Raw genomic sequence first — 53578 nt, 5'->3', positions numbered from 1 at the left:
GCGCCGCGAACACCGCGACCAGCTGGTAGGTGTTGCCCGGCTGCATCTCGTGGACCTCCTCGGCGAAGCCCGCGTAGCTGTCGCCGCCGAAGTTCAGCAGCGTGACGTAGCGGACCAGGTCGGAGTCGGGGTCGAGGAGTTGGAAGCCGCCCAGCGCGCCCTGGCTGAACTCGGTCGGTCCGCCCGGGGAGACGGCGTCCTCGCCGCCCATGTCGGGCAGCACCGGCTCGTCTCCGGTGTTGGTCAGCGACACGGTGCTGATCACGTAGGCTCCGTCGCGCCGCAGGGGGTGCACGTCCATCCGGACGTCGCCCTCGGTGACCGAGGCGACCACCTCGGCGGTGTCGTCCGAGACGAAGTCGGCGGGCGGGAAAACGTTGCGCTCGCTGGAGCCGAGCGCGTCCTCGTCGGCGCCGCCGCGGTTACCGGTGCCGCCGGAGCGGTCCACCCGGTAGGAGAACTCCACGCGCCGGTTGCGGGCACGCGCCTCCTCGTCGTCCGGGCCGCCCTCCTCGGCGACCGGCTCGGTGGCTCCGCGCCCCTCCACGACGAAGTCGTACCCCTCGCCCAGTTCCTCCGCGAGGATCCCCCGGACGGTCTCCGCACGCTCGACGGACAGCCGCTGGTTGTAGTCGTCGGTGCCGCGGCCGTCGGTGTGGCCGATGACGGTGATCCGGGGGTCGTCGGGGTCGATGTTGCGCTCCAGCGAGCGGGCGGCGCGCCGGACGACGTCCTCGGCCTCGGCGGTCAGTTCGGCCGAGTCGAAGTCGAACATGACGTCGGAGCGCAGCGCGACGGTCTCGGTGTCGCCGTCGCGGGTGGTGGAGGCGACGTCGGAGTCGACGAAGCTCTCCATCTCGCCGATCCGCTCCACGGCCTCGGCGTCGGGGCGGCGGTTCCCGAACTCGACGACGTCGCCGCGGTCCGGATCGAAGTCGGGGTCGGCGCCGTTGGGGTCCTCCGGGTCGGGCCGCTCCTCGTCGACGTCCACGACGGGGATCCCGGTCATGGCGCCGAGGCCGCTGCCGACGAAGGTGACGTGGGTGACGTCGTCGGGGAGGCGCGGGAAGTACCGGCGGTACCGGTTGGTGGCGTCGACCTCGACGGGGTAGTAGCCGTCGGGGTCGGGGCTGACGGAACCGTACACGTCGCCGTCCTCGTCCAGCAGCGTGCGGTAGGCCCTGCCGCTGACCGGGTCCACCAGGGTGTCCGGCATGGCGAGACTGCTGTTCAGGCCCCGGAAGTGGTCGACGTAGGTGCGCTCGGTGTACAGGACGGTGTACTCGTCGGTGCGCTCCAGGCCCGTGATGGAGAAGCGCAGCGTCGAGTCCTGCCCGGTGTCCTGGAAGATCTGGCCCTCCCGGGTGTAGGGGAAGTCGGCCTCGACCGGTTCGGGGGTGGGCTCGGGCGACTCCGGTTCCTGGCTCGGGCCGGTCGACGGTTCGGGCGGTTCCGTGCTGCCGCCGGCGGTGAGGTCGCTGAGGTCGGGGACGAAGCCGCAGCTGGACAGCGCCAGAGCGGCAGCCGCCACCGTCGCGGCCGCGCCCAGGGCCCGTCCCGTGTTTCCGCTCTGCCGTGTGTTCACGCGATTGACTCCTACAGTGTTTTCACTTGCCAACGACCGATACGACGCAAGCAACACTGTGTTGGTTCTCGGCGCGGATCCCCCTGTGGACGATCTCCTCCGCCCCCTCCCGCCCGCCTACCGTCGGTCACCACACCCCCACCGCGGAGGTGACCGTGCCGACCCGACTCGTCCGCCGCCCCGTGCGCGCAGCCGTGCTGTCCGTGCCCCGGCCCGATGACGCGGCCGGTGGACGGCGGTCGGGCGGATCCACACGCCCCGGTCACCGCGGCCGCACCGCCCGTCGTGGTGGTCGGGGCCCGTCACCACCTGGTGCGGCCGTGGGGCTGACCCCGCAGCAGAACGGAGCGCACACGCCATGTGTCGGTCAACGCCCGTCCGGGAATACCCCAATGGCGGGGTCCGTCCCTCTCCCCCTTGGGGGGCGGGCCCCGCGCCACCGTGCCCGGCGCCCCACCGATGGACACCGTCGCCGCGCGGGACCTCGGGGGCGACCGTATCCGCGTCAACCCGATCTCGGCCGGGCCGATCAGGTCCGGCGGGCGGCCCCATCCCCGGATGCGACGCGATCGCGGACGGACGGGAGAACTCGGCGCCGCTCGGCCGGGAGACCAAGGACCCCACCACGGTCGCCGGTCCCGCGCTGTTCCTCATGTCCCCGGCCGCACGGGCGACCACCGGAACGACCCCGCACGTGGACGGCGGCCACCACGTGTCGTGGGGGCTTCCGTCCGCGCATGACCCGCCACCGGTCCCGCCCGGGTCGTCGGGACCGGAGCAGCACGAAGCCTCCGGCGGACGTGTCAACCCGTCCACCGGAGGCTTCGTTCATGTGCGGGTCGGCACCGCGTCCGTCCCGGCCTTCCCACGCGGGGCCGCCGGGTGGAAGCCGACTACCCCCAGGCGAGGGCGGTCAGCTCGGGGTCCTCCAGAGCGGTGCCGATGTCCCGCAGCACCTTGGAGCCGAGTTCGCCGTCGACCATCCGGTGGTCGAAGGACAGCGACAGCGTCGTCACCTTCCGGACCGCCAGCTCACCCTCGTGCACCCACGGCATCTCCCGGATCTGCCCGAAGGCGAGGATCGCCGCCTCCCCCGGGTTGATGATCGGGGTGCCCGCGTCCACGCCGAACACGCCGACGTTGGTGATGGTGATCGTGCCCTGGGACATGTCCGCCGGGCTCGTCTTGCCCGCCCGCGCGGTGTCGGTCAGCTCCTTCAGGGCCGCGGCCAGCTCGGGGAGGGTCTTGGCCTCGGCGTCCTTGATGTTGGGCACCACCAGACCCCGGTCGGTGGCGGCCGCGATCCCCAGGTTCACGTAGTCCTTGACCACGATCTCCTGGTTCTCCTCGTCCCAGGACGCGTTGATCTCCGGGTTGCGCCGGATCGCCATGAGCAGCGCCTTGGCCACCAGCAGCAGCGGGGAGACCCGCACGTCGGCGAAGTCGGGCCGCTCGCGCAGCCGCGCGATCGCCTCCATCGTCCGTGTGACGTCCACCTGGAGGAACTCGGTGACGTGCGGCGCCGTGAAGGCGCTGCCGACCATCGCCGCCGCCGTGTGCTTGCGCACCCCCTTGATCGGGATCCGCCGTTCACGGGCGGCCCGGTCCGTCGTGGCGGCCGGGGCCTCGGCGGCCGGAGCGGCGGGGGCCTCGGCGGCCTCGGCCGCCGCGCGCACGTCATCTCGGGTCACGATCCCCCCGGGACCGGTCGGCTCCACCGACGCCAGGTCCACCCCCAGGTCACGGGCGAGCTTGCGCACCGGCGGCTTGGCCAGCGGACGCCCACCGGCCGGAGCCCCGGGCCTGGCGGGCGCCGGAGCGGGCGGCGCGGCCGGAGCCGCCGCGGCGGGCTTCGGCGCGGGCGGCGAGACCGGGGCCGACGGGGTCGGGCGGCGGCGGGCGCGGCGCTGGGTGGACCCCGCCTTCTCCCCGTAGCCGACCAGGGGCTTCTCCCGCTCCTCGGTCTCCTGCGCGGGCGCGGAGGCCGATTCCGCCTCCGGCGCCGCCGCACCGCCGCTGCCGTCGTCCACGGTGATGATCACCGTGCCGACGTCCACCGTCTGGCCCTCCTCGACCAGCAGCTCCCGCACGGTTCCCGCGAACGGGCTGGGCAGCTCGACCACGGCCTTGGCGGTCTCGATCTCGCAGATGTTCTGGTTGACGGTGATCTCGTCACCGGGCTTCACGTACCAGGTGAGCAGCTCGGCCTCCACGAGGCCCTCACCGACGTCGGGCAGCCTGAACTCCTGCACGCCGCCGACGGCGGGTGCGTTCCTCTGAATCCCCATGTCTCCTGTTCCCCGATACCTAGAACGCGAACGCCCGGTCCACACCGTCCAGAACCCGATCAAGGTCCGGAAGATAGTGCTCCTCCAGCCTGGACTGTGGGTAGGGGGTGTCGAAGGCGGCAACGCGGATCACCGGCGATTCCAGGTGGTAGAAGCACTCCTCGGTGACACGGGCGGCGATCTCCGCGCCGGGGCCGCCGCTCAGCGGCGCCTCGTGCGCCACGACCAGACGACCGGTGCGCTTCACCGAGTCCACGATGGTGGGGTAGTCCACGGGGGCCAGCGACCGCACGTCGACGACCTCGATGGAGTGGTCGGTGTCGGCCTCGGCGGCCTGGAGGGCGGTCTTGACCATCGGCCCGTAGGCCAGCAGGGTCGCGTCCGTGCCGGGCCGGGCGATCCGGGCGGCGCCCATCGGGGTCGCCTCGGCGATCGAGGCCGTGGTGTCCACCTCGGCCTTCTCGTAGTAGCGCCGTTTGGGCTCCAGGAAGATGACCGGGTCGTCGGACCGGATGGCCTGCTGGATCATCCAGTAGGCGTCCTCGGGGTTGGCGACCGTGACCACCCGCAGGCCCGCCGTGTGGGTGAAGTAGGCCTCGGGCGACTCGCTGTGGTGCTCCACCGCGCCGATGCCGCCGCCGTAGGGGATGCGCATCACGACGGGGACGCTGAGCTTGCCCGCCGAACGGCGGCGCATCTTGGCGAGCTGGGTGAAGGTCTGGTTGGCCGCCGGGAAGAAGAACCCGTCGAACTGGATCTCCACCACCGGACGGTAGCCGCGCAGGGCCATGCCGATGGCGGTGCCGACGATGCCGGATTCGGCGAGGGGGGTGTCGATCACCCGGTCGGCGCCGAAGTCCTTGTGCAGCCCGTCGGTGACCCGGAAGACACCGCCGAGCCGGCCGACGTCCTCGCCCATGACCAGGACCTTCGGGTCGTGCTCCATGGCCGCGCGCAGACCCGCGTTGATCGCCTTGCCGATCGTGAGGTTGGTTCCCATGGCCTAGCGGCCCCCTTCCACGCCGGCGTCCTCGAAGGACGCGAGGTACTCGGCGAACTCGGACCGCTGCTGGTCGATGTGGACGTTCGGTTCGGCGTAGACCTCGTGGAAGATGTCCAGCGGCTCGGGGTCGGGCAGCGCCCGGCACTCGGCGCGCACCCGCTCGCCGATGGCGTCGGCCTCGGCGTCGACCGAGGCGAAGAACTCCTCGTCGGCCAAGCCCTCGCGCTCCAGGTGACGGCGCAGGCGCAGGATCGGGTCCTTGGCCTTCCACTCCTCCAGCTCGGCCGTCGCACGGTACCGGGTGGGGTCGTCGTTGGTGGTGTGGGCGCCCATCCGGTAGGTGAACGCCTCAATGAGCGTGGGGCCGTTGCCCTCACGCGCGTTGGCCAGCGCGGCGCGGGTGACGGCGAGGCAGGCGAGCACGTCGTTGCCGTCCACCCGCACGCCCGGGAAACCGAACCCGGAGGCCCGCCGGTAGATCGGCACACGGGCCTGCCGCTCCAGCGGTTCGGAGATGGCCCACTGGTTGTTCTGGCAGAAGAAGACCACGGGGGCGTTGTTCACCGACGCGAAGTTGAACGCCTCGTTGGTGTCGCCCTGGCTGGTGGCGCCGTCGCCGAAGTAGGCGATGACCGCGGTGCCGTCCTCCCCGACGGCTCCGTCGCGCTGGACGCCCATGGCGTAGCCGGTGGCGTGCAGGGCCTGGCTTCCGATGACGATCGTGTACAGGTGGAAGCCGTGCTCGTGCGGGTCCCAGCCGCCGTTGGTGACGCCCCGGAACATGCCCAGCAGTTCCTTGGGCTCGATGCCGCGGCACCAGGCGACGCCGTGCTCGCGGTAGGAGGGGAAGGCCATGTCGCCGTCGCGCAGGGCCCGCCCGGACCCGATCTGCGCGGCTTCCTGGCCCAGCAGGGAGGCCCACAGGCCCAGCTCGCCCTGCCGTTGGAGGGAGACGGCCTCGCTGTCGACCCGGCGGACGAGCACCAGGTCCCGGTACAGGTCGCGAATCTCGTCGGCGCCGACGTCCAGGGGGTAGTCGGGGTGCGCGGTGAACTCCCCTTCGGGTGTCAGGAGCTGGACAAGCTCCGGTTCTGCGTGTGCGGTGGTGTCCGACACGTCGCTCCTCGGGTTCTCGGGGCCGAATTCGCGTGGGTGAACGCTGATCGGCCGATTCAAGGTCCGCTCACCCGGGGTGGTGGGCACAGCGGACAGCCCTCACCACATCGTGACAGAACTCACTACGTGGAGCGCAAGACCTCAGCGTCACCTTTTAACCTGCCCGCCCATCATCCCGGCCCTCCGCACACGCGCAACTACCAGGGCTTCCTATCAATTACAAGGACTTCCAACAACTTTGCGGACCCGGTTGGCAACGGAACGGAGAACGTCCGGGCGGCCTCGCGCGAGGCCGCCCGGACGTGACGTGGCAGAGCGTGGTGACTACGGAGAGGGACCGCTTCGGGTCATGGGGGGTGCGGCGGGGGCGGGGAGCCCGTGTGCGGACCCGCGGGGCGGAACGGCTCAGGCCGGGACGCGCATACCGCGCTCGCGGCCGTAGTCGGCGAGCATCTCGCGGAGCTGACGGCGGGCGCGGTGCAGACGGGACATGACCGTGCCGAGCGGCGTCCCCATGCGGGCGGCGACCTCCTTGTAGGCGTAGCCCTCGATGTCCACGAGGTAGATGACCTCCTGGAACTCCTCGGGCAGGCGGGCGAGCGCCAGCTTGATGTCGGAGTCGGGCAGGTGGTCGAGGACCTCGGTCTCGGCCGAACGCATGCCGGACGACGTGTGCGCCTCGGCGGCGGCGAGCTGCCAGTCCTTGATCTCGTCGGTGGTCTCCTGGCGCGGCTCGCGCTGCTTCTTGCGGTAGGAGTTGATGAACGTGTTGGTCAGGATCCGGTAGAGCCAGGCCCTCAGGTTGGTGCCTGCCCGGAACTGGTGGAAATTGGCGAAGGCCTTGGCGAATGTCTCCTGGACGAGGTCCTCCGCGTCCGCCGGGTTGCGGGTCATCCGCAGCGCCGTCGGGTAGAGCTGGTCGGCGAACGGTGTCACCGCGGTGGCGAAGTCCAGGGTCTGCTCTTCGGCGCGGGTCTCACCGGTCGTGGAGGTCTGGTCCGCTGCGATAGTCGTCAAGATTCCCCCTCAGGACGACCGGACGATCACTTCCACACTGGTAGACGCCACCACACGCTTCCAATGATGACATCAATCGTGGTGATACGAGTCACGAAGACGCCGAAACCGTCCCCAGTAAGGGTAAGCATGCGGTAAAGGACCGGCGTGGCGGCTGGCCAGGACCCGGCCGCGGGCCGGTGTGGCATACGCTGGCGTCGCCCCCTCCGAGCGGCTCGGAGAGGCGCCCGCCCGGCTCCGCGGCGGGCAAGTGCGGCACACCCACATTTCTTCTGGAGGACGCTGTGGCCCGCGTCGTTGTTGACGTCATGCTCAAGCCCGAGATTCTGGACCCCCAGGGCCAGGCCATCGCCGGGGCCTGCTCCCGGTTGGGCTTCGAGGGGGTCGAGCAGGTCCGACAGGGCAAGCGCTTCGAGGTCGAGGTGGACGGCGAGGTCGACGACGCCAAGCTCGCCGACGTCCGCCGCCTGGCCGAGACCCTGCTCGCCAACACCGTCATCGAGGACTTCGAGGTCCGCGTCGCCTGATCCCCGCACCGGGAACGGACACATCCGTGTCCGGAATTGGCCAGCCGTGTCCCGTATCGGGCGCGGCTGTTCGTTTTGCACCAACCGGGCTCGGGAAGGTTCCTTAACGCGCCGAACCGGTAACCGATCACGGAGCACGAGAGGTGTACGCATGGACGCCGTCTTCTCGATCTCGCTCCCCCGCCAGGCGTACACGGTCTCCGTCGTACGCGACGTCCTCGGCACCCTGCTACGGCGCGTCGGCCTGTGCCAGGACTGCGCCGACGACATCGTCCTCGCCGCCTCCGAGGCCTGCGCCAACGCGATCGAGCACGCCGGATCGGCCACCGACTACCGAGTCGAGGCCGACCTCGACTCCCGGCTGTGCGAGCTGAGGATCTCCCACAACGGGGAGGCCCCCGCCGGCACGGTCCTCCCCCGCAGGCTCTCCCAGGACCACGTGCCCCTGCCCCGGCTCAGCGCGGAATCGGGCAGGGGCATCTTCCTGATGCGCCGCCTCATGGACGAGGTCTCCTTCCGGGGCGCCCCCCGCACGACGGTCCTCCTCCGCAAGTACCTCTCCCCCTGCGACCACCGGGACGAGGAGTCCCGGGGAGCCCTCGCCGCCGCACACGACTACGCCGCTCTCTGAACTCCTCCGCGCGGGGTGTGGCGCACACCACCGCGACTGTCGGGTCGCACACCCCGACCGCGCTTCCGGCCACCCGCATTGGGAGAATCGCACAGGCCAGGAGCCCGGAAGCGGGGTGAGGGTCGTACCCGAGCACAGTCGACCGGGTACGCTGCGAGGTGCGGACCGGTCGTCCCGCGACGGCCCGGCGTCCGCGGACTCCTCGCCCAACCACCCGCCTCCCCGCACGCGCGGGAGCGGACACACAATGACCCGGAGTGTGCTCATGGCAGCCCGTGTGGGCGTCGTCACCTTCCCCGGCTCCCTCGACGACAAGGACGCCGCCCGCGCCGTCGCGCTGGCGGGTGCCGAGCCCGTCTCGCTCTGGCACGCCGACCCCGACCTCAAGGGCGTGGACGCGGTGGTCCTGCCCGGCGGTTTCTCCTACGGCGACTACCTGCGCTGCGGCGCCATCGCCCGGTTCGCGCCCCTGATGTCCGAACTCGTTCCGGCCGCCCGCTCGGGCGCGCTGCCGGTGCTCGGCATCTGCAACGGCTTCCAGATCCTGTGCGAGAGCCACCTGCTCCCCGGAGCGCTCACCCGCAACACCTCGCTCCGCTTCCTCAACCGCGACCAGGTACTGCGCGTGGAGTCCACCGCCACCGCCTGGACCGGCGACTACACCGACGGCCAGGAGATCCTCGTCGTCCTCAAGAGCGGCGAGGGCAGCTACGTCGCCGACGAGGAGACCCTGGACGAACTGGAGGCCACCGGCCGGGTCGTGGTCCGCTACGCCGACGGCAACCCCAACGGGTCGCGCCGCGGCATCGCCGGGATCACCAACGAGCACGGGAACGTCGTCGGTCTCATGCCGCACCCCGAGCACGCCGTCGAGGCCCTGACCGGGCCCTCCACCGACGGGCTCGGCTTCTTCACCTCGATCCTCAGCCACCTGGCGGCCGGAACCCCGGTGCACGCCTGACCCGACGGACCCGCACACGGACAGGGGGACGAACCTCGCGATGATGGCGCTGCTGCGCTCCCGCCGTTTCACGATCGCACTGGCCGTCGCGCTCGTCGTCGGCCTGGTCGTCTCCGGCGCGCTCGGTCTGTTCCACGCCCTGCGCGCCCCTGTGCCCACGGCGTCGCCCGAGCCGCCCGCCTCGGGGGCGGCCCAGGCGCCGGAGCGGCTGGAGGCGCCGGACGTCGACGTGCTGGGCGACCCCCCGGAGGGGCTGTCCTACGTCTCCGGTGACGAGGACGTGCAGTGCACGACCGCCGAGTGCGTGCGCCTGGTGCGGGTCGTCGCCGAGGAGGGCGCTCCGGCCGCCGACTCCGAGGAGGCGATCGAGTCGGTCTACCACCACCTCCTGGACGCCAACTGGGGGCAGCTGCTCCCGGAGGGCGCGGAGTCCCCGGACGACGTGCCCCTGGGCGAGACCATCCTCAGTGACGGGGACGTCCTGGTCGCCGACTCCTCCGACCACGACGCGGAGGAGGCCACCGCGCTCCTCATGCTCGGCAACGCCGTCCAACCCGCATCCTGAGTCCTGCCCTGACCACGACCTTCCGCGCCGGTCGGCGGACGCCGCGGCCCGGCTCACACCCGCACATCCCGAACGGAACCACGCATGTCTGAAGTACCTGGTCTCGACACCGTCGCCACGGCGCTCGACACCCCGGACACCCCCCAGCCCTACGCCGAGCTGGGCATGGCCAAGGACGAGTACGAGCGGGTCCGCGAGATCCTGGGCCGCCGCCCCACCTCCTCCGAGCTGGCGATCTACTCGGTCATGTGGAGCGAGCACTGCTCCTACAAGTCCTCCAAGGTGCACCTGCGCCAGTTCGGGGAGAAGGCCCCCGAGAGCGACGCCCTGCTGGTCGGCATGGGTGAGAACGCCGGTGTCGTGGACGTGGGCGACGGACGCGCCGTCACGTTCAAGATCGAGTCGCACAACCACCCCTCCTACGTGGAACCGCACCAGGGCGCGGCCACCGGGGTCGGCGGCATCGTCCGCGACATCCTCACGATGGGCGCCCGTCCGGTCGCCGTGATGGACGCGCTGCGCTTCGGTCCCGCCGACGCCGACGACACCAAGCGCGTGCTCCCCGGCGTGGTCTCGGGCATCTCCTTCTACGGCAACTGCCTGGGGCTGCCCAACATCGGCGGCGAGATCGGCTTCGGCGCGGGCTACCTCGCCAACCCGCTGGTCAACGCCCTGTGCGTCGGTGTGATGCGGCACGAGGACATCAAGCTCGCCCAGGCTCCCGGCCCGGGCAACAAGGTGGTCCTGTTCGGCTCCACCACCGGCCCGGACGGGATCGGCGGCGCCTCCGTCCTGGCCAGCGCCAGCTTCGACGACGAGTCGCACGCCAAGCGCCCCAGCGTGCAGGTCGGCGACCCGTTCATGGAGAAGCTGCTCATCGAGTGCAGCCTGGAGCTGTACGCCCGCGACCTGGTCGTGGGCATCCAGGACCTGGGCGCGGCGGGTGTGTCCTGCGCGACCACGGAGCTGGCCGCGGGCGGCACCGGCGGCATGAACATCCAGCTCGACCGCGTCCCGCTGCGCGACCCCCGGCTCACCCCCGAGGAGATCCTCATGAGTGAGTCGCAGGAGCGCATGATGGCGGTGGTCGAACCGGCCAAGATGGACGAGTTCCTCGCCATCTGCGCCAAGTGGCAGATCCTCGCCACGGAGATCGGCGAGGTCACCGAGGTCACCCCCGAGGAGGCCGAGCGCGGCGGCCGCCTGGTGATGACGTGGCACGGTCAGACCGTCGTGGACATGCCGCCGCGGACCGCCTCCGACGAGGGTCCGGTCTACCAGCGCCCCTACGCCCGTCCCGCCGAGCAGGACGCGCTCCAGGCCGACGACGCCGCCGCGCTGCCCCGCCCGGTCGACGACGCCGAGCTGCGCGACCAGCTGCTCCGCGTGCTGGGCGCTCCGGGGGTGGGCGACCCCACCTGGGTCACCCAGCAGTACGACAGCTACGTGCGCGGTGACACGGTCGTCTCGGCCCCGCACGACGCCGGGATGATCCGCGTGTCCGACGACTCGCACCGCGGCGTGGCCCTGTCCACCGACGGCAACGGCCGCTACACCCGCCTGGACCCCTACGCAGGCACCCAGGCGGCCTACGCCGAGGCCTTCCGCAACGTCGCCGCCACGGGCGCCCGCCCGCTGGCGGTCACCAACTGCCTCAACTTCGGCTCCCCGGAGGACCCCGGGGTCATGTGGCAGTTCGCCGAGGCCACGCGGGGCCTGGCGGACGCCTGCCAGCAGCTGGGCACCCCGGTGACCGGCGGCAACGTGAGCTTCTACAACCAGACCGGCGACGTGGCGATCAACCCCACGCCCGTGATCGGCGTACTCGGCGTGATCGACGACGTCCGCGACCGCCTGCGGTCGGCCTTCGACACCGACGGCGCCACGGTGTTCCTGCTGGGCGAGACCCGTGCGGAGTTCGGCGGTTCGGCCTGGGCCGACGTGGTCCACGGCCACCTGGGCGGGTTGCCGCCCCGGGTGGATCTGGCCGCCGAGGCCGCACTCGGCGAGGTGCTGGCCACCGCCGCCGACCGCGGCCTGGTGAGTGCCGCCCACGACCTGTCCGACGGCGGTCTGGGGGTCGCGCTCGCCGAGTCGGCGCTGCGCGGCGGCCGGGGCGTGCGCGTGACCGTGGACGGCGACGCGTTCACCGCCCTGTTCAGCGAGTCCGGCGCCCGCGCCGTGGTCGCGGTGGCCCCGGAGCACACCGAGGCGCTCCGCGCGCTGGCCTCAGAGCACGGCGTGCCCGTCACCGAGATCGGCGCGGTGGGCGGCGACGCCCTGGTGGTCACCCACCCGGGCGGATCCGTCGAGGTGCCGCTGGCGGACCTGCGCACCGCCTACGAGGCCACGCTGCCCGCCCTGATGGACGGCGTGTAGCACCCGGAGACGAGAGGAGCGGGGGCGCCCACCGGGCTCCCCCGCTCCGCCGTGTCACGGGGGAACGGCTCGGCCGTCGTCCCCGGTGACCGCGAAGGTTTCCCCGCGCGCCACTTGGTCGAAGACGGCGGCCGCGTCGCGCCGGAGTCCGGTGATCGTGATCCGGTGGACGTTCGCTGCCCGGAGTCGTGCCACCCCGGCCTCGAACACCTCGGCCCCGTCCCCTGTTTCGATCGCCCGCTCCAGGTGACCGCTCCCCCGCCAACTCCGGTAGCTACTCATCCACCCACCTTCTTCCAAGCCGTCGAGGTAGGCGAGCGCCGCCTGATGCGCCTGAGCGTCCTCGATCGGGACGGAACTCCCGATGCCCGTGGCCTGGATCGCCTCCCGGACCCTGGCCTGCGCTTCCTCCGTGGGTTCGCCGTACTCGGCGAAGTGCTCTTCGAGAGACCGCTCAGCAGACATGTCCTCACCGTAGTTTCACCGGTAGCACCGGAGGAGGAATATCGGCAGATGCGGCGCCGACGACGAGGTGGGCCTGTCACCCTCAGGCCACGCGATGCTCCCACTCGCCGAACGGCGAACGCACGTGGCACACCCTGCTCGGCGGGCTGACCTCCAGGGAGAACGCCGTCACGTCCACCCCGTCAACACTCCTGAGGGTTTCGTACGCCTTCCCGAGCCGTTCGACCAGGTTCTCCCGGCCCCCGCTGTGCACCGTGCCGTCCGGCCAGAGGTAGGCCCACGACCCGTCCGGGGTCCCGAGGTAGACGATCCAGCCATGCCCGCCTTCCCAGGGTCGAATACCCACGCCCAAGCGCACCCCGGGCAGCATCAGCATCAGGGGTGTCATCAGGTCGGAGTCGAGGAGCTCCTCGGAGGTGACGACGAACCGTGACACCTCCTCGGGCTCACACCCCATCCCGGGGAAAGGCACGTCGCCAGGGCGCTGGGTGCGGTTGTTCATGAACGAGGCTTCCCGAACGAACGGCCCACGGGCGCACGTCCACCCGGACTTGCGCAGGGCCACGACGGGCGTGCTGTTCGAGGTGCGGTCCGGAGTCCAGGGGGCGACGATGGTCGCCTCGGGCTTGACCCGGTCGAGCCAGTCCACCGGCACCTCCGATACGGCGCAGGTGGCGATGAGCGCGTCATAGACGTCCGTGTCAGGGATTTCAGCGCCGGTTATGACCCGCGCCCTGGTTCCGGCCAGGCGTTCACGGGCGGCGGAGGCCACGTCCGGGTCGATCTCCACGCTCGTGACCGAACCCGCAGGGCCGACCAGAGTGGACAGGATCGCAGCGTTCCATCCCGTGCCGGTGCCGATCTCCAGCACCCGCATACCCGGCCTGATCCTCGCGGCGTCAATCATGTCCGCCATGAGTTGGGGTGCCGACGATGATGAGGTGGCCCAACCCTTGACGGTGGGATCGGCCTGCGTGATCACCGCGTCGGACTGGTAGACGAGGCTCGCCCACGTCTCGGGGTCGGCATTCACGTCAACAGGGGGCTGTGTCGGCTGGGCCAGGATCTGCTCGGGGATGTAGCGATGCCGAGGATGGGCGGAGAACGCCGCTCGGATCGCCTCGGGGGTGTCCAGATCGGCCACGAGCGCGTCGTGCTGATCGTTGAGGTTCACTTCTTCTCTCCGGTCCCGTTGCAGTCGGAGCAAGTCACGATCTCCTTGTCCTTACCCCACCCCTTCTTCTCGCCATCGCTCTGGATGATGAAGCTTCCCTTGCCGTCGCAGGATCCGCACTTGGCCATGAGGTCCTCTCCTCTACCGGGATTCGTGATCGTGTTCGTTGGCGACGTCCGCCCAGCGGGCGCGGTCCATCCGCAGGGCGTTCGCGAGGGCTTCGTTGGTCGTGGAGTGCCGCAGTTCGCAGATCCGGGTGAGGTAGCGGTGGCACTGGTCCCAGTCGCCCTCCCGGCCGTCCACGAGCCAGCGGGAGTTTCCGATGTAGGCGACCGCGTGGCGGGTCATGGCGTCGCCTCCGACCTGGGGCGGGGCACGTACCGGGTCAGGTGCAGGCGCACGCCCAGGACTTCGAGGGTGTCGGCACGGACGACGTCGTCGGCGTCGGGTCCGTGCACGGCGATCCAGGCGGGGCCGCCGTCGTAGGCCCGCTGGATTCTCCAGCCGGGATGCGCACGTCGGATGTCGGTGAGGGCGGCCTGTTCGGGGGTGCTGGGCTTCGTCATGTAGCCCAGCTCACACCTCGGTAACGGTGTGTCGCGACTCAATGACCCGCTCGTGCAAGCTTCGTAAAGTCCGTGACATGGAGGGCAACGACTTTTGCACAGCGCTCACGATCGCACGCAACAACGCGGGCCTCAGCAAGGCTCAGTTGGCCCGAAGAATCCCGTGCTCTCCTGGCCTGATCACCAAATGGGAGCAGGGAAAACACCTCCCCAGTTGGGACAACGTCGCACGGCTGGATGAGGTGTTGGGGACCCGGAATCACCTGGTGCACCTGTGGCAGGTAGCGATGACGGGGTCTTTGTTGAAGCCGTGGGAGGACTCCATCCCGGAACTGGAGCAGGGGTCCCACACCATCGAACTCGGTTCCCCCTGGGTGATACCCGGCTTGCTCCAGTGCCCGTCGTACATGGCGCTCATGCTGAGAGAAGGCCGCTTCCCGGAAACGGAGGTGGAGATCAAACGTGAGGTATCCACACGTAGCGGAAGGTACGATGCGCTCGCCAAGAATGGGTCGCCGTGGGTGACAGCGGTGTTCCCGCTGGGGGCACTGGCCTGCCTGCCCGACGATGTTCGTCGGGACCAAGTGGAGCACCTGTTGAAGATGATCAGTGGCGGCCGGGTGGAGGCTCACCTGATCCCTGACCGAACCGTGATCGGCCTGGTCTCACCGATGTCCGTCTTCCGCCTTCGTGATGGGCGGGTGGTCACGGCCAGCGAGCACAACCGAGGTGTCGTCATCCACTCCGACCCCACGGGAGTGGAACGGATGACCACCCGGTTCACACGGGTGCTGGGTTCCGCTCTACCGCCCCGCGAATCCGTGGTGAAGATGAAGGAGATGATGGCGTGAACGACTGGCACAAATCGAGCTACAGCCCGAGCGGGTCTGAGTGTGTAGAGGTGCGCGAGCACGAGAACGGCGCGGAGGTGCGCGACACCAAGCACCGCGAACACGGCTCCCTGGCCTTCGACACCGACCAGTGGGTCACGCTGATCGCCAGCGTCACCCGCTGACAGCCCCGACCGGTGGCCGAGGGCGGTGGTGTGAGTCAGCGCCAGTGCCGATAGTGCCAGGCATCGCCCCGCCGCGTCACGTTCCACAGGTTGCGGAACCCCTGGCAGGTCGGTGTCCTTCGCTTCACCTGGCCGCACTGCGCGCACAGAACCATGTCCCGGTGTTCGGGATCGGCCACGGCCGGTCCCGAACACTCCGGACAGGTGTCCTCATCGCTTGACGTCGAACTCGCCCTTCTTCGCGCCGTCCAGGAAGGTGGTCCACTCCTCGTCGTCGAACTCCACGGTGTTTCCGGTGGACGAGTTACGGACGAGCACCTTGCCTGTCAGGTTGGTGGCCACCTCAACGCAGTAGTTGCGCCGGTTGTACTGGCACATGCTGGAGGGACGGAACTCGGGGGTCATGGGTTTTCCCTCCTCAGGGGGTCGGAGTGTCCAGGGATCGGCGAGCCTGCCAGGTCCAGAGCCTGGTGCCCAGAACTTCGGCGCTGTCGGCGCGGATGACGGTGCCCCGGTCGCCCCGGTGCACCGCGAGGCACGCGCCATCGGGAAGCCCTTGGATGTCCCACTCCGTATGAATCTCAGCGAGTGCGGCGAGGGGAACGTTCCGATCTGTCACCGTCGCCCCCGGTCGGCTACGGTGAGCGTCTGGTCAGCCTGGTAGGCGTACCAGGTGCCGCCCAAGCGAACGTGGATGGTGCCAGGTTGGGTGCGACGAAGCGCCGTGACGGCTCGGATCCGACCGTCGGGCATGACGACGATGTCGCTGGGACGAAGCTGGGCGGACGGGATGGGCTGGCCCGGGAGCGTGGGCCGTGTCGAGGTAGCGGCGGTTGAGCTGTCCATGTGACCACCATCACCCGACTGGTGGGCGACGGGGAGTGGCCGCGAGGGTGGCCACGCGCGCGACCACCCCACAAACCCGACTTCTGGGTGGTTACCGGGCTTCTATCTCGTCCATCAACATCCGCAACGTCAGCGAATGCTTTTCCGGTGGGAGCTGGTTCAACGCGGCGTGAGCGTGGGCCACACCTCCGCGCCGGTCTCCGGCGCGCACGAGCATCAACCCCCGATGCATGTCCAGGTGGGTGCGGAACCGGGGCAGAGTCGGCGGTAGGTGCCGAGACGCCTCCTCCTGGGCGACCAAGGCGTCGCGTTCGTCTCCCAACCGCGCCGACAGGAGGGACAGGAACACATTCATCCGCCAGTAGGGAACGGCGTAATCGGATGCCTCGGAGTCGTCGGAAGCGGCCGCGTCGAACGTGCGGCGACCCTCCTCGGCCAACTCGCGGGCGGTGTCGGCGTCCCCTCGGATCGCTGACACGTGGGCTTTGCCCATGATGGCGTTGAGTCGGCCCAGGGTCGGGCGATCGTCGATGGCCAGGGCCTGGTCGGCGAACCGTTCGGCGTCGTCCAGGGCGGCCCCCTCATACCCGAGGGCGATAGCGGCACGGCCGCGCACCCACACGCGGGCCTCGCGATCGTCGGCACGGTCGGCGAACTCGGCGGCGCGCAGATACCACGAAACGGCCTTGACCCCGTCGGAGCCGGGGAACGTCTTGGCGAACAGGGTCGCCAGACGGGACGCGGTCGCCCACGCGTGGGGGGTGTCCAACTGCCGTTGCAACACGACCAAGTCCCCGGCCAACCGCTGTTGGATCTGCGCGGCCCCAGCGGTCATATAGTCGCGACCGTAGGAGTCCACCAAGGCGTCCCAGTCGGGGCCACGCCCGGTCAGGGCCGCTTCAAAGCCGCGTTCGACCAGGTCGGACGCGACGAGGGGCGCAACGGCGGTACCGGCTATGGATGTGAGGAAAGCACGACGATCCACAGGGTCGGTCTCCAAGGCTTCGAGGGGCACCTGTAGGGCTGCGGCGAGGTGGCGCAGGTGGTAGCGGGTCGGGGTGCGTTTGCCGTTCTCCCAGCGGGAGACGGTTTCGCGGGTGACGGTGTCCCGGCCGCTCACCCGGCACACCTCGTCCGCCAACCGACTTTGAGACCAGCCCAGGTGTCCGCGTAGCTCCCGTATAGCCACGGCCACCCCTGTGGCCACTGGTTTACCGTGGGGCATAGCTCCGCCCTTCCCATCGGCTCGCACCGTCAGGGTAGAGGCTGAAGCCTTTGCCGTCCTCCCCAATCGTCCCGCCGAATTCACCCGGGGTGACCTGAGTTCTCTCGTCTGCCGCCCCTGGTGCCCCGTGGACGGAGCCGTTCACGGGGCACCGGTGTGTCCCACTCAGCCGGAACCGACGTCGAAGGCGGCCCAGACCTGGGTGAAGTACCCCGACCACTCCGGGAAGGCGTGGCAGCCCCAGTCGGCGGCCAGCCTCTCCACCAGGAGCAGGCCGCGCTGCCCCTCGGCGAGGTCCCACTCGTCGGCGGTGCGCTCCGTGGGAATGCGGGGGCTGTTGGGCCCGCCGGGATCGCTGACCGTCACGCGCAGCGTGCGCGGGTCGGTCAGGCACATCGTGCGGACGACCTCGCCGCCCGGGCGGGCGTACTTGGCCGCGTTCGCCACGAGCTCGCTGACCACGAGCTGGACGGTGTCCACCAGGTCCGGGTCGAACCCGACCAGGTCACGGCCGAGGTCGGCACGGACCCTGGCGAGTTCGGACAGGTCACCGGCGTAGCCACGGTAGGGCCACCAGAGGCCGGGCAGGATGATGTCCAGGGTGCTCACGCCGCCACCGCCCCACACCGCCGGGCCCGCTGGTCGTTCCAGGTGCGGACCAGCGCGGCGAGTTCGTCGAACTCGCCGGGCCGGGGCTCCACGGGGGCGGCGAGCAGGTCCCCCGGAGGCGGGGGCTGCTTCGGCATCCAGGCGTGCAGACGGGCGGTCGCCTCGGCCTGGACCCGGTCGAGGTCGCGCTCGTGGGACACGTAGTAGGGGCGGACGAGGGCGATCTCGTCGGCGGGGACGCTCTCGCGCGGCGGCGCCAGACGCGGCGCGGGAACAGGCACGGGAGCGGGCTTCGGGGTCGGCGGCGTACCGGCCTCGGCCGGGGCGGGGAGCGGCGCGTAGCGGCGGACCCGGGTGGAGCGGCGACGGCGGGCGGCGGCCGAGTGGCGACCGCGTGCGGGGGTGAACAGCGCCTTCACGTACGCCGCGAGCAGGGCGAAGAAGGCAGCGCTATAATCGCGCATGCTGGCAATTCCTTTGCGTTAAAGGTGGATTGGTTGCTGGCCACGACCCCGGGCGGTAGTCAACCGTCGCGGGGTCTTCCGAGTTTTCAGTTGTGTTGGAAAGAAGAATAGAGGATGCGGGGGAGTGGGGGCGAACTTTTTCGCGAGACAGTTCCGGAAGAGTTCACCCCACCGGACGCCATCCCAGCTCAGGCCCCTTGTTTGAAACGGACGTTCCCATTCCTGGACACCGCCAGAAGAATTCCTTTAGTCCGAATTGAAGGGATTTGCTGGGATATCTGAAACCCAGCCGCATGGGTAGGGATGGGACGAGGGGGTGACGCGCGTGCGGGTGGAAGCTCTCCCCAGGAGCCGGGACGTCTTCCCCCCGTGGCTGCCCCTGGTACCGCTCACCCTGGCCGTCACCGTCCTGGCGGCGGCCGGTGTCCTACCGACCTGGCCGGGCCTGGTCCACCTCGTCGCGCTACCGCCGCTGGACCTCTTCGGCGACCTGCGGGTCCTGCTGACCACGACCACCGGCCCCGTGTCGTTCACCCTCCTCCTGGCCGTGGTCCTGGCCGTGCGCGTCACCGTCCTGGCCCTGATGACGGGCGGGCTCACCCGCGAGCGGCTGGCCCTGGCCGCCGCCTTCTACGGGGTCCTGCTCCCGCCCATGCTGCTCGCGGCCGAGGCCGTGTACATCGCGGGCACCCTCCTGTACGCGCGCCTGTTCTGGGGCGGGCTCGTCGCGGTCGCCGTACTCGCCTTCCTGTTCGCCCCGCTGCCCTGGCGAACGGGTCCACGGGTCCGTGACACCCTGGCCCGCGCCTGGCGCGACGGTCTCCGGGTGGGCGTGATGCTGCCCTACGGCGTCGCGGTGGTCGGGATCGGTGTACTCGCCGACCTGTTCCCGGGGCTGACGGTCGCGCTCGTCCCGGTCTCGGCCGCCGCCACCGCCGTCGCCGTCACCGCCCTGGCCCGCCCCGCGCGGCCCGGCGGGCTCCGCCGTCTGGCGGCGGTCGCCGTGGCGTTCGCCCTACTGTCCTGGGCGTGGGTCGCCACACGCGGCACCGACCCTCCCGATCCCGCCCGCCCCCGGGAGGGGTCGATCCTGCTGATGTCCGGAATCGACTCGTACTCCGGCGTCGGAGACGCCTTCCGGACCCGCACCGACCTGCTCGGCTACGGCTGCGACCAGACGTACTACTTCTCCTACGCGGGACCGGGCGACGGCCAGCCCCGAAGGCTGGCGCGCTGTCCGATCCGGACCGGCGCCCCCTACGTCAGTGCGCACACCCAGCGACCGGTCGAGGAGCAGGTCCGGGCGTTCGCGGAGCAGACCGACGACCTGCCGCGCCCGCTCGTCGTGGCGGGGCACTCGCAGGGGGCGTGGATCGCGTGGCGGTCCGTGGCCACCGGCGCGGCCCCCCGGGTGGACGCCCTCATCCTGGTGGGCCCCTCCCCGAGAGCACCGGCGGCTACCGGCCCCTCGGCGAACCGGGGCCCGGCCGCCCCGCATCGGACCTGCTCCGGGTGCTGACCCCCCTCAGCCGCGCGGTGGACTTCACCTTCGACACCGACTCCCCCGCGGGCTACGAGCTGCTGGGCACCACCGACGCCCCCGCCGCGATCCTCGCGCTCCCGCTGCCGGAACGCACGCGTTCGCTCAGCGTGGTCTCCACCGGTGACCTGCCGCTCATGCCCTCCGGGTGGCGGCTGCCGGTCGACCGGAACGCCTGCCCGGTACGCGCACCGCACGCCTACCTGCCGACCAGCGCGGCCTTCTACGAGGAGGCGAACCGGTTCCTCGACGCGGCTCCCGCCCCGCGCTGCCCGGTCTTCCGCGACTGGGGCGGACCGATGGCCCGGCCCTTCGGCAGCCCCGCACTGGACGTGGCGCCCGATCCCGAGGGGGGACCGCCCCAGGGCGGGTAGGGGTGGGGTGCGGGGCCCGTCGAGCGGGGCCGCTGCGTCCGCCCGACGGCGCGCCGGTAGAACGGACACGGACGGCGCGAAGGGAGGACGCCATGCGGCGGGGAAGTCTGAAGGGCCCGCTGGGCAGCCACGACCGGCCCGCGAGCGCGCTGGGGTTCCGCATGGTACTGGCGGTGTTCGGGGCCCTGGTGCTGCTGGCGGGAGTGGTCGCCGCGGCTCTGCTGACGGACGAGACGTGGCTGGTCGTCCTGCTCGGCGCCGGGTTGGCGGGCGCGTGCGTGAACGTGTACTGGGTGTACCGGAGGCTGCGGTACGAACGCCCCCGCCGCTGACCCGGTGGGGGCGCGGCCGGCGCGCGCGGCTCGGCGTGCGGTGGTCCGCGCGCCGAAGGGGAACCGGGGACGTGGCCCGGGGCGGCGTGGAACGGCTGGCCTTCCGCCGCCTGATCACCCGACGCAGAGGCGGTCGTGCTCTAACAGAAACATTCCACTGACACACCGTCACCATGAGTCACATCGGTGACCGACCGTGACCGGACGACGATGGCCGGGGCGGGTCTCCCCACCCCGGCCATCGGTCCGGATCAGCGCCCCTCGTACCCCTCGGGGATCCAGTCGCGCCACACGTCGGGGTTCTCCTTCACCCAGATCTCGGCCGCCTCCGAGGGGTCGAGCCCCTCGTCCGCGATCATCCGCGCCACGGCGTTCTGGTCGGAGTTGGACCACGTCCAGTTGTCGAGGAACTGGTAGGCGGGGTCCCCCGTCTCCACGAACCCGGCCCGGAAGATCTTGTTCAGCTCGTAGGTCGGGTAGTCGCAGTCGACGTAGGCCAGGTCGTCGTCGCACCCCTCGTAGTAGTCCGGGAAGTCCACCCGGACCAGGTCGAGTTCGTCCTGGAGCCACTGCGGGTCGTAGAAGTAGAAGAGGACCGGCTCCTCGTTGGCGTACCGGCGGCGGACCTCGGTGATCTGGGACGCCTCCGACCCGGCGTAGACGATCTCCAGGTCCAGGTCGAACGCGTTGATCATCCCCTGGTCCTGCGTGACGAACCCGGGCGCCCCGGCGAGGAACTCGCCGCTGTCGCCGGTCTGGGGCGTCCGGAACAGGTCGGTGTGCTCCTTCAGCCCCTCCACGGTCGTGATCTCCGGGTACTCCTCCGCCAGGTAGGCGGGGACGTACCAGCCGATCACGCCCTCGTTGCCGTTGGGGCCGCCGTCGACGACCGTGCCCTTCCCTTCCGGGCCGTAGAGCTCCATGAGGTCCTCGTGGCCCCAGTTCTCCACGATGACGTCCAGCACGCCCTGGTCGAGCGCCTGCCACGCGGGCTGCTCGTCGACCCGCATCAGCTGGACCTCGTACCCCATCTCCTCGCGGAGGATGTACGCCAGAACCTCGGCGCTCGCCTCGTACCCCACCCATCCGTTGACGGCGATCCGCACGGTGTCGGGGTCCCGGGCGACCTGGTCCGTGCGCACCGCGCAGGAGCTGACCGACACCACGGCCAGTACCGCGGCGAACAGGCGGATCAGGGCGCCCTTCCTCATGAACCTAGGCACGGGGTGCCCTCCTTCCCTGCGTCACGCGGTCCAGGAACAGACCCAGGCAGACGATCGCCAGGCCGGAGGCCATACCCAGGCCGAACTGGTTCTGCGCCAGGCCGAACACGACGCCGAAGCCGAGCGCTCCCGCGCCGACCAGCGCGCCCATGACGACCATGGACAGCACGAGGATGATGCCCTGGTTGACCGCGAGCAGCAGCGACCCGCGCGCCATCGGCAGCTCCACCTTGGTGAGCAGCTGCCACTTCGTGGAACCCTGCGACACCCCGGCTTCCAGGGTATTCGCCGGTACCCCGCGAATGCCGTCGTTGACCAGCCGGATCACCGGCGGGAGGGCGAAGACGACCGCGGCGACCAGGGCCGGGACCGGCCCCAGGCCGAAGAAGGCCACCGCCGGGATCAGGTACACGAACGGCGGCAGGGTCTGCATGGCGTCCAGGATCGGCTTCAGGATCGCGGCGAACACGTCGCTGCGCGAGGCCAGGACGCCGATGACCACGCCCAGGACGATCGTCACCAGCGCCGCGACCAGCACCTGCGCCAGGGTGTCCATCGCCTCGGTCCACACCCCGAGCAGCCCGACGGCGACGAAGGACAGGCCGGAGATCACGGCGGTGCGCGTCCCGGCGAAGATCCACCCCAGCGCGGCGGCGACGAGCACCACCAGCCACCAGGGCGACCCCGTGAGCACTGCGGTCAGCGGGTTGATCACGAAGCTCTGGGTCACGGTGCCCAGGGCCGCGGTGAAGCCGCCCGCCACCGCCTCGAACCAGTCGTTGAAGGCGTTGACCGGGTCGCTGATGTCGATCGACAGCTCACGCGGCCATCCGTCCACGTCGAGGAAGCGCGCGATTCCGACCGAGGCGATCACGATCGCCAGACCGGCGCCGAGCACCGGCAGCCGGAACCGCGGCGCGATCCGTGGCGTGTGCGCGCCGTGCCCGACCGCGCCCGTCACCCGGTCCATCGCGATCGCCAGCATGACGATCGCGACACCGGCCTGGAACGCCTGCCCGACGTTGACCTTGGCCAGCGCCTGGTAGATCGCGTCGCCGAGGCCGCCCGCGCCGATGACCGACGCGATCACGACCATGGAGACCGCGAGCATGATGGTCTGGTTGACGCCCAGCAGGATGGTGCGCCGCGCCATCGGGAGCTGCACCTTGGTGAGGACCTGCCAGGGGGTGGAGCCGAGCGACGTCGTCGCCTCGATCGCCCCCTTGTCGACCTCGCGGATGGCCAGGGCCGTGATCCGCACCGCGGGCGGCATCGCGTACACCGCCGTCACCACGACCGCCGCCGGGTTGCCGATACCGAAGAACAGCACGAACGGCAGCAGGTAGGCGAAGGCGGGCATGATCTGCATGAAGTCCAGCACCGGCCGGATGCCCCGGTAGAACCGTTCGCTGCGCCCAGCCAGGACGCCCAGCGGCAGACCGATCACCAGGGCGGCCAGGACCGAGGCGATGATCAGCGACAGCGTGGTCATCGACTCGTTCCACAGCCCGCTCAGCGCGAACACCGCGAACGTGGCCAGCACGAGCAGGGCCACCCGCCATCCGGCGATCCGCCAGGCGGCGAGCGTCCCGAGAACGGTGACGCCCACCCAGGTGAGGAAGTCGAGGATCTGGTCGATCAGCACGACCGCCGAGCCCAGACCCACCGAGACGTAGTTGAACCCGTACAGGAAGAGCGGGCTCTCGTTGCGGTTCAGGACGATCCACATGTAGAGGTCGTCCATCCACGCCATGAACCGTTCGCCGACGTCGGTCGGGAAGGGCCCCGACCATCCGGGGTGGCCCAGCGCGCGGCTCACCCAGTATCCGGCGACGAGCACCGCGATCGCGATGACCGCCTGGAGCCAGGTCCACGTCAGGGGGTTGCCGTCGGCCGAGTTCCCGGTGGTCTGACCGGAGTCCGACCTGGTCACCGTGGCCATGTCACCCACCGTCCCCGGTCGGGGCCGGACCGCCGTGCCCCTTGTAGCCGCTGGGGCCGTTGTAGCCGCCCTTCCGCGAGGAGTCGCCCTCGTCTGAGGAGTCGGCGGTCTCCGGCGCGGCCGTGCCGCCCGTCCGCCCCGTCCCGGGCTCCTCCCCGGCTCCGGTGTCGGCGCCCGCCCCGGACGGCCGGGTGTCCGCGCCCGGCGCCTCGCCCGGCGGCTGCTCGCCGACCTCCTCGACGGCCTCCTCCTCGATGGCCGCCGCGACCGTGGCGTCGGCCAGCTGGTCCTCGGCGATCGCCCGCAGCACGTCGTCGCGGCCCACGTACCCGAGGAAGGTGTCCCCGTCCATGACCCGCACGGGCGCCGTGGTGGCGGCCAGCATCGGCAGGACCTCCGCCAGGACGGTGCGCGCCTGACAGATCGGGCCGTCGGTGCGCTCGTCGGGGAAGGCGTCGCGGACCAGCCACCGGGCGGTGAGCACCGTGGTCCGGGCGACGTCGGAGGTGAAGTCGGCGACGTAGGAGTTGGCCGGCCGACCGACCACCTGCTCCGGCGTTCCCACCTGCACCAGCTCGCCGTCGCGCATGATGGCGATGCGGTCGCCGAGCTTGAGCGCCTCCTGGAGGTCGTGGGTGATGAACACCGACGTCTTGTCGAGTTCGTGCTGGAGCCGGATGACCTCGGCCTGCATGTCGCGGCGGATCAGCGGATCCAGGGCGCTGAACGGCTCGTCGAACAGCAGGACCTGCGGGTCGACGGCGAGCGCGCGGGCCAGGCCGACCCGCTGCTGCATGCCGCCGCTCAGCTGGCTCGGGCGGGAGTTCTCGTACCCGGTCAGCCCGACCATCTCGATCATCTCGCGGGCCCGGGCGTGGCGTTCGGGGCGCGGCATCCCGCGCACCTCCAGCCCGTAGGCCACGTTGTCGATGATCTTCCGGTTGGGCAGCAGGCCGAAGTGCTGGAAGACCATCGCCATCTTGTGGCGGCGCAGCTCCCGCAGCCGCTGCGGACTGGCCTCCTCGATGTCCTCACCGTCGAGCAGGACCTGGCCCGAGGTCGGTTCGATCAGGCGGGTCAGGCACCGGATCAGGGTCGACTTGCCCGACCCCGACAGGCCCATGACCACGAAGATCTCACCGGGGTGGACGTCGAAGGACACGTCGCGCACGGCGACGGTGCAGCCGGTCTCCTCCCTGATCCGGTCCCGGTCCGCGTTCTCCAGTTCGGTGCCGACGACCTTGTCGGCGTTCTTCCCGAAGATCTTCCACAGGTTGCGGACCGAGAAGGTGACGTCGGAGCCGCCGCCCCGCGGTCCGGCCGCCTCGGCCGTCTGTGCGCTCATCAGGCCCCCTCCTTCCGGGCGACACGATCGGCGCGGATCAGGTCCGCGGCACGCTCGCCGAGCGCCAGCACCATCACCATGGGGTTGGGCGTGGGCAGCGTCGGGAAGACGGAGGCGTCGGCGATCCGCAGGCCCCGCAGGCCCCGGACGCGCAGCCGGGGGTCGACCACGGCGGTGTCGTCGTCGGCGGCGCCCATCTTGCAGGTGCCCGCCGGGTGGTACACGGTGTGCGCGGCGCGGCGGCCGTACTCGGACAGCTCCTCGTCGGTCTGGACCTTGGGGCCGGGGGCGACCTCGCGCTTGATCCAGGAGCGGAACGGTTCGGTGGCGGCCACCTCGCGGGCGATCTTGAGCCCGTCGACGATGGTCTGCTCGTCGTAGCCGTCGGGGTCGGTGAAGTAGCGGAAGTCCAGCGCGGGCTTGACCTTCGGGTCGGAGCTGGTCAGGTACAGCTTGCCGCGGGAACGGGAGCGGGGGATGTTCGGCGTCATGCACACCGCGTAGCCGTCCTCGGGGGACTCATAACCCAGCCGCTTCGTGTTGTCGTCGAAGGGGATCTGGTAGATGTGGAACATCAGGTCCGGACGCGGGTCGCTGGTGTCGCGGCGGACGAACAGGGCCGCGTCGGAGTCCATGACCGTCTCGCGCGGGACCGGACGCTCGGTCTCCCACATGATGATCGACTCGGGGTGGTCGAGCAGGTTCTCGCCGACACCGGGCAGGTCGTGGCGGGCCTCGATGCCGACCGAACGCAGCTCCTCGGCATCGCCCACGCCGGAGAGCATGAGCAGGCGCGGACTGTCGACGGCGCCGGCGGCCAGGATGACCTCTTGGCGGGCGTTGACGGTGACGCGCTCACCGGACTTCAGGGTAGCGCTGACGCCCGTGGCCCGGTCGCCGTCGAAGACGATCCGGTCCACCCAGGTCTCCAGCATGACCGTGAGGTTGTCCCGGACGCCCATGATCGGGTGCAGGTAGGCGACGGAGGCCGAGGAGCGGTTCCCGGTGTAGGGGTCGTAGGCGATGGACAGGAAGCCCGCCCCGTCGGCGAACCCGCCGCCGTGCGAGGTCAGGGCGTTGAAGTCCTCGATCACGGGGACGTTCGCCGCCTCGGCGGCCGAGGACACCCAGTCCTTGACCATGTCGTTGCGGTCCTTCTCGGCGACCGGGACGATGTTGCACTTGATCCGGTCGGCGTAGGACTGGACGGTGGCGTTGTCCCAGCCCTCGGCGCCCAGGGCGACCCACTCGTCCAGGTCCTCGGCGAACGGCCGGAAGCTGATGAGCGTGTTGTGCGAGGAGCACCCGCCGAGCACACGGGCGCGCGAGTGCAGGATGTGGGAGTTCCCGCGCGGCTGCTCGGTCGTGGTGTAGCCGTAGTCGAGGTCGCTGTCGAGGACGCTCAACCAGTCGCGGAGCTTGATCACGTTCTCGTGGTCGCGGTCGTCGGGGCCGCCCTCGATGACGCAGACGGTGGTGCCGGGGTCTTCGGTGAGCCGGTTGGCGATCACCGAACCCGCGGTCCCCCCTCCCACGATCACGTAGTCGTAGGTGCTCTGGTTGTCGGACACGTCCTGGTTCCTCTCGTGAATTCCTGCTCTGGGGGATGCCGGGGAGCCGGCCCGGGCGTGCCGGCTCCGCTCCCCGGTAACGACCACCCCGGGCGGTCGGACCGTCCGGGGCGGTGGTCAGGGCGTATGTGGCGGACACATACCCTGCTGCGCGACGGGCGGCGCCCACCACACGCGCCCTAGCCGAACCAGCGCTGGGGTTCGGGGGCGAGATTGCGATAGATGTGCTTGGCCTCCCGGTACTCGTCGAGTCCGGCGAGGCCGAGTTCGCGGCCGACGCCGCTCTGGCCGAAGCCGCCCCACTCGGCGCCCGGGAAGTAGGGCCCGTAGTCGTTGACCCAGACGGTCCCGTGCCGCAGGGCGGCGGCGACGCGCTCACCGCGCGCGGTGTCGTCGGTCCACACGCCGCCGGAGAGCCCGTAGTCGGTGTCGTTGCCGAGCTCGATCGCCTGCTGCTCGGTCTCGAACCGCTCGACCGTCACGACCGGACCGAACACCTCGGTCTGGACGATGTCCATGGAACGGTCGCAGTCGACGAAGACGGTGGGGCGGTAGAAGTAGCCGTCGGCCAGCTCGGGGTCGTCGGGGCGCTTGCCGCCCGCGATGATCCGGGCGCCCTCCTCGACGCCGCGCGCGACGGCGGCCTCGACCTTGGCGCGGTGTTCGGCGGAGACCAGCGGGCCGCACCGCACGCCCTCGACCTGGCCGCGGCCGATCCGGATGGCCTCGGCCCGGCGGGCGAGTTCGGTGGTGAAGGCGTCGTGGATGTCGTTGTGCACGATGAGCCGCGCGCCCGCCGAGCAGACCTGGCCGGAGTGGAAGAACGCGGCGCTGAGCGCGTAGTCCACGGCGGTGTCCAGGTCCACGTCGGGGAAGATGATGTTGGGGTTCTTGCCGCCGAGCTCCAGGGCGATCTTCTTGACCGTCTGGGAGGCCGCCGCCATGATGCGGCGCCCGGTGACCAGGCCGCCGGTGAAGGAGATCAGGTCGACGTCGGGGTGCTCGGACAGGGGCGCGCCCGCGTCGGGGCCGCTGCCGAGGACCAGGTTGACCACGCCCGCCGGGACGCCCGCCTCGGTGCTCAGCTCGACCAGCTTGGCGGTGGTGACCGGGGTGATCTCGCTGGGCTTGATCACCATGGTGTTGCCCGCGGCGATGGCGGGGGCCATCTTCCAGGCGAGCTGGAGCAGCGGGTAGTTCCAGGGCGTGATCATGCCGCAGACGCCGACGGGCTCGTAGACGACGCGGCTCTGCACGCCCTCGGGCGCGGAGACGAGCCGGCCGGCGTCCTTGTCGGCGAGGCCGGCGTAGTGGCGGAAGACGTTGGTGACGTCGTCGACGTCGATCCCGCCCTCCTCGATCGTCTTGCCGGTGTCCAGCGACTCCATGACCGCGATCTCGTGGCGGTCGCGCTGGAGGAGGTCGGCGATGCGCTCCAGGACGCGGCCGCGTTCGGCGGCCGTGGTGCCGCGCCACTCGCCGTGGTCGAAGGCGCGCCGGGCGGCGGCGATGGCGTCCTCGGCGTCGGCGCGTCCGCCCTCGCTCACGATGGTGAGGACGGATCCGTCCGCGGGGTCCAGGATCTCCCGGACCCGGCCGTTGCGGGCCGCCCGCCACTCACCGTCGATGTACAGGCTCGTGGCTGTGGCCGCCCCCGGTTCCGACAGGTACGGCACGGACGGAAGGGTTGCGTAGGGTTCGTTCACGGGTCCGGTTTGCCCGAGATCGGTAGTCACAAACTGCCTCGTCTCATAGGACACTTACGTCACAAAACTCCCACAAACCGCTTCTGGTCAGCAAAAACACAGACGTCAGAAGCCGTGACCCGTGGTGAGCATCACGCATCGACAGTGTCCACAGGTACTCGGCGCGGACGGGTCGCTACGCAGCGAACACGCCCGGGTGGGGAATACCTGGGAGAGAGTTTGACGTACATTTAGGTGTACCTCAGTGGTTTCGTCCGGCTCCGGGCGTCCACGTCAAGACCGCCCCAGGACCCGCCAGAGCGCGCGTCGAGGATGCCCACATGCTGCTAGAACAGGAACGCCGGGACGTTTGTCTGACCGCCCGTAGCCTCGCCTCCGCCGTCGGCTGCGCCCCCGGAGAGTCGGCGACCGTCAGCGTCCGCAGCGGGGACCTCGTGGTGGTCACGCCGCACGGGGTCGCCCCCGACCAGCTCCAGCCCGCCGACTGCCCGGTGATGTCCCTGGACGACCGCGTCCTGGAGGGGCGCCGCGACCCCGCCGCCGAGACCACCCTGCACATGGCCGTGCACCGTCGGGCCGCCGAGCACGGGCGCGACGCCACCGCCGTGGTGAACGCCTTCACCGCCGACACCGTCGCCGTCTCCTCCGCCCTGGCCGAGCTGCCCCCGGTGCACCACCGGGCCGCCGCCCTGGGCGGGGCGATCGCCGTGACGCCCTACACGACCTACGGCACCGGGGAGATCTCCGACCAGGCGGTCAAGGCGCTCAAGGGGCGCGACGCCGCCCTCCTCGCCAACCACGGCGGGGTGGCGTTGGGGCGCGGCCTGGAGCACGCGCTGGAGAACCTGCGGCTGCTCGACTGGCTGTGCGCCGCCTACCTCAGGGCCCGCCAGCTCGGCGAGCCCCGGGTGCTGTCCGAGGACGAGCTGGCCCGCATCCGCCAGCGCGACACCTACGGCTGGGCGGGCCCGGACATCTTCTAGCTCCTACTCGAGCCCCACCGCCAGGACGCCGGGCAGGTCACCGAAGCGTGCCTTGGCGTCGCGACTCACGATGGTCCGACCCGTCTGCGCCGCGTGCGCGGCGATCATGAGGTCGTGCTTCCCACGAGGTGTACCACTGCGTCCGGTGTAGGCGATCAGAGCCGCGTGGTGTGCGGCCGTCGCCTCTGTGTACTCCAGGACCTCCACGTTGTCGAGGATGGCCGCCAGCGCCCTGGAACGTTCGGCTGCCCGCGCGGCGGTGCCCGCCACCTCGATACCGACTCGGAACTCAGCCACCGTCAGCGCGGCGATCGACAGTTCGTCCTCGTGGAACATCGAGCGGTCGATCGTGCCCCGCTCGTAGGAGATCAGGACATTGGTGTCCAGGATCAGGCGTCGACCCACGGGTCGGCCTCCTCATCCGTGAGAAGGTCCAGCGCCCCGTCGATGTCCTTCTCGAACTCGTCGTCAAGCGGCGCGATGCCTTCCAGGGCCGCGTGCAGGTCCGCACCGGTGCGGCGACGAGCTGGGCCGATCTCCGCGATGGGAACCCGCCCCCGGGTGATGATGACCCGGTCACCGGCCTCGATGGCGTCCAGGAGATCCGAGAACTTTCTCGCGGCCTCGGTCGCGGTGATCGTACGCATACACAACATGATATCTGACTATCAGATTTTCTCTGGTTCCCGCAGGCGAACGGAAGAACTCAGTCGTCCGAGCTGCTGGCCCGGGTCCGCCGGCGGGACGCCTACGGCTGGCCGGGCTCGGACGTCTTCTGGTCCGCCCGGCTCACCCCCGGAGCGGCTCGTCCTCGTCGTCGAGGATCTCGTCGGGCTGCGTCCACGCCAGGTAGACGGAGGGCGCCGACGTGTGCACCATGACGATGAGCCACAGAAGCGGCCACGTCAGCTCTCCGGGGAAGGACACCGCGTCGTAGCTGAACACGTTCGGCACCATGACCAGGAGAAGCGCGGTGACCAGAACCGCCGCCGTGACGTGGTGGCCGATGCGGGTGGAGCGGTCGCGCTCGATCCGCTGGCGCTCGTCCAGGTGCTGGTAGCTCATCGACAGGCGCGTGGCCATGCCGAGCTGCGTGACCAACCAGACGAACACGATCATCAGCACGACGACCGTCAGGGCGACGGCCAGCCCGCCGCGGCCGGAGTCCTGGGACTGCCACCCCAGCAGCACCGTCCCGCCCAGGATCAGCGCCCCGACCAGGAGGACGGCGGCGCGCCTCCGGGACCGGGAGGCCCAGCGGGCGCGGACCTTCGGGTTCTCGCTGTGGTATCGGGTCACGTCGTCGATGTCGCGCTTGATCTGCGAGGGACGGAACTCGTCGATGAACCTGCTGACGGCACTCACGGTGTGCCCCTTTCCGGGGAGAGGTGGGATCTGGTCACTGGCCCAGGCGCGGGAAGGGTTCGGTGGAGAAGACCACCTCGACCGGCACCTCGAAGTAGCGCGCGATGCGCAGGGCCAGGTGGAGACTGGGGCTGTACTCGCCCCGTTCCAGGTAGCCGACGGTCTGGTAGTGGACGCCGAGGGCGTCGGCCAGCTGTCGGCGGGACACGTTGCGCTCCGCGCGCAGCATCGCGATGCGGTTGTAGATCGTCTCGCCGCCGCCGGACCCCGACCGGCCCCTGCGACCGCTCCCGCCACCGGCCTTCGTCGTCGCCTTCTCAGAGGACACGTCGCATCGCCTTCTCCCTCGCCGCCTGCACCCGCGACCCCGACTCCCGCCGGGCCATCCGCCGCAGCACGCGCAGCGCCACCAGCGACCCGACCACCGCCCAGGCCGCCAGGACCGCCGCCACCACCGGCAGCTGCCAGGACCCGGCCAGTTCGAGGGCCGCGTAGTCGGCGGGCAGGGTCCCGGCGCGCACTCCGAGTCCCAGCCAGTACACCGGCGTCACCCGGGCCGCGGTGAGCACCCAGTCGGGCAGGAGCTCCAACGGGAACAGGACGCCGGAGAGCATCACCAGGGCCATGATCGGGATCATCATCAGTCCCACGGCGCGGGGGTTGCTGATGAGGGCGCCGAGAACCGCGCCGATCGGGGCGACGGCCAGCAGACCCAGCGCGCACACCCAGACGAGTGTGACGGCCCCGACCCACCCCCGCGGGCCGAACCCCTCCACGACGAACAGACCCGGCACCACGATGATCGCCATCGCGACGGCGGACATGGACAACAGGTGGACCGCCTTGGCCACGCCGTACCCGAGCATCCCGTGCGGCAGCGCCTTGGCCCGCAGGAACGTGCCGTCCTCACGCTCGGCCGCCAGGACCTGGGCCACGGCCAGCGTCCCCAGCATGAGCAGCATGAGGACCAGACCTCCGCTGTAGGTCACCGCTCCGTAGTTGGTGGCGGCGCCGTCGACCTCCTCTCCGGCGAGGAAGAAACCGAGGACGACGAAAAGGACGGGCATGTAGAGGTAGCCGAACAGGTCCGTCGGGTTGGTGAAGGTCCCCCGGAACTCCAGGAGGCCGCGGGCTGCCCCCGCGCGGACCGCGTTGCTTCTGGCGTTGGTCACCGGATCCCCTTCGCGAACTCGTGGGCGGCCTCGTCCGCGTCGCCGGACTCGTGGCGGCGGACCAGTTCCATGTAGACGTCCTCCAGGGAGGCCCTGCTGACCCGCAGGTCGGTCAGGTCCTCACCGTGTTCCGCGTACAGTTCGGCGACGTGGCGCGCCGGGCTGTCGGTGGTGTGCACCTGGCGCCGACCGTCGACGCTCCAGGAGACCTCGCTGTCCCGCTCCACCAGGGCGGACAACTGTTCGACGCTGCCGTCGGCGACGATGGCGCCGCCCGCCAGGACCAGGATCCGGTCGGCCAGCTTCTCCGCCTCGTCCAGGTCGTGGGTGGTCAGCAGGACGGTGGTGTCGTCGCTGTCGACGATGTCGTGTACGAGGTCGTGGAAGTCGCGGCGGGCCCGGGGGTCGAACCCCGCGGTGGGCTCGTCCAGGAAGAGGACCTCCGGTCGGCCGACGAGGCCGATCGCCACGTCCAGGCGGCGCCGCTGCCCGCCGGACAGCTTGTTGATCCGCTGGTCCGCGTGCTCGGCGAGGCCGACCCGCGCCAGCAGATCGTCGGTGTCGTGGGGGCGGACGCGCCCGGGGGTGGAGTAGGGGGCGTAGAAGCGGCCGAAGTGGTGGAGGAGGTCGCGCACCCGCCAGCGGCCGTGGTCGCGCCAGGACTGCAGGACCACCCCGAGTCCGGCGCGCCAGTCCTCCCCGCCGTGTTCGGGGTCGGCCCCCAGGACCTCGACGTCGCCCGCGGAGCGCTTCCGGAACCCCTCCAGGATCTCGACGGTCGTGGTCTTGCCGGCGCCGTTCGGCCCCAGCAGAGCGACCACCTCGCCCCGGCGGGCGGTGAAGTCGACCCCCCGCAGAACCTCGGCGCTCCCGTAGTTCATCCGCAGGCCGCGGGCCCGGATCACGGTGTCGCCCGCGGCGCCGGTCGCCTGCGCCTCCGCCCTGGACGTCCGCGTGGTCGGCGTAGACGTCATACCACTCCCCCACTTCGTCACTTTTCTGCTGCCATTGATAGTACATGTACTACATTCCGAGGCAGAACGACAACGAGTGGCCGGGAGCGGCCACGGACACAACGGCACACGAACCAGGCCATGACGTCGTGGAACGCGGGTACGGATACTCGGTGATCGACCGCCCCGGCCCGCCACGACGCCCGGCGGGCCGCGGACAGTGACCGGCAGGAGGCCCCATGCGCTGCACCTACATCAGGCTCCTCGTCAACGACTACGAGGCCTGCTTCCGCTTCTACTCCGACGTGCTGAAACTCCCCGTACTGCGAGGGGACATGGGCAGTCGGTACGCGGAGTTCGACGCGGGGTCCGCCACCCGTCTGGCGATCAACCAGCGCGAGGTCATGGCGGAGGCGCTGGAGACCGACATGGCCGACCCCGAACTCCCCCACCAGGACCGGTTCGCCGTGGTCTTCGAGGTGGACGACGTCGACGCGACCGCGGCCCAGCTGGTCGCGGACGGGGCCCGGCTGGTGCGCGAGCCGAGGGACTGGACGGCGTGGGGCATCCGCGCGGCGCACTTCCGCGACCCGGACGGCTACCTGCTGGAGATCAACCGCCCGCTGATCCCGGCCGACGACACCACCGCGTGACCGTCACCCCGGAGTCAGACCACGCTTCCGGGGCGCCAGCGGGTCAGGTGCTCGGTGACCAACTCGTTGACCTGCTCGGCGCGCTCCACCCCCACCAGGTGCGCGGCGCCGGGGACCACCTCGAAACGGGCGTCGACGATCCCGTCCGCCAGCCTGCGCCCGTGCCCGGGCGGCAGCAGCGGGTCGTGGGCGCCCGCCACCACGAGGGTCGGCGCCCGCACCGCGGCCACCAGGTTGCGCTGGTCCATGACGGCGACGGCGTCGCAGACGGAGGCGAAGGCTCCGGGGTCGAGCCGACCGAAGTCCTCGGCGAACCGCTCGACGTCCTCCGGGCGGTCGTCGAGCATGTCGGGGGTGAACCACGGCAGCGTGACCTCGTCGGCCACCGCCGCCAGGCCGCTGGCGCGGACCTTGGCGGCGATCCGGTCCCAGCGGTGCGACGGGGGCGTACGCGGCGCCGCGGCCAGCAGCGCGAGCCGGTCGAGGGTGCGCGGGGAGTTGGCGGCGATCCACACGAGCAGTGACGAGCCGAACCCGGCCCCGACCGCCGAGACCCGGGAGAACCCGCGTTCCTCCAGTACGCGCAGGACGTCGAGCGCCATGTCAGCGATCGTGTACGGACCCTCCGGCGCCGGGGAGAACCCGTGCCCGCGGTGGTTGATCCGCAGGACCTGGTGGTCGCGGGTCAAGGCGGGCAACTGGGCGTCCCACACCGACATCGTCGTGCCGAAGGGCGGCACGAGCAGGACCACGGGCGCGTCTCTGGGGCCGTCGAGTCGGTACTGGAGTGGGATGAGGGCCATGAAACCTCCGGGTCGCCAGAGGCCCAGGTTATCGGGAGAGCTTCCGCGGGTTCCAGGGACGAGTGCACCGCCCGGACGAACCCGGAATGACGGCGAGTACGGGACAGAATCTGACCTACATGCTCCCTAACGTGGTGACCGATCACGGAGGACGACTTCGGGAAACGGTGGTCATGATGGGAACACGGGTCCAGAACACGACGGTCGACGTCGAGCGCGCCGCGCTGCTGAGGACGTTGGAGGAGATGCGCGGGAACGTCCGGTACACGGTCGGGAACCTGACCGACGAACAGGCCGGCGAGCGCACGACCATCAGTGAGCTGTGCCTCGGCGGAGTGGTCAAGCACCTGGCCAGGGGGGAGCGCGGCTGGATCCGGTTCATTCTGGACGGCGACCCGGGGATCGACTACACGGACCCGGCGGTCACGGCCGAACACCTGGCCAGCTTCCGCATGGAGGAGGGCGAGACCCTCGCCGACCTGCTGGCCGAGTACGAGGAGGTGGCCGAGGAGACCGCGCGGATCGTCAACGCGCTGCCGGACCTGGAGATCAGCCAGAAGCTCCCGGCCGCGCCCTGGTGGCCGGAGGGCGCCTCCTGGAGCGCCCGTGACGTCCTGCTGCACATCATCGCGGAGACCGCCCAACACGCCGGACACGCCGACATCATCCGCGAGGCGATCGACGGCCAGAAGACCATGGGCTGACCGGCCCGCCCCGCCGGGGCGGGACGGTTCACGTGCGGTGGTCAGAGCGCGGTGGCGAAGGCCGCGCCGATGTAGGCCGCGCCCAGCCCGGCGCCCACAGACGCCGCCGCGTTGGCCAGGGCGAGGAACCAGGTCCGCCGCTCCATGAGGCGCAGGGTCTCGTAACCGAAGGTCGAGTAGGTGGACAGCGCGCCCAGGAAACCGGTCGCGACCAGCGCGTACGCCCACTCGGGCAGGACGAGCACGCTGACGAAGCCCAGGAGGAGACAGGCGGTCGCGTTCGCCGCGTGGGTCCCCCAGGGGAAGACCGAGTCGTGGCGGACCTGCACGAACCGGTCGGTGAGGTAACGCAGGGGGGCGCCGATCGCGCCGCCGAGGGCGACCATGAGCAGGGTCATCGTCCCCCCTCCACCGACCGGAGGGCGCGTGTGACCCGGGTGGTCAGTGTGACGCCGACCCACGCCGCCGCCAGCCCGCCCGCCAGGTTGGCCCCGAGGAAGAGCAGGGTGAGCCCGGCCCGCCCCGCCTCCAACAGGTCGTGGGCGTTGAGGATGTGCGTGGAGAAGGTGGTGAAACCGCCGAGGAATCCGACCCCGAGCAGCGGGCGCAGCAGCACCAGGCGCGGCCAGACGTCGACGACGAGCACCATGAGCACGCCGATGAGCAGGCAGCCGACGACGTTGGCGAGCAGCGTGGCGGTGGCGAACCCGCCCGGGGCGTGCGGGAGCGCGGTGTCGACGCCGTAACGGGAGGCGGAGCCGAGCGCGCCCCCGAGGGAGATGGCCGCGAGGACCGCCCAGGGCGCGTCGGGCAGTTCGCGGCGCTGCCGCGGGAAGTGGACGTCGACGTCCGGGTCGACGGGAAGCTCCCCGTCCCCACGCTGCATGGCCGCCCCCTCACGTCCTTCGCCGGGCACGGCGATCGTACCTGCCACGGCTCCGTCCCCGCGGCGGCCACGGGGACGGACACGGTGCGTCGCGGGAGACCTCCCGGGAAATCGACCGGCTCCTGACCATGATCATGTACAGAGGATATGATGTCTCTGTACATGATCATGATCAGGAGGACACCGTGAGCCTGACCCAGATCGACATCGATGACGAGGCCCTGCGCGAGGCCATGAGACTCTCCGGCTCCCAGACGAAGAAGGAGACCGTCAATCTCGCGCTCAGAGAGTACGCCGCACGGCACAGGCGCATCGCCGCGCTCGAACACTTCGCGAAACTCTCCCGGGAGTGGGACTACGAGGGCTGGGCGAAACTGCGCGCCGAGGAGAAGGGGTCGAGGGAGTGATCCGGTACCTGATCGACTCGTCCGCCCTGTGGCGTGTACTCCGGGAGAGGAAACACCGGGAGGCGTGGAGTGACGTCATCCACGAGGGGGCGGTGGGCTCATGCTGCGTCCAACGCACCGAGTTCCGCAGGTCGGCCCGCGATCTCGACGAGTACGAGCAGTTCAACGGGATGTTCGAGATCCTGTACCCGAGCGTTCCCGTCCCCAAGAGCGCCTGGCAGTGGGTGGAGTCGGCGCAGTACCGGCTGTTGCGCGGAGGCGCGCATCGAGCGTTGTCCTCTGTGGACCTCCTCATCTGCGCCACCGCGGCCCACCACGGACTGGTCGTCCTCCACGACGACAACGACTTCGCGACGGCCGCCCGCCACCTCACCGACCTTCGTGAGCGGTCGGTCCAGAACACCCCCTGACCCACGGCGCCCCCGCCGAACAGCGGAGACGCCCCCGACACAAGAGCGGCGAGGGTCGCCTCCGCATCCCGTGTGAGTAGGGGAACGGGAAGCATCCGGATACCACCAGGCGCAGGTGGGGACGGGTAGCGGAACTCCCCAGCCACATCCGGAGGCATCCCGGGACACCCCGAAACTCGGACGGCAGTATCACGACGGGTATCAGCGGCGGGGCGTCTGAACCGTTCCTGGCACAGGCGCACCCGTCGCCAATCTGTATAGTTTTCTATACAGTTGAGGTATGGCGATTCTTGAGCACACCCAGGAGATCAGCGTCACCGATGCGGCCAGACGTGGCGTCGCGGGTATCGTCCACGACGCGGAACAGGGCACCGAGGTCATCGTGACCCGTCGGCACGAGCCGGTCGCGGCCGTGGTCGCGTTCGCCCGACTCGCGGAACTGGAGCAGGCGGAAGCGGATCTGAGGGATCTCGCCCTGGTCATGGCCCGGGAACTCACGGACAGTGGACGACGGACCTCCATGGACGACGTACTGGCCGCCTTCGGGCACAGCCGTGCCTCACTCGAAGAACTCCCCGAGGACTGATGGCCGAGATCACCTTCACCGACGCCGCCCTCGACGATCTGCGGCGACTCGGCCCGGACGCTGTGCCCAAGGTCCTCAAGAAGGTCCTTCTCCTGGAGGAGAACCCAGAGGCCGGATACCCCCTGGGCGGCGAACTCACGGGGTTTCGCAAACTGGTCGTCGGACGCAACACCTGGCGTGTCGTGTACCGCGTCACCGACGAGAAACGTGTGGAGATCTGCGAGGTCTGGGCCGTCGGAGCGCGAGCGGACGCCCAGGTCTACGCCGAGGCCTCCCGGAGAGTCCGGGCAGCTTCGAAGGACACCCCCACCGCCCAGAAGCTCGCGGCCGTCATCGAGCACCTCGGCAAACCAGCGGAGAAGGTGGCGCATGAATCGCCCCCCGCGAGAGAACCCGTCCCGGACTGGTTGGCCGAACGTCTGATTCACACCGTCGGCATGCCCCCGGAGGAGGTGGCCTCCCTCGGTCTGGAACAGGCCGTGGACCTCTGGGCCGACTTCCGCTCACGACCACACTGACCCCCCACTCCGCCCTCGGTGTCCGAACGCGTATCAGCGGCGCGGAACGCCCCGGGAACGACACCGGGGGCGCCCCCGCCGAACAGCGGAGACGCCCCCGACACAAGAGCGGCGAGGGTCGCCTCCGCATCCCGTGTGAGCAGGGGAACGGGAAGCATCCGGATACCACCAGACGCAGGTGGGGACGGGTAGCGGAACCCCCGGCCACATCCGGAGGCACCCCGGGACACCCCGATACTCGGACGGCAGTATCACGGGAAGTATCACGACGGGTATCAGCGACGGGGCATCTGAGCTGGCAATCAGCTCGGGCGCCCCGCCGTCGTCTGTGCCCCTACCGCAGGGCGTCGACCAGGTCCCGACCGACGCGCGGAGCGCGCTTGGTGACCGTGGAGGCGACGCCCCGGAGTTCGTCGACCGCGTAGGCGTTGACCGCCAGCGCGTCGCCCGCTGTGTCAGTGGCGATGTCGGCCGCCGCGTCGAGATCACCGGCGACCGCGTGTGCGGTGGCCAGACAGGCGCGGTACCACGCGCGGTCGCGCCGGTAGTGCTCCGGGAGCCCGTCGAGCGCGCGCGACAACATGTCCACGGCACGCTCACCGTTACCCAGGTCGAGTTCGACCATGCCGCGCTGGGCGAGGAACCAGGTGTCGCCGTAGAAGTACATCCAGTCCGGTTCGTCTTCGGGGTGCTCGGAGGCGTTCCGGATGAGCGTCTCGGCTTCGTCGAGCGACCGGCGCGCCGCGTCCGGCTCGACCAACAGGGCGTGCCCGCGCGCCTGCATCTGCGCGGCCATACCGGCGATTCCCGGCGTGGTGCGGCCGTCATGCCAACGTGCGGCCTCGCCCAACCGAACACAGCCGGGTCCGTCACCGACGCTCCACGCGATGTGCGCCTTCATGGAGAGGGTCGTCGCCGCCATGTTCGCGTCGGCCGCTTCCATCGCCCAGCCGTGCGCCCGGTCGTACCACGCGAGCGCGGACGCCTTGTCGCCCTGGTCGTTGCACAGCCACGCCATGAACTGCCCGTACTGCGCGGCGAGCGACACCAGTCGATCGCGGACGTCTGGGCGAGCCTCACGGCCCAGCTCGGTCACCGTGGACAACTGCGCGCGGACCACGCCGACGACGGGGCCGCTGCCGAGCGTGTCCTCCGCGCGCCGATGCTCGGCGAGACACCTCTCCAGCCACGTGACCGCGTGCGCGTCGACGCGCCGAGGCTGCTCCACGACGGACGTCATCCGTTCGTAGAGGTCGCGGTCAGGCGCCAACGAAGGCAGTGGCAGGGACGGGACGGGCATACGCGGTTCGGGGACGCTGGCGAGTTTCGCGAGTGTGCCGCCCGCGTCCACCAGGTCGTCGAGGGCTGCGGCCAGTTGGGGAGAAGGAGCCTGCTTCCCGCCCAGCACACGAACGAGGTAACCGTGGTCGTAGTTGGTGGCGCGCGCCGCTCCCCGGATGGACAGGCCACGGTCGCGGAGAGCTTCCCGAGCGCGCTGGGAGAAGTCGGTCATGGGGGCGCTCCATGTCACTGGTGACCGGTGACTCTCAGGGTAGTCACCACTGGTCGCCTACCGCTGGTGGACAACCGACGCCGAGCATGGGGGCATGGCATCCACGAACCCCCGCGACGGGGACGCCGAGCCGCCCGTACCCGAACGCAACCGCCGAGCGCGCACACTGGCGGAGCTTGCGCGCCTGACACAGCCCCGAGCGCGTCCGGTCCCACCCGCACGCCCGACACCCCGGGTACCGCTCCCCCGACGTGGCACACGAACCATCGCGCCGATGCGCGACCGCACCGGAACGGACGACTCATGACACGTGACTCGCTGGATGATCTGCTCCCGGAATCAGACACCGAGGTCCACGCGGACGACCTCTTCGACGACGTGTCGAGCCTGCTCCGGGACACCCCTGAGAGCAGGGCGACGAAGGCGGAGCTTCGCGCGCATCTGGAGAGGGCCGACGTGGCGTTCCAGGCGTTGCACGAGTGGCTCATGGCGTGTAACCCCCTGCCCGACCCGTGGCGCCGGTTCTACGTGCCGCGCACGAACGAACCGAGTCCAGGCTCCGTGTAGGTCAGTCCCCGGTTCCTGAGCCCGCTCAGAGCTTTCTGGGCAGTCGCGGAAGCCACTTTGAACTCGTCCTGAATCCGCATCACGGACGGGACCCGCTCCCCAGCGGCATACTCCCCACTGCGGATGCGTCGTTCCAGTTCATCGGCTATCTGCGTCCATCTCGGGACGCCCTCTTGCCACTGCATACGAGCACGCTAGGCATGCCAGACCACACCAAGCAATGCAGGCATGCCTAGCGTGCTATAGCTGAGCTGGGCTATTGTCACTTCCCAAGCATGAAGCGACCCGGCGGAGGTGCGAACTCCCCGGGTCCGGACACCGCTTTAGGGAGCGATGCCGACATGAAGATTACCGCCCTGATCAGCGCGTTCGCGCGAACGATCCTCCACACCCTCTGGCCTCCGCACACCGGACGTCGCGTCAAGCGGAAGGCATCTCGTGTCCGTCCCTACGCACCGCTTCCGCAGGTGGTCGCCCTGACGCCCGCACCCTCCACGCGTGTCTCCCTCGTCGACGTGGCCGCACTGGAACCCCAAGCCGACATGGTGCGCGGGTACTACCGGGCGCACGAGCGGAGGCGGGAACTCGACCGCGCGGACCAGTCCCACCTGGACAGTACGGTCTTCTCCGACATGGCGGTACCAGCGTGAGTGACACGAGCGCCGAACCGCCGGGACCCACCGCCGACCAACTCGCCGTGATCGAGTGGGCGAAAACCGTCGACTCCGTCCTACCGGACGGCTTCGCAACGACTGTCGCCGTGCTGCGGTCCCGCTACGGGCACAAATACGTCATCCGACGCAACGGGCGCCTGTGGGTGGCGACAGACGTCGACCCCGACACGGAGACCGCGCCGACGATCATCGAAGAGACGTTGACCCGCTTCGTGGCCGCACTGGAGAACCCGGGACCACGCGCAGGCAACCCGTTCAACCACCAAACCGAATAAGTGCACGCGCGCCGGACCCTTCGCGGGGGCAGGGTTCCGGCGCGCCTCGCGCGCGTGCGCGCGAGGAAAGGGGGTCGACCGGTCGATCCCCTGAGGAAACTTGTGATCTATATCACCCAATGACTTTGCAACAACTTCGCACTCATGGACATTTCACCCCGAACAACGACTAAATTTGGCGAAATTTAGCTACACCTTCGCATAACTTCGCCCGACCATAATGTCCATAACTGACCCCTGACGCAGTTCAAATCTTCCTCACGATCCCGCGTGAGCCTCATATGGGGGTAGCCTGATCGCGTCCTCGAACACAGAGCCCCGACTGATTGGCGACCTCGTGCGGCCGCCGATGGTCGCCGGGAGCCATTGGCTTCATCAGCCATCCCGGCCACGAAGGGAGCACTATGGGTCCGAGGAAAGATGACGGCTGGTGGCACCCACCCACACTGTGGAAGTGCTTCGAGCTGCTGGTTCGCCTGCTAGAGGACTGGCTGAGCGAATAGCCCGACCCCTGACCTGGGTCAGGAGCCGGCACCGGGTGGTGAGGTCTGTCTTGGCCTAGCGGTGCACTTCAGACCTTGCCACTCATCTCCACATCAATCCTACTAACTCCAACTTGCTCCAACGTTGCAACTCAGCGACTCCAACTATCTCCAAAGTCCAACAAACTTCTCCAACATTGGAGCCCGATGGAGTTACATCATGACGATACATCTTTCTGGACGTACAGAAACCCAATAACGTAGGTACAGGACCAGGAGATCTCCATCAATCTCCACTTCCGGATGGTGCAAAGCACTCAATCAACCCCATGTCTCCCACTCACTCACGCTGGTCTACACAGGTAGCAGTCCGACAAACCAGTTGACGACCAGTGCGGTCGACCACATGAGCGACACGGGGTCTTGGGCCGTTCAACGACCGTGTCACCAGAGACATCCCGTATGACACCGTCCGCACTGTCCGCCCCGCTCCCGCCACTACGTCGCGCCTGGTCAACAGCACCACGTACAACGGACAGCGTCTCTTCATGCTCGTCCACCCCATCAGCACCACTGTCCGGTCGGGCGGCTCCCGGTCCACCGTCCAAACAAAACCGCTGGTCACCGCTGCCCGTGGACAGTTCGGACGAAGCGGACGGCGGACCGCCGCTGTTCTCTGCCTTCAGCACGTACAGCCGGGCGCGCTTGCGATCAGTGCCGCGCTGGGTGTCGTCGAAGCTGATCCCCAACGTGCGGAACACCGGGGCGAGACGCTTGAGCTGGCTACCCGCCTGCGGATTGCCCTTCGGCCAGCGCCCCGGACGCGGTTCGGGGACCGGGGGCGCGGCCAACAGGTCACCGACGGTTCCGTGCCACTGCCCCTGCCGCTCCACGTAGTCGACCACCGCGCGCCCGAACGGCTCCCCGTCGAGTAGATCAGCGGCAACCGTGTCGGCGGCGCTCGTGTACGTGTCCAGGGTCGACCACCCGCGCACCTGGTCGACCGCTCCGAGCACGCGGGCGAAGTCAGCCATGCGGGGCAGCTCGGGCAGACTCAAGGTCGGCAACACGGCCAGGACCTCGCACAGTAGGTCAAGCAACGCGCCGAGGATAACGGGTCTCGCCTCTTCATAGGCGCGCTTCACGTCGGTGTCGGGGCACCGTCGGTCCCGAGCAATCGGCTGGAGCTCGACCGTCAGCAGGCGCTCGGACAGGTCACCGGCGAGGGTCCCTGTGTCAATACTCGTCATGGCGAGTGCTCGACGGAAGCTGATCACCGTCACGTCGTCGTCGCTGTACAGCGCGCGGTCGACCAGGCCATCACCGGTAACCGCCTTGCACAGTGTGTCGGAGAGCCATGGCGCGATCGTGGAGACATTGTCCAGACAGATCACCCACGACGCGGACGCGGTGACCGCCCACTGCTTGACGTCGCGTGGCATGGACCGCAGCGGCGCTGGCGACGGATCGACCAGGTTGACCGCCATGGTGGCCGCTGTGGACTTCCCCGTTCCCTGCCCTCCCTTGAAGGTCAGCACCGGATGCGGGATGTCCGGAATCAGGGCGGCAATCAGCCATCCGATCCGAGGTCCGGTGTTGCGGGAAGCAGTTGGCGATGCAGGGGCTCGACGAGACCCCTCCGGAGATCAGGCTTCACGACCTTCGGCACACCTGCGCGACGTTGCTGCTCGGAATGGGTGTCAACCCCAAGATCGTCTCCGAGCGGTTGGGACACGCCGACGTCCAGACGACTCTGGGGACCTACACGCACGCGCTGCCAGCGCTCCAGAGGGACGCGGCCGACCGGTTCGCGGCGCTGGTGGCAGGCGGGGGATGATCGTGGCCGCGAAGTATCAGGGAAGTATCACGGAGCCCTTTGAGGGCGGCTGCGGGGTCGACGCTAAGCGTCTGACATGCTGCGATGCCACCGACACAAGAGCGGCGAGGGTCGCCTCCGCATCCCCCCTCAAAGTACGGAGACGACCCTCGCTCTGGGAAGCGGCCTGCGACTCCTCCCCCCTGGAGTCGCGGCCTGGAAGGTCTGTCCGCGGATGCGATCCTGTCGTTCCGCGTTGATAGAGACACTACCCACCCCACCCTCGAATAACAACCCTCAGTCACTGGAAACTACTTAAAGTGATCGCCATTCTCCGGCCCCCTCGCGACCAAGTCGACGTGGCCTGTGTCAATCCGGGGTCATGACCGTCCCCCCGAGGAGCGCGCATAGCCTGGTCGGGTGAGAACACTGCTCAGTCCCCGCTGGATCGGCCTGCACCTCCTCCTCGTGCTGGTCGTCGTCGTGTGCTCAGCCGGGACGTACTGGCAGGCCCTCCGGTCCGTCGAACCCGACCGCGAGGTCATCACCAACCCCGCCGAGGACCTCGACGACGCCACCCCCCTCGACGACCTCGTCGAACCCGGCGCCTACCTGCACCCGGACCTGTACGCCAACACCGCCGTCGAGGTGAGCGGCCGCTACGACGCCGACGCCCAGCTCCTGGTCCCCCGGGCCCTGGACGGCGTCCGCGGGTACGACGTCATCCTCCCCCTCGTCACCGACGACGGCGCCGCCGTCACCGTCAACCGCGGCTGGACCGAGGACGGGTCCGACGTCCCCGACGCCCCCGACGGCCGGGTCACCGTCACCGGCTGGATCCTCCCGCCCGACGCCGCGCCCGACGGCATCGTCCCCGTCGACACCCCCGACGGCCAGGTCGAGCGCATCGCCTCGGCCGTCCTGGTCAACGAGTGGGACTACCGCCTCTACGAGGGCTACGTCGCCCTCCCCGAGGGCGACCCCGCGACCGCGTCCCTGCGGCCCCTCCCCCCGCCGGAGCCGCCCACCGAGATCACCGTCAACTGGCGCAGCCTCAGCTACGCCGTCCAGTGGGCGATGTTCGGCGTCTCCGCGATCGCCTTCTGGGTCGTCCGCGCCCGCCGGGACGTCGCCGAGGCCCGCTCCCGACGGGAACGGGCCTCTGAGACGGAGGGCGGGACGCCTCAGGCGGTCGGTGCGGGTTCCTGAACCCCCGCCGCCCGGTCCGCGGCGCGTTCGGCCCTGACCAGCCGGTGCTCGACCACGAAGCCCAGCACCGGGATCGTGCCCGCGAGCACCACGCCCAGGGTCCGCCCCGCCCCCCAGCGCCGGTTGAGCGACACCCACAGCACGACCAGCACGTACGCCATGTACACGTAGCCGTGGGGCATCGCGATGAACATCATGAGCGGCGACTCAGGGCCGAACCAGTGCTCCATGCCGCTCGGGGCGGGGATGAGCGCGAGCGCCGAATCCTCCCCCACCAGGTACTTCGCGGGCATGGCCACGAAGGTCAGACCGAGCAGGAACACACCGGTCACGTACGCCAGCACCCGGTACAGCGTGAACGACACGCGTCTGCTGTCCACCGCTACTCCACCTCATCCACAGACTGCCGCCCCGAGGAGGGTCGGGGCCCCTTCCCGAGGCTAGACGCTGTCCGGGACCGCCCCGCGCCGGGGTGGGCGAGGCGGTGGGATCTCACATCGCTCCTGGTCAGGCCCGGTTCGACACGCGCACCGGGCTGCTCCACCGGCCGTCGGAGTCGGCCGTCCACGCCCGGGGGATCATCCGCAGCGCGAGGTAGGCGTCGATCAGGCGCATCGGCAGGAAGAACAGCCCGTACAGCAGGTAGGAGGGGCGCCGCCGGACCGTCGCGAGCACACACGTGAGGGCGTAGTCGGGCACGAACAGTCCCACCGCGATCGCCGCCGGCGGCAGGAACGCGGTCACCGCGGCCACGCCCTCCCCGTAGTAGGGGATGCTCATGACCGGCTCGCCGCCGACCGCGCCCACCAGGACGAACAGGCCCAGCGCCGATGTGAGCAACAGGACGGCGGAAACCAGCACGACCTCCACCAGGTAGGGGGCCAGGAACAGCCAGAACGCGCTGGGCCACACCCCGTGGCGGCGGATCGTCTGCCAGAAGCCCAGCGTCCACCGTCCCACCTGCTTGGCGTAGTCCCGCAGGGTGAACGGGTCCTGGCTGTAGGCGCGGGTGTCGGGCCGCATCGAGATCCGCCCGAGGCGCTTGCGCTGGAGTTCGAAGGTCATGTTGAAGTCCTCGATGACCAGCCCCTTGGGGTTGACCTCGATCTCCCGCAACGCGCTGCTGCGGTACACGCTGGCGAACCCGGGCACGATGAACGCCGTGCTGGAGCGCCGCCAGGTCTGCCCGAACCGCATGAAGTACTGGAGCATGAAGTACAGCCGGTCGCGGTAGGCGGAGATCAGCCGGCCCGCGAACGTGCGCTCGCGCGGCTTCCACTCCGACACGACGAACCCGGCCACGGCCGCCACGTCCGGGTCCCGGAGCTGCCGTTTGGCGCCCTCGACGTACCCGGGGTCCAGTTCGGTGTCGGCGTCCAGGATGAGCACGCCGTCGTAGCGCTCGGTCAGCGCGAACTCCTCGATCACCGCCTCCAGCGCGCCCGCCTTCCCGCGGTTGGTGAGCAGCTCCAGGACGTTGACACCGGTCCTGGCCGCGATGTCGGCGGTGGCGTCCTTGGAGGAGTCCGAGACGACGTACACGTCCCAGCGGTCGAACAGCCTCAACGCCGAGTCGATCGCGCCGCCGATCACCGGTTCCTCGTTGTGCGCCGGGATGATGACGGCGATGCTCACGTCCCGGGGGCCGTCGGCCCCCTCCCCCTCGGCCGGGACGACCGCGCCGCCGGCCGGGGCCACGTCACCCGGCTCGGAGCCGTCCGGGGCGGTCTCGGCGACCTCCCCGCCGGCGGGGTCGGCGGTGGCCGGGCCCGCCCCGACCGCCGCGGTGGCGCCCGGGGCTCCGGCGCCGACGAGGACGCGTTCGCTCGTGGCGCCCGCCGTGACCCCGCCCCGCTTCCGGGCACGGGACCGGCCCCCGGCCACGGCCCGGACCGAGCCCTCCCCCAGCCGGAGCAGCCCTACGACGGTCCACCACAGGAGGTTCGCGCCGAACGCCAGCCACAGGAAGGCGTAGGCGAGTGCGCCTCCCCCGGCCTCCGCGACCGAGGTCGTGGCGAAGTCGAACCAGTAGACAAACAGTGCCGCTGCCAGCGCGAGGGCGACCAACCCCGCCAGCAGACCTCCGATGAAACGCACGATACGCACAACCCTGGGACCCTCCGGAAGTCACTGGTTTTCGGACCGACATTAACCGCAAAGTCGGCGTTAGGTTGACGCTCTGCGACTCGGATGGGTTCACCCGGCTTCGCGTCCTATGTAGGCCACGCAAATCGTATACACGGGCTTGCGTGAGGTGGTACCCATTAGAGGATATTTGTGAGAAGACCGGAGCCCGCCCCACTCCGGTTCGTTCGAGGCTGCCCAGAAAACCGGAAAAAGCCGTGAACGGTGACACGACGAGACAGGGAGAACGCCAGGCGTGATCGGCGACCAAACGCCCACCTCGGCCACGCGGGGCCCCGATCCGGGGGAAATCGGAACCGTCTTACCCCAGCCGACCAGCGATGACGCCCCAGGTCCACGCGTTCCGGACACCGGGCCGCGCACCCACGCCCCGCCGCGGACGATCCACGGAGTCGGGGGAATCGGCAGATCAGACCGTTTCCCGATGACGTCCGCGGCAGCGCCGACGGAACGGTTCGAGACACCGTTCCGACAAAACCGAAACCACGTAGTAGACCAAGGGATTCTCCGAGCCCCGAACATCCGAGCACGGCAGGAGAACTCCGTAAAGAACAGCACTCGCGGCACGAACGGCGAAACGGACACCACGAGCCCCCCTCTGAACACATCCGCCACAAAACACCCTCTCGTGGTCGCCACCGACCGGAGTGCGTCCACGTGTTCGCTGGGAAAGGGGGCGCCCCGCGACGCCGGTCACCGGGTCCGAGCGCCCGCGAACACACGGTCCCCTGCCGCCCGGCCCGGACCACCCCTCCGGACCAGCGGACCTCCTCGCCCTCCCGCGCGTTCCAGGCACCCCTGAAGCCCCGACGGTTCCAGGGGTCCCGACAACCCGGAGCCCTGCCCCGCCTCATGACCACCACGGCAACGACCACACACCACACGGGTCCCGCTCCCCCTCCGGCCCCGGACACATCCGTGTCGACCGACCGGAATCCCCCACACGCACCTTTCGCTGAAGGACGGGAAACTGGCATGAAGACAGACTGGTCCCAGGAGCGCATCCTGGTCCTCGCACCCCACCCCGACGACGAGACCCTTGGCTGCGGCGGTCTCATGAGCAAGGCCAAGGACGCGGGGGCCGAGGTCTTCGTGCAGTTCATGACGGTCGGGGACACCGCCGACCTGTCCCCTCGGGGCTTCTCCACCGCCGAGGAGCGCTTCGCCGAGATCAAGCAGGTGCGCGACCACTTCCGCTGGGACGACTGGCACATGGCCCTGCCCGGCGACGAGTACCACCTCAAGCTCGACCTCGTGGGCCGGATGCGGCTCGCGCAGGTGATCGAGCACGAGAGCCCGATCTCGATCTCCCGCCTGCGCCCCACGGTCGTGCTCACGCCGCACCACACCAGCTACAACCAGGACCACAGGGCCGTCGCCGAGGCCGCGCACACCGCGCTGCGCCCGTCCAACGCCGCCCTCCGGCACCACCCGCCCCTGGTCCTCGCCTACGAGGAGGCCGCCGACCAGTGGCGGACCGAGCCGGTCGGCCCGCCGACCCTCCTCGTCGAGCTGGACGAGAAGGCCGTGACGGACAAACTCCAGGCCATGTCGGCCTACGGCTCGCAGAGCCACCCCCACCCGCACACCCGCTCCGAGGAGACCCTGCGCGCCTTGGCCGTGCTCCGGGGCATGCAGGCCGGGGTCGCGTTCGCCGAGGGGTTCCACGTCCTGCGCCAGCTCGCCTGAACCGCCGGTCGGCCCGGTGCCACCGGTGACGTCCCCGATCCGTTCCCGGTCTCCTCCCGGCCGCCCCGCGACCCGCCCTCTTCCCGCCGATCCCATGCGACGCACCCACCCCCGTGAAGAACGACAACGCACAACCCCCTCAGTGGAGGTCAACGATGAAGATCCTCGTCACCGGCGGCGCCGGTTTCATCGGCTCGCACCTGTGCGACCACCTGGTCGCGCTCGGACATGACGTCACCGTGCTCGACGACCTGTCGACGGGGTCGGCCGACAACCTGGCGCACGCCGAACGGGCGCCGGGGTTCCGCTTCGTCCACGGCGACATCCTCGACCGGGACCTCGTCGACGCCCTCGTCGCCGAGTCCGAGACCGTCTACCACCTCGCCGCCGCGGTCGGCGTCCATACGATCGTGGACAACCCCCTCCGCTCCCTGAGGACCAACCTGCACGGGACGGAGAACGTGGTGGAGGCCGCCGTGTCCCACCGGGTGCCGTACATGATCGCCTCGACCAGTGAGGTGTACGGCAAGAACGACGCCGACGGCCTCACCGAGGACGACGACCGCGTCTACGGGTCGCCGACCAAGAGCCGGTGGTCCTACGCGGCCGCCAAGGGCCTGGACGAGCTGGTCGCCTACGTCCACGGCGTGGAGTCCGGGGTCCCGTGCGTCATCACGCGGTTCTTCAACGTGGTCGGACCCCGCCAGACGGGCCGCTACGGCATGGTCGTCCCGCGCTTCGTCGGCCAGGCGCTGGGCGGTGAGCCGATCACCGTGTACGGCACGGGCACGCAACGCCGCTGCTTCGGCTCGGTCTTCGACGTCGTCCCCGCGATGACCCGACTGATGGAGACCCCGGAGGCGTACAACCGCGCCGTCAACCTGGGCGGACGGGAGGAGGTGTCGATCAAGGGGCTGGCCGACCGCGTGGTCGAGCTGACCGGCTCCTCCAGCGCGATCACCTACGTCGACTACGAGGACGCCTACGGCGAGGGGTACGAGGACATGCAGCGCCGCTACCCCGACACCTCGCTGGCCCGGCGGTTGATCGGCTTCGAGCCCGCCCGCGACCTCAACGACATCATCCACTCGATCGTCGAGCACCGCCGGTCGGCCCGGTCCGTGCCCGCTCCGGCCTGACGGGGAGCGGACGTCCACGGGCCCCGGCGCGCCCCCGCGCCCGTCGAGGGAGGGAGCACGGCCGCCGGGCGCCCCACACCCGCCCGACCAGGGCATGCGGACACCGGCGGACGACCGCTCAGGCCAGGAGGACCGTCAGCACCAGGACGACGCACACTCCCAGGACACCCGCGCTGAGCAGACCCAGCGCCCACGGGCTGGCCAGGGTCGGCGGGGGGCCTCCGGTGGCGGGGTCGCGCAGGCCGCGCCCGGTCCGCCGCCACCGGTACCACAGGTGCAGGGCGAGGACCGCGCACAGGAGCAGGAGGAGGGTCAGGGTGGCCAGCCGCACGCCCATCGGCGCCTGCGCGACCGCGGTGTCGCCGGGCACCAGGGACCCGCGCAGGTACAGCAGACCCACCACGAACACCAGGATCAGTGTCCGCTGCCAGGACAGGAGGGTGCGCTCGGGTTGCAGGCCCGGGTCCCGGTTGTCGTCGTGGCGGGGGGTCACCACAGGTTGCCCCAGAGGATGACGGCGCACACGGCGAAGACCGCGACCGTGGTCACGATGGGCAGCGCGCTCATCCGCAGGGGTTCGCCCCGGCTCATGATCTTCTGCACGCGGTACCAGCGCAGGGGCGCGTACGCGGTGATGACCCCGGCCAGGACGGTCAGTGTCAGTCCCACGGTGGTGCGCTGGGCCTCGTTCCAGTCGAGCGGGAGCAGGTGCAGGACGGCGACGGCCCCGGCGAGGAGAGCGAGGGCCGTGCGCAGCCAGGCGAGGAAGGTGCGCTCGTTGGCGAGGGTGAAGCGGTAGTCGACCGGGGTGTCCTTCCCGGATGCGTTCGTCCCCATCCGTCCCCCCGTTGACCTTGTTGTTCTCGACTTTCAGGCCACATTTGGCGCCTGGGTCAGGACAATGGGAGCGTGTCCCATGAGCCGACCCTAGCCCCAACGCGCTCATCCTCCCAAACAGGTATGTAACCCGTGTTGAGTCGGAAACCGACAGGTCAGCGGCGTCTCCCGGCGGTGCCGCCGGGACGTGGAACAAACCAGAGGACGCGACCGCTGTAGCACTGGAAGAGGATGGCGGTTGGCCGCAGGTCGACACCAGACGACGATCAGATTTCAGGAGACCACGTGCCCACAGTCGAACTCACCAAGGACAACTTCGCCGACACGCTCCGGGACAACGACCTCGTCCTCATCGACTTCTGGGCCGAGTGGTGCGGTCCCTGCCGCCAGTTCGCCCCGGTCTTCGAGCAGTCCTCGGACAAGCACACCGACATCGTGCACGCCAAGGTGGACACCGAGGACCAGCGCGAGCTCGCCTTCGAGTTCGAGATCCGCTCCATCCCGACGCTGATGGTCGTCCGGGACCGGACCGTCATCTACAACGAGGCGGGGGCGCTCCCGGCCGAGGCCCTGGAGAGCCTGATCACCCAGGCCCGTGAACTGGACATGGACGAGGTCCGCGCGAAGATCGCCGAACAACAGCAGCGGGCCGCGAGCGACGGTGAGGGGTCCGCCAGCCAGGAGTGAGCCTCCCGGCGACCGCCCGCACGGCCGTCCCGGACACCGCGAGCATCGGTGTCCGGGGCGGTTCCGGGCGTCCGTGATCACCCACCCGTTCGTCCGGCGCCCCCGTCCGGTCACCGACGCCGTCACCTCACCCACGGTCACGGACGGTGTCCACGCCCCTTCCGATCGTTCCCGTCGCGTCGGTGACATCCGGAATCATCCGAGTTCACCGCACACGTTCACTTTGGCCACGAGGTTCGTTCACCTCCGCTTCATCCGGACACCTTTGCATGGGTACGACCGCGCTCCGCGGATCCGCCCCCTCATCGACCGCGCAAGCTCCGTCCGACCCGGAAGTGGCCTCATGTCTGTCAGCAACACCGCGACTCCCCGCGGCTCCGAGTCCGGCCGTGGCGTCGCCCCCGACACCGTCCGGTACAACCGGGAGGTTCCCGGACTGGACGAACCCGTCTTCGACGTCAGCGGCCTCTCCATCCACTACGGCTCCAACAAGGCCGTCCGCGACGTGAACATGAAGGTCGGACCGCGTCAGATCACCGCGATGATCGGCCCGTCCGGCTGTGGCAAGAGCACCGTGCTGCGCACCTTCAACCGGATGAACGACCTCATCCCCGAGGCCCGGGTCGAGGGCAGCGTGACCTACCACGGCGAGGACCTGTACGACCCTGCGGTCGACCCGATCGAGGTCCGCCGCCGGATCGGCATGGTCTTCCAGAAGCCGAACCCGTTCCCCAAGTCGATCTACGACAACATCGCCTTCGGCCCCCGCATCATGGGGGTGCGCAGCGGCCTGGACGACGTCGTCGAGGAGTCGCTGACCAAGGCCGCCCTGTGGGACGAGGTCAAGGACAAGCTCAAGGAGAGCGCGTTCGCCCTCTCCGGCGGTCAGCAGCAGCGACTGTGCATCGCGCGGGCGATCGCGGTCAACCCCGAGGTGATCCTGATGGACGAGCCGTGCTCCGCGCTCGACCCCATCGCGACCCTCAAGATCGAGGACCTGATGTACGAACTCGCCGACGAGTTCACCATCGTCATCGTCACCCACAACATGCAGCAGGCGGCGCGGGTGTCGGACCGGACCGCGTTCTTCACCGCCGCCATCGACGACAACGGCGACCGCTTCGGCGGCCTGGTCGAGTACGACGAGACGGCGACGATCTTCAGCAAGCCCTCCGACAAGCGGACCGAGGACTACATCTCCGGACGTTTCGGGTAGGCCACCCGTCCCGAGCCGTCCCCCTCCCCTTCGACGAAGTGGATCGCCCATGCCCGCGTTCACCCCCTCCACCTCCGTCCCGCAGCCCTCGGGCGCTCCGGACGAGGAGGAGCGGGTGGAGCGGGCCGAGCGGGGAGAACACACCGAGCGCGTCGTCGACCGGTCCGAGGGGCCGATCCGCGTCCTGTTGGTGGAGCCGGAGTCGGAGCAGTCGCACCAGCTCGTGCTCTCGCTGAGCGGGCACGACATGGACATCACCGTCTGCGTCGACGGGGCCGAGGCCCTGCTCAGGATCGGCATGATCCGACCGGACACGCTCGTCACCAGCGCGGCTCCCCCCGAGGTGGACCTGGAGACACTCGTGCGCGTGGTGCGGCGCGCGACCGACATCCCCATCCTCATCGGGGTGGGCGCGGGGGACTCCCAACGGGCCCTGAGGGCTCTCACGGCGGGGGCCACCGCCTGTGTGAACCGCCCCTACCGGATCCCCGAGCTCTCCGCCCTGCTGCGCGGATCGCTCCCCGGCGCCGACGCCCCCGCCCCGGCCACCGGAAGCCATCAGCCGACGGCTCTGCGGTCCGGCGCCCTGGAGCTCGACGCGCTGGGCCACCGGCTGTTCGTCGACGGGAACCCGGTCAACCTCGCACTGCGGGAGTTCGGGATCATGGACTTCCTCATGCGGCACAGCGGGCGTGTGGTGAGCCGTGAGGAGCTGTGGACCGAGGTGTGGCACAAGCCCCTACCGCCGGTGAACAACACGATCGCCGTGCACATCAGACGCCTGCGCCACAAGCTCGGGGACTCCGAGTCCCAGCCCCGGTTCATCCACACCGTTCGGGGGATCGGTTACCGCCTGGACACCCTCACGTCCTAGTCGCCCCATTCGACGTCGTCGAAGGGGCCCGGAACCGGCTCGCCCCGGGAACGGAGTTCCTCCTCCCAGGCGATGCGCATCGCCACCCAGCGGCCCTGGACCTCCACCGCCCGCTCCTCCTCGGCCGTCAGCGGCCGGTCGCCGGAGTCCTGACTCATGGTCACCCCTCCATCCGGGCCGCGTCCCGGGGCCGGGTCGACGAGGGATACCCGAGTCCCCGGGGCGCGGCGGTCCTTTCACCGGCTACCGGCCGGGCGCCCCCTCGAAGGGGGAGCGCCACACGATCGGGTGCACCCGCCCGTCCGGCGGGGTCACGCACACCCGGGTGGCCACGCCCCTTGTGGCGCCCCAGATCTCTCCTCCGTCGGTCGTGGCCCCCATCCACCGGATGCGGGTGCCGTGCACCCGCGCCCACAGGCGCAGTTCGGTCATCGAGGCCACCTGGCGGATCTCGCACACCGTCCGCCGCCTCATCGGGCGCCCCCGTTCCTGGGTGGTGGGACCGGCCCGGGTCGGGTGTGGTGGGCGATGACGGTGAACAGTTCG

Annotated in this window: 65 protein-coding genes and 1 pseudogene (1 of these 66 cut by a window edge); 28 read left to right on the top strand and 38 right to left on the bottom strand. The window is 70.0% G+C overall.

The window, feature by feature from the left end; translation table 11 throughout:
* A protein-coding gene (locus DVR05_RS14095; protein WP_232832140.1) for an OmpA family protein crosses the window boundary here: on the bottom strand, window positions 1-1585 show its 5' portion. 77 nt of this gene lie to the left of the window's left edge; 1585 of the gene's 1662 nt are visible here — the first part of the coding sequence; it begins with the start codon at window positions 1583-1585; its stop codon lies off the left edge, out of view.
* Window positions 1586-2059: 474 nt separating this feature from the next.
* Here DVR05_RS14095 and DVR05_RS14090 point away from each other — a divergent pair.
* Window positions 2060-2297: pseudogene (locus DVR05_RS14090) on the top strand (SDR family oxidoreductase); the annotation flags it as partial.
* Between the two features lie 181 nt (window positions 2298-2478).
* On the opposite strand, the gene DVR05_RS14085 reads toward DVR05_RS14090, so the two are convergent.
* The 4 genes from DVR05_RS14085 to DVR05_RS14070 all read right to left on the bottom strand — a co-directional run bounded on the left by DVR05_RS14085 (window position 2479) and on the right by DVR05_RS14070 (window position 7009).
* Complete coding sequence (locus DVR05_RS14085; RefSeq protein ID WP_116246332.1) at window positions 2479-3873, bottom strand: dihydrolipoamide acetyltransferase family protein; 1395 nt, start codon at window positions 3871-3873, stop codon at window positions 2479-2481.
* Between the two features lie 19 nt (window positions 3874-3892).
* Entirely contained in the window at window positions 3893-4873 is a 981-nt protein-coding gene (locus DVR05_RS14080; RefSeq protein WP_116246331.1) for an alpha-ketoacid dehydrogenase subunit beta, read from the bottom strand.
* Between the two features lie 3 nt (window positions 4874-4876).
* On the bottom strand, window positions 4877-5992 hold the full coding sequence (gene pdhA, locus DVR05_RS14075; protein ID WP_116246330.1) for a pyruvate dehydrogenase (acetyl-transferring) E1 component subunit alpha: 1116 nt from the start codon (window positions 5990-5992) through the stop codon (window positions 4877-4879).
* A gap of 405 nt (window positions 5993-6397) precedes the next feature.
* Complete coding sequence (locus DVR05_RS14070) at window positions 6398-7009, bottom strand: sigma-70 family RNA polymerase sigma factor (RefSeq protein WP_017601257.1); 612 nt, start codon at window positions 7007-7009, stop codon at window positions 6398-6400.
* A gap of 284 nt (window positions 7010-7293) precedes the next feature.
* Here DVR05_RS14070 and purS point away from each other — a divergent pair, with 284 nt between their 5' ends.
* From purS to purL, 5 genes are all read left to right on the top strand, one after another.
* A complete protein-coding gene (gene purS / locus DVR05_RS14065; RefSeq protein WP_116246329.1) occupies window positions 7294-7536 on the top strand; it encodes a phosphoribosylformylglycinamidine synthase subunit PurS in 243 nt (80 codons plus the stop codon).
* Window positions 7537-7687: 151 nt separating this feature from the next.
* On the top strand, window positions 7688-8167 hold the full coding sequence (locus DVR05_RS14060) for an ATP-binding protein (RefSeq protein ID WP_116246328.1): 480 nt from the start codon (window positions 7688-7690) through the stop codon (window positions 8165-8167).
* Window positions 8168-8432: 265 nt separating this feature from the next.
* Window positions 8433-9128 carry a phosphoribosylformylglycinamidine synthase subunit PurQ gene (purQ, locus tag DVR05_RS14055; protein ID WP_116246442.1) on the top strand — a complete coding sequence of 232 codons (696 nt, stop codon included), beginning with the start codon at window positions 8433-8435 and terminating at the stop codon, window positions 9126-9128.
* A 40-nt stretch (window positions 9129-9168) separates the two neighbouring features.
* Window positions 9169-9693, top strand: a complete 525-nt coding sequence (locus DVR05_RS14050; protein ID WP_116246327.1) for a hypothetical protein — start codon at window positions 9169-9171, stop codon at window positions 9691-9693.
* 84 nt (window positions 9694-9777) lie between these two features.
* On the top strand, window positions 9778-12072 hold the full coding sequence (purL, locus tag DVR05_RS14045) for a phosphoribosylformylglycinamidine synthase subunit PurL (protein ID WP_116246326.1): 2295 nt from the start codon (window positions 9778-9780) through the stop codon (window positions 12070-12072).
* A gap of 54 nt (window positions 12073-12126) precedes the next feature.
* On the opposite strand, the gene DVR05_RS27410 is transcribed toward purL, so the two are convergent.
* From DVR05_RS27410 to DVR05_RS14025, 5 genes are all read right to left on the bottom strand, one after another.
* Window positions 12127-12537, bottom strand: a complete 411-nt coding sequence (locus DVR05_RS27410) for a hypothetical protein (protein ID WP_232832139.1) — start codon at window positions 12535-12537, stop codon at window positions 12127-12129.
* 82 nt (window positions 12538-12619) lie between these two features.
* The gene (locus DVR05_RS14035; RefSeq protein WP_116246325.1) at window positions 12620-13711 is read right to left on the bottom strand and encodes an rRNA adenine N-6-methyltransferase family protein; all 1092 of its coding nucleotides are present in this window, start codon (window positions 13709-13711) and stop codon (window positions 12620-12622) included.
* Window positions 13708-13839 (bottom strand): hypothetical protein, encoded by a 132-nt coding sequence (locus tag DVR05_RS27740; RefSeq protein ID WP_255423088.1) that lies wholly within the window; start codon window positions 13837-13839, stop codon window positions 13708-13710. The genes DVR05_RS14035 and DVR05_RS27740 overlap by 4 nt, the downstream gene beginning before the upstream one ends.
* A gap of 13 nt (window positions 13840-13852) precedes the next feature.
* Window positions 13853-14059: a hypothetical protein gene (locus DVR05_RS14030; protein ID WP_116246324.1), complete on the bottom strand. Its 207-nt coding sequence runs from the start codon at window positions 14057-14059 to the stop codon at window positions 13853-13855.
* Window positions 14056-14277 (bottom strand): hypothetical protein, encoded by a 222-nt coding sequence (locus DVR05_RS14025; RefSeq protein ID WP_116246323.1) that lies wholly within the window; start codon window positions 14275-14277, stop codon window positions 14056-14058. Before DVR05_RS14025 ends, DVR05_RS14030 begins: the two co-directional genes overlap by 4 nt.
* Window positions 14278-14354: 77 nt before the next feature.
* On the opposite strand from DVR05_RS14025, the gene DVR05_RS14020 reads away from it, so the two are divergent.
* Together DVR05_RS14020 and DVR05_RS14015 are read left to right on the top strand one after the other, a co-directional pair.
* On the top strand, window positions 14355-15128 hold the full coding sequence (locus tag DVR05_RS14020; protein ID WP_198659183.1) for a helix-turn-helix transcriptional regulator: 774 nt from the start codon (window positions 14355-14357) through the stop codon (window positions 15126-15128).
* Window positions 15125-15292 (top strand): DUF397 domain-containing protein, encoded by a 168-nt coding sequence (locus tag DVR05_RS14015; protein WP_116246322.1) that lies wholly within the window; start codon window positions 15125-15127, stop codon window positions 15290-15292. Before DVR05_RS14020 ends, DVR05_RS14015 begins: the two co-directional genes overlap by 4 nt.
* A gap of 210 nt (window positions 15293-15502) precedes the next feature.
* On the opposite strand, the gene DVR05_RS14010 is transcribed toward DVR05_RS14015, so the two are convergent.
* The 5 genes from DVR05_RS14010 to DVR05_RS13990 all read right to left on the bottom strand — a co-directional run bounded on the left by DVR05_RS14010 (window position 15503) and on the right by DVR05_RS13990 (window position 18436).
* Complete coding sequence (locus tag DVR05_RS14010; RefSeq protein WP_116246321.1) at window positions 15503-15697, bottom strand: DUF397 domain-containing protein; 195 nt, start codon at window positions 15695-15697, stop codon at window positions 15503-15505.
* Window positions 15698-15907: 210 nt separating this feature from the next.
* Window positions 15908-16138, bottom strand: a complete 231-nt coding sequence (locus tag DVR05_RS14005) for a hypothetical protein (RefSeq protein ID WP_116246320.1) — start codon at window positions 16136-16138, stop codon at window positions 15908-15910.
* A 91-nt stretch (window positions 16139-16229) separates the two neighbouring features.
* Window positions 16230-17363, bottom strand: coding sequence for a helix-turn-helix transcriptional regulator (locus DVR05_RS14000; protein WP_232832138.1), 1134 nt, complete (start codon window positions 17361-17363; stop codon window positions 16230-16232).
* A gap of 165 nt (window positions 17364-17528) precedes the next feature.
* Window positions 17529-17972: an ATP-binding protein gene (locus tag DVR05_RS13995; protein WP_232832137.1), complete on the bottom strand. Its 444-nt coding sequence runs from the start codon at window positions 17970-17972 to the stop codon at window positions 17529-17531.
* Entirely contained in the window at window positions 17969-18436 is a 468-nt protein-coding gene (locus DVR05_RS13990; RefSeq protein ID WP_116246318.1) for a hypothetical protein, read from the bottom strand. The genes DVR05_RS13995 and DVR05_RS13990 overlap by 4 nt, the downstream gene beginning before the upstream one ends.
* Before the next feature lie 325 nt (window positions 18437-18761).
* Here DVR05_RS13990 and DVR05_RS13985 point away from each other — a divergent pair, with 325 nt between their 5' ends.
* The 3 genes from DVR05_RS13985 (at window position 18762) to DVR05_RS13980 (ending at window position 20682) form a co-directional block, all read left to right on the top strand.
* Window positions 18762-19955 (top strand): alpha/beta fold hydrolase, encoded by a 1194-nt coding sequence (locus tag DVR05_RS13985; RefSeq protein WP_198659182.1) that lies wholly within the window; start codon window positions 18762-18764, stop codon window positions 19953-19955.
* Window positions 19949-20350: a hypothetical protein gene (locus tag DVR05_RS27030; RefSeq protein WP_198659181.1), complete on the top strand. Its 402-nt coding sequence runs from the start codon at window positions 19949-19951 to the stop codon at window positions 20348-20350. Before DVR05_RS13985 ends, DVR05_RS27030 begins: the two co-directional genes overlap by 7 nt.
* A 92-nt stretch (window positions 20351-20442) precedes the next feature.
* Window positions 20443-20682, top strand: a complete 240-nt coding sequence (locus DVR05_RS13980; RefSeq protein ID WP_116246317.1) for a hypothetical protein — start codon at window positions 20443-20445, stop codon at window positions 20680-20682.
* 251 nt (window positions 20683-20933) lie between these two features.
* Here DVR05_RS13980 and DVR05_RS13975 read toward each other — a convergent pair whose 3' ends face one another.
* The 5 genes from DVR05_RS13975 to DVR05_RS13955 all read right to left on the bottom strand — a co-directional run bounded on the left by DVR05_RS13975 (window position 20934) and on the right by DVR05_RS13955 (window position 28469).
* Window positions 20934-21893 (bottom strand): ABC transporter substrate-binding protein, encoded by a 960-nt coding sequence (locus DVR05_RS13975; protein WP_116246316.1) that lies wholly within the window; start codon window positions 21891-21893, stop codon window positions 20934-20936.
* A gap of 4 nt (window positions 21894-21897) precedes the next feature.
* On the bottom strand, window positions 21898-23847 hold the full coding sequence (locus tag DVR05_RS13970; protein ID WP_369974536.1) for an ABC transporter permease: 1950 nt from the start codon (window positions 23845-23847) through the stop codon (window positions 21898-21900).
* A gap of 1 nt (window position 23848) precedes the next feature.
* Window positions 23849-25192, bottom strand: coding sequence for a glycine betaine/L-proline ABC transporter ATP-binding protein (locus DVR05_RS13965; RefSeq protein ID WP_116246314.1), 1344 nt, complete (start codon window positions 25190-25192; stop codon window positions 23849-23851).
* Window positions 25192-26763 carry a GMC family oxidoreductase gene (locus DVR05_RS13960; RefSeq protein ID WP_116246313.1) on the bottom strand — a complete coding sequence of 524 codons (1572 nt, stop codon included), beginning with the start codon at window positions 26761-26763 and terminating at the stop codon, window positions 25192-25194. The genes DVR05_RS13965 and DVR05_RS13960 overlap by 1 nt, the downstream gene beginning before the upstream one ends.
* Before the next feature lie 179 nt (window positions 26764-26942).
* Entirely contained in the window at window positions 26943-28469 is a 1527-nt protein-coding gene (locus DVR05_RS13955) for an aldehyde dehydrogenase family protein (protein ID WP_116246312.1), read from the bottom strand.
* Between the two features lie 320 nt (window positions 28470-28789).
* Between DVR05_RS13955 and DVR05_RS13950 the strand changes: the two genes are divergently transcribed.
* Window positions 28790-29452, top strand: coding sequence for a class II aldolase/adducin family protein (locus tag DVR05_RS13950; RefSeq protein ID WP_116246311.1), 663 nt, complete (start codon window positions 28790-28792; stop codon window positions 29450-29452).
* A gap of 3 nt (window positions 29453-29455) precedes the next feature.
* Here DVR05_RS13950 and DVR05_RS13945 read toward each other — a convergent pair whose 3' ends face one another.
* The 6 genes from DVR05_RS13945 to DVR05_RS13920 all read right to left on the bottom strand — a co-directional run bounded on the left by DVR05_RS13945 (window position 29456) and on the right by DVR05_RS13920 (window position 32963).
* On the bottom strand, window positions 29456-29857 hold the full coding sequence (locus DVR05_RS13945; RefSeq protein WP_116246310.1) for a type II toxin-antitoxin system VapC family toxin: 402 nt from the start codon (window positions 29855-29857) through the stop codon (window positions 29456-29458).
* Complete coding sequence (locus DVR05_RS13940; protein WP_116246309.1) at window positions 29842-30099, bottom strand: type II toxin-antitoxin system Phd/YefM family antitoxin; 258 nt, start codon at window positions 30097-30099, stop codon at window positions 29842-29844. Before DVR05_RS13940 ends, DVR05_RS13945 begins: the two co-directional genes overlap by 16 nt.
* Window positions 30100-30241: 142 nt before the next feature.
* The gene (locus DVR05_RS13935; RefSeq protein WP_116246308.1) at window positions 30242-30817 is read right to left on the bottom strand and encodes a hypothetical protein; all 576 of its coding nucleotides are present in this window, start codon (window positions 30815-30817) and stop codon (window positions 30242-30244) included.
* Between the two features lie 34 nt (window positions 30818-30851).
* Entirely contained in the window at window positions 30852-31145 is a 294-nt protein-coding gene (locus DVR05_RS13930; RefSeq protein ID WP_198659180.1) for a helix-turn-helix transcriptional regulator, read from the bottom strand.
* Window positions 31135-31989 carry an ABC transporter permease gene (locus tag DVR05_RS13925; RefSeq protein ID WP_116246307.1) on the bottom strand — a complete coding sequence of 285 codons (855 nt, stop codon included), beginning with the start codon at window positions 31987-31989 and terminating at the stop codon, window positions 31135-31137. Before DVR05_RS13925 ends, DVR05_RS13930 begins: the two co-directional genes overlap by 11 nt.
* A complete protein-coding gene (locus tag DVR05_RS13920; RefSeq protein ID WP_116246306.1) occupies window positions 31986-32963 on the bottom strand; it encodes an ABC transporter ATP-binding protein in 978 nt (325 codons plus the stop codon). Before DVR05_RS13920 ends, DVR05_RS13925 begins: the two co-directional genes overlap by 4 nt.
* 218 nt (window positions 32964-33181) lie before the next feature.
* Between DVR05_RS13920 and DVR05_RS13915 the strand changes: the two genes are divergently transcribed.
* Window positions 33182-33595: a VOC family protein gene (locus tag DVR05_RS13915; protein ID WP_116246305.1), complete on the top strand. Its 414-nt coding sequence runs from the start codon at window positions 33182-33184 to the stop codon at window positions 33593-33595.
* A 14-nt stretch (window positions 33596-33609) separates the two neighbouring features.
* Here DVR05_RS13915 and DVR05_RS13910 read toward each other — a convergent pair whose 3' ends face one another.
* Entirely contained in the window at window positions 33610-34398 is a 789-nt protein-coding gene (locus tag DVR05_RS13910) for an alpha/beta fold hydrolase (protein ID WP_116246304.1), read from the bottom strand.
* A 173-nt stretch (window positions 34399-34571) separates the two neighbouring features.
* Here DVR05_RS13910 and DVR05_RS13905 point away from each other — a divergent pair, with 173 nt between their 5' ends.
* Window positions 34572-35102, top strand: a complete 531-nt coding sequence (locus DVR05_RS13905) for a DinB family protein (protein WP_198659179.1) — start codon at window positions 34572-34574, stop codon at window positions 35100-35102.
* A gap of 41 nt (window positions 35103-35143) precedes the next feature.
* On the opposite strand, the gene DVR05_RS13900 is transcribed toward DVR05_RS13905, so the two are convergent.
* Window positions 35144-35500: a CrcB family protein gene (locus tag DVR05_RS13900; RefSeq protein WP_116246303.1), complete on the bottom strand. Its 357-nt coding sequence runs from the start codon at window positions 35498-35500 to the stop codon at window positions 35144-35146.
* A complete protein-coding gene (locus DVR05_RS13895; RefSeq protein ID WP_232832136.1) occupies window positions 35497-36036 on the bottom strand; it encodes a CrcB family protein in 540 nt (179 codons plus the stop codon). Before DVR05_RS13895 ends, DVR05_RS13900 begins: the two co-directional genes overlap by 4 nt.
* 137 nt (window positions 36037-36173) lie before the next feature.
* Here DVR05_RS13895 and DVR05_RS13890 point away from each other — a divergent pair, with 137 nt between their 5' ends.
* The 4 genes from DVR05_RS13890 (at window position 36174) to DVR05_RS13875 (ending at window position 37909) form a co-directional block, all read left to right on the top strand.
* Window positions 36174-36395 carry a type II toxin-antitoxin system VapB family antitoxin gene (locus tag DVR05_RS13890; RefSeq protein ID WP_116246301.1) on the top strand — a complete coding sequence of 74 codons (222 nt, stop codon included), beginning with the start codon at window positions 36174-36176 and terminating at the stop codon, window positions 36393-36395.
* The gene (locus tag DVR05_RS13885) at window positions 36392-36805 is read left to right on the top strand and encodes a PIN domain-containing protein (protein WP_116246300.1); all 414 of its coding nucleotides are present in this window, start codon (window positions 36392-36394) and stop codon (window positions 36803-36805) included. The genes DVR05_RS13890 and DVR05_RS13885 overlap by 4 nt, the downstream gene beginning before the upstream one ends.
* Before the next feature lie 280 nt (window positions 36806-37085).
* On the top strand, window positions 37086-37391 hold the full coding sequence (locus DVR05_RS13880; RefSeq protein WP_073704950.1) for a prevent-host-death family protein: 306 nt from the start codon (window positions 37086-37088) through the stop codon (window positions 37389-37391).
* Entirely contained in the window at window positions 37391-37909 is a 519-nt protein-coding gene (locus tag DVR05_RS13875; RefSeq protein ID WP_116246299.1) for a type II toxin-antitoxin system RelE/ParE family toxin, read from the top strand. Before DVR05_RS13880 ends, DVR05_RS13875 begins: the two co-directional genes overlap by 1 nt.
* A gap of 334 nt (window positions 37910-38243) precedes the next feature.
* Here DVR05_RS13875 and DVR05_RS13870 read toward each other — a convergent pair whose 3' ends face one another.
* Window positions 38244-39422, bottom strand: coding sequence for a helix-turn-helix domain-containing protein (locus DVR05_RS13870; protein ID WP_116246298.1), 1179 nt, complete (start codon window positions 39420-39422; stop codon window positions 38244-38246).
* A gap of 303 nt (window positions 39423-39725) precedes the next feature.
* Between DVR05_RS13870 and DVR05_RS13865 the strand changes: the two genes are divergently transcribed.
* Complete coding sequence (locus DVR05_RS13865; RefSeq protein ID WP_116246297.1) at window positions 39726-39989, top strand: hypothetical protein; 264 nt, start codon at window positions 39726-39728, stop codon at window positions 39987-39989.
* On the opposite strand, the gene DVR05_RS27920 is transcribed toward DVR05_RS13865, so the two are convergent.
* Window positions 39947-40174 (bottom strand): winged helix-turn-helix domain-containing protein, encoded by a 228-nt coding sequence (locus DVR05_RS27920; protein ID WP_116246296.1) that lies wholly within the window; start codon window positions 40172-40174, stop codon window positions 39947-39949. The genes DVR05_RS13865 and DVR05_RS27920 overlap by 43 nt on opposite strands.
* A gap of 156 nt (window positions 40175-40330) precedes the next feature.
* Here DVR05_RS27920 and DVR05_RS13855 point away from each other — a divergent pair, with 156 nt between their 5' ends.
* Both DVR05_RS13855 and DVR05_RS13850 read left to right on the top strand, forming a co-directional pair.
* The gene (locus tag DVR05_RS13855; protein ID WP_116246295.1) at window positions 40331-40639 is read left to right on the top strand and encodes a hypothetical protein; all 309 of its coding nucleotides are present in this window, start codon (window positions 40331-40333) and stop codon (window positions 40637-40639) included.
* Entirely contained in the window at window positions 40636-40938 is a 303-nt protein-coding gene (locus tag DVR05_RS13850; protein WP_232832135.1) for a hypothetical protein, read from the top strand. The genes DVR05_RS13855 and DVR05_RS13850 overlap by 4 nt, the downstream gene beginning before the upstream one ends.
* An 826-nt stretch (window positions 40939-41764) precedes the next feature.
* Here the strand turns inward: DVR05_RS13850 and DVR05_RS13845 are convergent.
* Window positions 41765-42958 (bottom strand): hypothetical protein, encoded by a 1194-nt coding sequence (locus DVR05_RS13845; protein ID WP_116246294.1) that lies wholly within the window; start codon window positions 42956-42958, stop codon window positions 41765-41767.
* Between the two features lie 77 nt (window positions 42959-43035).
* On the opposite strand from DVR05_RS13845, the gene DVR05_RS27405 reads away from it, so the two are divergent.
* The gene (locus DVR05_RS27405; RefSeq protein ID WP_116246293.1) at window positions 43036-43257 is read left to right on the top strand and encodes a tyrosine-type recombinase/integrase; all 222 of its coding nucleotides are present in this window, start codon (window positions 43036-43038) and stop codon (window positions 43255-43257) included.
* Between the two features lie 399 nt (window positions 43258-43656).
* Window positions 43657-44445 (top strand): SURF1 family protein, encoded by a 789-nt coding sequence (locus DVR05_RS13835; RefSeq protein WP_116246292.1) that lies wholly within the window; start codon window positions 43657-43659, stop codon window positions 44443-44445.
* Here DVR05_RS13835 and DVR05_RS13830 read toward each other — a convergent pair.
* The gene (locus tag DVR05_RS13830) at window positions 44421-44825 is read right to left on the bottom strand and encodes a DUF3817 domain-containing protein (protein WP_198659178.1); all 405 of its coding nucleotides are present in this window, start codon (window positions 44823-44825) and stop codon (window positions 44421-44423) included. The genes DVR05_RS13835 and DVR05_RS13830 overlap by 25 nt on opposite strands.
* A gap of 127 nt (window positions 44826-44952) precedes the next feature.
* Complete coding sequence (locus DVR05_RS13825) at window positions 44953-46551, bottom strand: glycosyltransferase (protein WP_116246291.1); 1599 nt, start codon at window positions 46549-46551, stop codon at window positions 44953-44955.
* A gap of 1014 nt (window positions 46552-47565) precedes the next feature.
* On the opposite strand from DVR05_RS13825, the gene DVR05_RS13820 reads away from it, so the two are divergent.
* Together DVR05_RS13820 and DVR05_RS13815 are read left to right on the top strand one after the other, a co-directional pair.
* Window positions 47566-48279: a PIG-L deacetylase family protein gene (locus DVR05_RS13820; protein ID WP_116246290.1), complete on the top strand. Its 714-nt coding sequence runs from the start codon at window positions 47566-47568 to the stop codon at window positions 48277-48279.
* 155 nt (window positions 48280-48434) lie between these two features.
* The gene (locus tag DVR05_RS13815; protein WP_116246289.1) at window positions 48435-49418 is read left to right on the top strand and encodes an NAD(P)-dependent oxidoreductase; all 984 of its coding nucleotides are present in this window, start codon (window positions 48435-48437) and stop codon (window positions 49416-49418) included.
* A 118-nt stretch (window positions 49419-49536) separates the two neighbouring features.
* Here DVR05_RS13815 and DVR05_RS13810 read toward each other — a convergent pair whose 3' ends face one another.
* Window positions 49537-49911: a DUF202 domain-containing protein gene (locus DVR05_RS13810; protein ID WP_369974535.1), complete on the bottom strand. Its 375-nt coding sequence runs from the start codon at window positions 49909-49911 to the stop codon at window positions 49537-49539.
* Window positions 49908-50255, bottom strand: coding sequence for a DUF202 domain-containing protein (locus tag DVR05_RS13805; protein ID WP_116246287.1), 348 nt, complete (start codon window positions 50253-50255; stop codon window positions 49908-49910). Before DVR05_RS13805 ends, DVR05_RS13810 begins: the two co-directional genes overlap by 4 nt.
* 285 nt (window positions 50256-50540) lie before the next feature.
* On the opposite strand from DVR05_RS13805, the gene trxA reads away from it, so the two are divergent.
* From trxA to DVR05_RS13790, 3 genes are all read left to right on the top strand, one after another.
* The gene (gene trxA, locus DVR05_RS13800; protein ID WP_116246286.1) at window positions 50541-50942 is read left to right on the top strand and encodes a thioredoxin; all 402 of its coding nucleotides are present in this window, start codon (window positions 50541-50543) and stop codon (window positions 50940-50942) included.
* A gap of 343 nt (window positions 50943-51285) precedes the next feature.
* Window positions 51286-52158 carry a phosphate ABC transporter ATP-binding protein PstB gene (gene pstB / locus DVR05_RS13795; protein ID WP_116246285.1) on the top strand — a complete coding sequence of 291 codons (873 nt, stop codon included), beginning with the start codon at window positions 51286-51288 and terminating at the stop codon, window positions 52156-52158.
* Window positions 52159-52207: 49 nt separating this feature from the next.
* The gene (locus DVR05_RS13790; RefSeq protein WP_116246284.1) at window positions 52208-53032 is read left to right on the top strand and encodes a response regulator transcription factor; all 825 of its coding nucleotides are present in this window, start codon (window positions 52208-52210) and stop codon (window positions 53030-53032) included.
* On the opposite strand, the gene DVR05_RS27025 is transcribed toward DVR05_RS13790, so the two are convergent.
* Window positions 53029-53190, bottom strand: a complete 162-nt coding sequence (locus DVR05_RS27025) for a hypothetical protein (RefSeq protein WP_198659177.1) — start codon at window positions 53188-53190, stop codon at window positions 53029-53031. The genes DVR05_RS13790 and DVR05_RS27025 overlap by 4 nt on opposite strands.
* A gap of 85 nt (window positions 53191-53275) precedes the next feature.
* Window positions 53276-53506, bottom strand: coding sequence for a hypothetical protein (locus tag DVR05_RS13785; RefSeq protein ID WP_116246283.1), 231 nt, complete (start codon window positions 53504-53506; stop codon window positions 53276-53278).
* Window positions 53507-53578 lie beyond the last annotated feature (72 nt).

The sequence above is a fragment of the Nocardiopsis sp. FIRDI 009 genome (assembly GCF_003386285.1).
Classification (GTDB): Bacteria; Actinomycetota; Actinomycetes; order Streptosporangiales; family Streptosporangiaceae; genus Nocardiopsis.
Note: the sequence above shows the minus strand (reverse complement) of the source record. Positions and strands in the feature narration are given on the sequence as shown.

What these genes read in the sequence shown, in the direction of transcription:
- DVR05_RS14085 (WP_116246332.1), bottom strand. Translation starts at nt 3,873, where the DNA reads ATGGGGATTCAGAGGAACGCACCCGCCGTCGGCGGCGTGCAGGAGTTC.
- DVR05_RS14080 (WP_116246331.1), bottom strand. Translation starts at nt 4,873, where the DNA reads ATGGGAACCAACCTCACGATCGGCAAGGCGATCAACGCGGGTCTGCGC.
- DVR05_RS14060 (WP_116246328.1), top strand. Translation starts at nt 7,688, where the DNA reads ATGGACGCCGTCTTCTCGATCTCGCTCCCCCGCCAGGCGTACACGGTC.
- purQ (WP_116246442.1), top strand. Translation starts at nt 8,433, where the DNA reads ATGGCAGCCCGTGTGGGCGTCGTCACCTTCCCCGGCTCCCTCGACGAC.
- DVR05_RS14050 (WP_116246327.1), top strand. Translation starts at nt 9,169, where the DNA reads ATGATGGCGCTGCTGCGCTCCCGCCGTTTCACGATCGCACTGGCCGTC.
- purL (WP_116246326.1), top strand. Translation starts at nt 9,778, where the DNA reads ATGTCTGAAGTACCTGGTCTCGACACCGTCGCCACGGCGCTCGACACC.
- DVR05_RS27410 (WP_232832139.1), bottom strand. Translation starts at nt 12,537, where the DNA reads ATGTCTGCTGAGCGGTCTCTCGAAGAGCACTTCGCCGAGTACGGCGAA.
- DVR05_RS27740 (WP_255423088.1), bottom strand. Translation starts at nt 13,839, where the DNA reads ATGGCCAAGTGCGGATCCTGCGACGGCAAGGGAAGCTTCATCATCCAG.
- DVR05_RS14030 (WP_116246324.1), bottom strand. Translation starts at nt 14,059, where the DNA reads ATGACCCGCCACGCGGTCGCCTACATCGGAAACTCCCGCTGGCTCGTG.
- DVR05_RS14025 (WP_116246323.1), bottom strand. Translation starts at nt 14,277, where the DNA reads ATGACGAAGCCCAGCACCCCCGAACAGGCCGCCCTCACCGACATCCGA.
- DVR05_RS14020 (WP_198659183.1), top strand. Translation starts at nt 14,355, where the DNA reads ATGGAGGGCAACGACTTTTGCACAGCGCTCACGATCGCACGCAACAAC.
- DVR05_RS14010 (WP_116246321.1), bottom strand. Translation starts at nt 15,697, where the DNA reads ATGACCCCCGAGTTCCGTCCCTCCAGCATGTGCCAGTACAACCGGCGC.
- DVR05_RS14005 (WP_116246320.1), bottom strand. Translation starts at nt 16,138, where the DNA reads ATGGACAGCTCAACCGCCGCTACCTCGACACGGCCCACGCTCCCGGGC.
- DVR05_RS14000 (WP_232832138.1), bottom strand. Translation starts at nt 17,363, where the DNA reads ATGCCCCACGGTAAACCAGTGGCCACAGGGGTGGCCGTGGCTATACGG.
- DVR05_RS13990 (WP_116246318.1), bottom strand. Translation starts at nt 18,436, where the DNA reads ATGCGCGATTATAGCGCTGCCTTCTTCGCCCTGCTCGCGGCGTACGTG.
- DVR05_RS13980 (WP_116246317.1), top strand. Translation starts at nt 20,443, where the DNA reads ATGCGGCGGGGAAGTCTGAAGGGCCCGCTGGGCAGCCACGACCGGCCC.
- DVR05_RS13975 (WP_116246316.1), bottom strand. Translation starts at nt 21,893, where the DNA reads ATGAGGAAGGGCGCCCTGATCCGCCTGTTCGCCGCGGTACTGGCCGTG.
- DVR05_RS13970 (WP_369974536.1), bottom strand. Translation starts at nt 23,847, where the DNA reads ATGGCCACGGTGACCAGGTCGGACTCCGGTCAGACCACCGGGAACTCG.
- DVR05_RS13965 (WP_116246314.1), bottom strand. Translation starts at nt 25,192, where the DNA reads ATGAGCGCACAGACGGCCGAGGCGGCCGGACCGCGGGGCGGCGGCTCC.
- DVR05_RS13950 (WP_116246311.1), top strand. Translation starts at nt 28,790, where the DNA reads ATGCTGCTAGAACAGGAACGCCGGGACGTTTGTCTGACCGCCCGTAGC.
- DVR05_RS13940 (WP_116246309.1), bottom strand. Translation starts at nt 30,099, where the DNA reads ATGCGTACGATCACCGCGACCGAGGCCGCGAGAAAGTTCTCGGATCTC.
- DVR05_RS13920 (WP_116246306.1), bottom strand. Translation starts at nt 32,963, where the DNA reads ATGACGTCTACGCCGACCACGCGGACGTCCAGGGCGGAGGCGCAGGCG.
- DVR05_RS13915 (WP_116246305.1), top strand. Translation starts at nt 33,182, where the DNA reads ATGCGCTGCACCTACATCAGGCTCCTCGTCAACGACTACGAGGCCTGC.
- DVR05_RS13910 (WP_116246304.1), bottom strand. Translation starts at nt 34,398, where the DNA reads ATGGCCCTCATCCCACTCCAGTACCGACTCGACGGCCCCAGAGACGCG.
- DVR05_RS13905 (WP_198659179.1), top strand. Translation starts at nt 34,572, where the DNA reads ATGATGGGAACACGGGTCCAGAACACGACGGTCGACGTCGAGCGCGCC.
- DVR05_RS13900 (WP_116246303.1), bottom strand. Translation starts at nt 35,500, where the DNA reads ATGACCCTGCTCATGGTCGCCCTCGGCGGCGCGATCGGCGCCCCCCTG.
- DVR05_RS13880 (WP_073704950.1), top strand. Translation starts at nt 37,086, where the DNA reads ATGGCGATTCTTGAGCACACCCAGGAGATCAGCGTCACCGATGCGGCC.
- DVR05_RS13875 (WP_116246299.1), top strand. Translation starts at nt 37,391, where the DNA reads ATGGCCGAGATCACCTTCACCGACGCCGCCCTCGACGATCTGCGGCGA.
- DVR05_RS13870 (WP_116246298.1), bottom strand. Translation starts at nt 39,422, where the DNA reads ATGACCGACTTCTCCCAGCGCGCTCGGGAAGCTCTCCGCGACCGTGGC.
- DVR05_RS13865 (WP_116246297.1), top strand. Translation starts at nt 39,726, where the DNA reads ATGACACGTGACTCGCTGGATGATCTGCTCCCGGAATCAGACACCGAG.
- DVR05_RS27920 (WP_116246296.1), bottom strand. Translation starts at nt 40,174, where the DNA reads ATGCAGTGGCAAGAGGGCGTCCCGAGATGGACGCAGATAGCCGATGAA.
- DVR05_RS13855 (WP_116246295.1), top strand. Translation starts at nt 40,331, where the DNA reads ATGAAGATTACCGCCCTGATCAGCGCGTTCGCGCGAACGATCCTCCAC.
- DVR05_RS27405 (WP_116246293.1), top strand. Translation starts at nt 43,036, where the DNA reads ATGCAGGGGCTCGACGAGACCCCTCCGGAGATCAGGCTTCACGACCTT.
- DVR05_RS13820 (WP_116246290.1), top strand. Translation starts at nt 47,566, where the DNA reads ATGAAGACAGACTGGTCCCAGGAGCGCATCCTGGTCCTCGCACCCCAC.
- DVR05_RS13815 (WP_116246289.1), top strand. Translation starts at nt 48,435, where the DNA reads ATGAAGATCCTCGTCACCGGCGGCGCCGGTTTCATCGGCTCGCACCTG.
- DVR05_RS13805 (WP_116246287.1), bottom strand. Translation starts at nt 50,255, where the DNA reads ATGGGGACGAACGCATCCGGGAAGGACACCCCGGTCGACTACCGCTTC.
- pstB (WP_116246285.1), top strand. Translation starts at nt 51,286, where the DNA reads ATGTCTGTCAGCAACACCGCGACTCCCCGCGGCTCCGAGTCCGGCCGT.
- DVR05_RS13790 (WP_116246284.1), top strand. Translation starts at nt 52,208, where the DNA reads ATGCCCGCGTTCACCCCCTCCACCTCCGTCCCGCAGCCCTCGGGCGCT.
- DVR05_RS27025 (WP_198659177.1), bottom strand. Translation starts at nt 53,190, where the DNA reads ATGAGTCAGGACTCCGGCGACCGGCCGCTGACGGCCGAGGAGGAGCGG.
- DVR05_RS13785 (WP_116246283.1), bottom strand. Translation starts at nt 53,506, where the DNA reads ATGAGGCGGCGGACGGTGTGCGAGATCCGCCAGGTGGCCTCGATGACC.